Here is a 50,635-nt window from a genome sequence, read left to right on the forward strand (position 1 = left end):
GCTGGTCGTTCCGTAGCAGCACGCCTTGGCGGCGACCGGGCCGGCAGGCCCGTAGATTCGGTGGTACGCCAGTCGCGGGCAAGCCGGCGCGGCCCGGCCCGGCGGCTACTCTCGCATTCAACCCCCGAACCGCTCCACCCACGCCGGGGTGCGTTGCATCAGCACCTTGCCGCCGCGGATCGAGGTGAGCACCTGCCCCTGGCTGCGGACCATTTCGTAGTCGTCCGGGGCAGACAGGATCACCAGGTTCGCCGGGCGGCCCACTTCAAGCCCGTAGCGCTCGCCCAGGTGCAGGGTGCGTGCGCTGTTGTCGGTGATCAGGTCGAGCGACCGCTTGAGGTCTTCGTAGCCAAGCATGTGGCAGATGTGCAGGCCCGCTTCGAGGATGCGCACGATATTGCCGTTGCCCAGCGGGTACCACGGATCAACGATCGAGTCCTGGCCGAAGCAGATGTTCATGCCGGCGCGGTCGATCTCGGCCACCCGGGTAACGCCGCGGCGTTTCGGGTACGTGTCAAAACGCCCTTGCAAGTGAATGCTTTCCGTAGGGCAAGAGACGAAGTTGATCTTCGAGGCCTTGAGCAACCGGAACAGCTTGGAGCAATAGGCGTTGTCGTACGAGCCCATGGCCACGGTGTGGCTGGCCGTCACCTTTTCGCCCATCTCCCGCACCCGGGCCTCTTCGGCCAGCACTTCGAGAAACCGCGATTGTGGGTCGTCGGTTTCATCGCAATGCACGTCCACCAGGCAACCGGTGCGCTCGGCCAGGTCCATCAGGAACTTCACCGATTCCACGCCCTGATCCCGAGTGTTTTCGAAATGCGGGATACCCCCTACCACATCCGCGCCCATGGCGATCGCTTCGGTCATCAAGGCGCGGCCGTTTTTGAAGGACTCGATGCCTTCCTGGGGAAACGCCACGATCTGCAGGTCGATCAGGTGCCGCGCCTCCTCACGCACCTCCAGCATGGCTTTGAGCGCGGCGAAGGAAGGGTCGGTGACGTCCACATGGGTACGTACATGCTGGATGCCATGGTCTACCAGCATGTCGATGGTGCGCCGCGCACGGACCTTGGTGTCCTCGTGGGTCACCACCGCCTTGCGTTCGGCCCAGCGCTCGATGCCCTCGAACAAGGTACCGCTCATGTTCCAGGCCGGCTCACCCGCGGTCAGGGTAGCGTCGAGGTGAATATGCGGCTCGACGAAGGGCGCGGTGACTAGGTTCTGGCCAGCGTCCAGGTCGCTGCCGTCGTTCGGCTGGATTGCCGCGGGTTGGGAAACGATGGCCGCAATCCGCTCGCCGTCGAGTTCAATGCGATACAGGCCACTTTTGCCACGCAGGCGGGCGTTGAAAATATTCATGCTAACTCCTTGGTCGGGGCTTCGGTCGTGTGCCAAACCAGCAGCGCGACAGAGGCATTCATTCGGAAAAGAGGGTCGTCCAGCGACTGGCCACTGCGTTGTTCGATACGGTCCAGGCGCTGGTTGAGGGTGTTGCGATGGATGCCCAGCCGCCCGGCCGCCATCAGGGCGTTACCGTTTTCCTGCAGTAGCGCATCCAGGGTCTCGATCAGCGTAAAGGGTTGCTTGCGTGAGGTTTCTATCAACGCGCCAAGGGTGCGTTGCACAAAGTGGTCGATCACCGAGCGGTCCCCGATGGCTTGCAGCAATCGCAACACCCCAAGCTCGCTGAAATCGCAGAACCCATTGGCAGGCTGCAGGTGCTCGGCCACATCCAGCGCCTGGCGCGCTTCGTTCAGGGCTTGGCGATATTGGCCGCAATCGCCTGCAGGGTTCGCCACGCCCATGAACAGCGTGAGGTCACCGATCCCCGGAGCCAGGGCCCTGTAAAGCCTCAGCAGCTCGGCCCGCAGGGTATCGGCGTCAGGCAATAACACGATAAACAGGTCGCCCTGCTGCACCACCGGCAGTGGCGCGGCAAAGGCACGGTTCCAGGCTTCCAGTTCATCGCGCAACGCCTGCCGGATGTGCTGCAAGCGCTGCTCCGCTACCGCCGGAGTGTAGCGTTCGAACAGCATAGCCACCGACGACAACCGCAGCGCTACCAGGCGACGCGGCCCATCGACGGGCAATTGCGCGTGCTCGGCGCGTTGCCGGGCGATGGCCAGGCTCGGGTAATCGCCGCTGAGCAACTGGCTGAGGATATCGTGCCGGGACCGCTGCGCCTGATCCATGTGCACCAATGCCGTACCGATCGCGTGGGTGACCACCACCATTTTCAACAGGTAGGGCTGCTCGATCAGCGGCAAGCCGAGTTCGTCTGCCCGCTTGATCACCGCCGCCGGAATGCGCTGAATGAACGTCCCTCCCGTGAGTATCACCAGGCCGGCGATGCCCACGGCAACACCGTCCTCGACCAGGCCCAGGAGGTTGGCTTCATCACGGGTGTGGTTGATGCCCGTGACAAACACCAGTTCGTTGCCGATCACCCACTCGGCGATACCCTCGTTCTCGGCCACGTAGGGCCAGCGCACGCTGCGGTGCAACTGGTTGGCGCCGGCACGCACGGCCAGCTCTTCCAGCCCAGGCAGCTTGAGGATTTCTGCAACCGTGAGGCTCATTGATCCCCCTGCAGGGCCGGCATTTCAGCGCGACGGCCGGTGAACTGGAGCAACCCGATGTAGCACACCGCCGCCACTGCAATGCCTACCAACGGGGCGACCCAGGGCGAGCAGTACGCAAGCACCGCCCCTACACCATAGGCAGCCAGCCCCTTGACGTTGTAGCGCGGCAGGCTGGCAGTAGCCAGCAACGGGTATTTACCGCGGTGGCGGTACCAGAAGTCCGCCATGATCACGCCACCCACCGGCGGGATGATCGAGCCCAGCAATACCAGGAACGGGATCAGCATTTCATACATGCCGCCGATCGCGAGCACCACGCCCAGCGCGGCGGCCAGGAGGGTCATGGTGCGACGGCGCTCACTGCGCAGCAGATGGCATGCCGCGGCAGACACGTTATAGATAGTCGGCCCTTGGATCGTCCAGAGGTTGAGGCACAGCATGATCACCGCCGCGAAGGACAAGCCCTGAAGGATCATCACTTCAACGATATCAGCTTGCTGGTACACGATCGCGCACCAGGCGCCGGCGACCACCATCAAACCGTTGCCGATCAAAAAGCTCACGACGCTTGCGATGATCGCCACACGCCCGGTGCGCGACAGGCGTGTCCAATTGGTGGCCTGGGTGGCGCCGCTGGCGAAGGTACCGAACACCATGGTCACGGCGGCGGAGAATGTCATCGTCTCATGCGGGATAACAGCGGCCAGCCCCTGAAAGCCACCGGCATGGCCTGTGGCGATGTACATGGAAACCATCAGCAGGACAAACATCAATGGCACCGACACCCGGGAGAGTACGTCCAGGCCTTTATAGCCCACGATGGCGGTGATGCTGAAGCCAAAGCCGAACAGCACCATCAGGGGCGTGGTGAGGCCCTCGGTAAGGCCGAGTATCTTCACCAGCACGATCGCGACGGTCGCGGTGCCCCAGGCGTACCAGCCCAGCTCGGCGAAACCGAGCAAAAAATCCGAAAGCCGGCTGCCCGCTTCGCCAAAACAGAAGCGCCCCATCAGCACCGTGTTCAAACCGCTGCGCGAGGCGATGAAGGCAAGGCCCGCCGCATAAAGCGCCAGCAGGCTATTGCCGATAAAGGCGATCCACAGCATGTCGGTGAAAGCGAAGGCCATGCCCAACTTGCCACCGGCGAACATGGTGCCGGTGAAAAAGGTGAAACTGAACAGCACCATGGAAATGGACAGCAGCCCTTTCCTGGCCGACGCGGGGGCCTCGCTTAATGGGAAATCTCCGGGTGAGCTCATTCTGTTCTCCTCTCAAGTGCGGGGTAGGTAACGAAGCGCATCGAGAAGAGAGCAAATCACAGGCCGTTTTGAGAAAAGCCTGAAATACAGGTAAAACGAAGCAGGACCGACTGGGAACCCTGTGCAACAAGCACATTTTCCTTAGTTAAAAAACATTTCAGCTGTGCGTGGTGCCCTGCTTTGAGCCCATACCGCACCAATTGTGGACCTCGTCCAAACCCTGCAGCCTGGCTAGCACGCGCAGGGTGAACATTCAGGCCGTTTCCAGCTGGGCTTCATACTCAGCCAGGTACAAGCCAGCCAATGCTTCCTTTTGCTGAGGATCAAGCAGCTTGCCCGCCGCCTGAAAGAACTTGTGCTCTTCTTCCTTCAGGTGATGGTGCACTTTGTCGGAGAGCTTTTTGGCAGTAGCCAGCCAGCTGGGGCTGGACATCTCGGTGGCGTCCAGCTCCTCCATCATCTCGTCCATTTCGTGATGCTCGGAGATCGCATGCCTGCTGAGGTCAACGCCATTGTCATGGGCCATCAATGGAATATAAAAGCAGCGTTCTTCCGCCGTTTCGTGCGCCTGAAGCTCGGCCTTCAGCCGCTGGTAGGCTTCCTTGCGTTCGCTGCTGTCACCATGGGTTTGCAGCAGCGATTCAGCGTAACCCCTCTGGCGGTCGTGGCTTTCCCGTAGTGCTTCGAAAATATTCATATCAACCCTGGTCACCTATCAAATGGCGAGGCGTTAGACCGGGCCGGATACGCGGCGTTCGCACGCTAACGAAGCGATAAGGGCCATCATTGAGCGTGACGCAAATAAAATTCACAGCGCCTTCTGGCGACGCATCTAAACTGCGTTGACATGCAACGCATTTGCTTCGATTGGACGTCGGCAAGGGCCAGCAACCCAGCCATGCGAGCATCCTTGATGGTTCTACCCCCGCCCCCAGCCCAGCCCGGTGATCTCGGCGCAGGCACTTCAATCGATCAGTGCCTATTACGACACAGCCCTCAAGCGTGAACTTGGGAAAGAGATACCGCTGGCCAGCGCACCTGGGCCACATACGCTGATTATCCGACCGGCAATCACCGCTGTGTCCACCAGCACCGAGGGGCTCAAGCCCTATGAAGTCATACCCCTCGCCTTGGTCGCCGCTGCGGTGAACACGGCTTCCGGCGGCCGTGATCAGAATGTCGAAATAGCGACCGAGGCGGTGGTCCTCGATGCCGACAGCAACAAGGTTTTAGCCCAGGTAGTGCGCAAAGGGGCCGGCCAGGCACTCGAGAATGACAAGACCCAACTCACCCTGGAAGCCGTGAAGCCAGTGCTCGATGGCTGGGCCAGCGACCTGCGCCTGAGCTTTGAAAAGCTCAAGGCGGCTGGTCACTAGTCGCTCCCAAGACGGGAGGGATGCAGTACAGTTCTCGCTGACAGTATTAGGGCCGACATCAGGCATGCTCGGCGGCGGCTATTCCTATTGGCAGAATTTCAACGCTGTGGTCAGCAAGGACAGAGGCGTGGTTTGTGTCTGGCACCGATGAGGAGGTACTGAATACAAAGTTGTCGGCAGCAAGCGTATCCCGATAATTACCCTCCAGCCTTAGCTCGAACCGATGGCCGTCACTGTCCACCTGGTTCGACTGCACGTATGTACGATCGGTAGTGGCGCTATATGCCAGCTTCAAGGTGCCGTTATCACCGTTGCCGAGCCCGGTGAACCCCAGGGCAGACACATCGATACGGTCCACTGACACCAGAAAGTCGTCACCGATCAAGTCTGAGGCACCATGGTAGCTGTCGCTGATCTGCTGGTACACGAAGGTGTCGGCCCCACTTTCACCATACAGCCGGTCACCGCCGCCGCCACCTATCAGCACGTCGTTACCGGTACTGCCCCACAAAGTGTCAAAGCCGTCGCCGCCCACACGATGGCTGTCGAAGAAGCCACTGGGATCAGGTGTCGAGGGTGCCAGGATGAAGGCGTCGCCGTAGGTCGACCGGCCATCGCCTCCAAAACCATATCCTAGCAGTGTCACCGCGAAACGGTTACCGGCCTCATCGGCATCAAGGGATTCGATCGTGGTCAGTCCTGTATTACTGTCATAGGACTGGGTTAGTGTGCCGTCGTGGCCATTCCCGATGCCAATAAAACCTAGCGCAGAGACGTCGATCAGGTCGCCCTCGTCCTGGCTGAAGTCCATCAGCAGGTCAACGTGACGAGTGACGTCAGTATCGTTGACATAGCTGTCGCTCAGCGCCTTGTAGACGAACGTGTTGTGGCCGTCCCCACCTGTCAGACGGTCAGCGCCAATATCGCCTTGCAAACGATCGTCACCTGGGCCGCCGTAAAGAGTATCGTCACCTTCATGGCCTACCAGAAGCGCACCGCCCTCCCGTGTGGTAGTGAAGGTATCGGCATCGCTGCCACCGTCCCGGCGGAAATAGAAGTTGTCGCGGAGGAGGCTGCCCTGGTAGTGGCCGTTCAGCGCCAGCTTGAAACGGTAGCCATCGGCATCAGCATCCAGGCTCTGCAGGTAGGTGGTGTCGGTATTGCTGTTGTAGCTGAGCAGCAGTGTACCTTTGTGGCCGTTCCCCAGGCCCCTCAGGCCGAGTGCGGTAAGGTCCAGTTGATCGTGAGCCGCGCCGAAGTCCAGGATGCGGTCATGAGTATCGCCGGCCGTGCTGGCGTAACTGTCCTGCAGACGGGCATACACAAACACATCGTCGCCCGCGCCGCCGGTAAGGCGATCCGCGCCCTGGCCCCCGTCCAGCACGTCATGGCCCGCGCCACCGTCCAGCACGTCGCGGCCGCCACCCGCGTGTATCAATTCGGCGCTGGGCGTACCCACGAGGTGGTCGGCGCCGTCGCTGCCCAGAAACGTAAACGTGGTTTTTTGCGATCTGCTGTTCACATGGTCAAAATCACTGATCACCTGCCCTTGCTGCGTATGGCTGATGACATTGCCGTAGAAAGAGCGGTATTGGTAGCCAGTGGCGGCATAACGATCCTCCAGGCCGTAAGTCGATTGATCGCTACCCACGATAACGTTGTCGACCAGGTCGTAGTGTGTGTCTGCAGCGTAGGTCTGCCCTTGAGCGCTGGTGAAGGTGTCCACAAGGATCTCTGCGGCAGCGCCACTCTGGGCATTATCGTGGATGTAATTTTGGTAAACCGCCGTCAGGTAGGTGCCGAGCAAGGCAACACCTTCTTTCCCATTGCCATAAATCTCGGTATGGCTGACACCCATACCCTTGATTCCCTGGAGCTCAATACCCGCCCCGCCATTGCCGTGCACGGTCCCTCCGACAATACCGCCCTGGATCGACACCCAGTCCGTCTCCAGGCCGGCCAGCAAGATGCCATTGCCCGCATTGTCGTACGCATCGTTATTGTCGAACACAGGGGGGCCAGCGTAATCCTGGCTCGTTTTCAGATCGAAGCCGTCGCCGCCGTTCTCATAGGCCTTGTTGTCGGTGAAACTGATGTCATCCCGACGGGCCTGCTCATCTTTGAATTGGGTGGCAAAGCCGTCGCCGTCGTTGTCATGGGACACGCTGTCATATACATATCCAGCAGTGGTAAGCGCTTGGGCACGTAGCCCGTCGCCACTGAAGTTCTGAAACTCAACGCCGGCGACCTGAAAGAATACGGTATGTGCTGTGTTATCGGTCGCGCTGCCGGTGACAAAGCCGTCAACCGTTCCGCTGGTGTTGGCCTTGTTGCCGTCCAGGGTCAAGTTGCTGATGGTTGTGTCTGTGGTATTGAAGTGGGCTGCGGTGTGGATCAGTCCCGCCACGTCATTGCTGGAACCATCGGCCAGCTTGAGCGTGGTGAGCCCCATGCGTTCGCCGTTGAGTGTCACATGGCTTTTGAGGGTCAGGCACCCACCATCACTGTTGGGGCCACTGACAATATAGGTACCGTGAGGCAGGTAAACCTCGCCGCCTCCCGCCTTCGCGGCGGCATTGATAGCTTTTTGAATGGCCAGGGTGTCATCGCTGACGCCGTCACCTTTGGCGCCGTAGTCGAACACATTGAAGATCGTCGTCATGAACGATTTTTCCTTGAGGGGATAAGAGATACGGCCGCTCGACTACGGGCTGAACGGAAGAAAGCCAGTCTAAAGACTAGGGTATTCTGGCTGATGTTCTTGATGTTCACCTTGATGTCCACCTCGGGCCTGATGGTGACCTCACAGATGGCAAGCTTTGCCAAAGACTTCGGCATGACAACGGTCATGGTGATGGGTATGGCTGCCCTGCCCTTGGCAATGACCATCGACCGGATATGCAACGGCCTTACCCGCCCGTTGTTTGGCTGGATTTCCGACCGCTACGGCCGCGAGAACACCATGGCATGGCCCAAGGCATTGGGGCCATTTACGGCGGGCCGGTTGCCGCCCTGCTGCATCAATACACGGATAGTTGGTACCCGGTATTTGCCGTAGCCATTCCCTTCGACATTGTTACCGCATTGCTGGCGTTCTTTGTTCTCAAACGCATGCCCGACCACGCAGGCCTTGGCAAATATCAGGCAGACGGCGCCGACCATATCCATACCCTTGTCGAAGCCACCAAGCTCGCCTTCGCCGTACGGGACGAACACATCGCCGACCCTGAGCACATGACCATCGACCCGCAAGCCTGCCTGGTGCCGGAGTACCTGCAAGCACTGGCGAGCCGGATCGTCCCGCAGTACGCTGCGCCCTGGGGTGAGGGCAAGGGCCCGGGAGATACCATCTGGATGGGCCTGATTGATAACGACGGCCTGGCCGTGTCGTTCATTCAAAGTATCTACCACGAGTTTGGCAGTGGCATCGTATTGGCCGAATCGGGGCTGAATTGGCAGAACCGGGGTGCATCGTTCAGCCGCGACCCCAGCCACTTGCTGGTGCTCAAGCCCGGCAAGAAGCCCTTCCACACCCTCAACCCCGCGGCGGCTCGCTTGAACGACGGTAGCATGCTGGTGTACGGCACCATGGGCGGCGACGGCCAACCCCAAACCCAGGCCGCGGTATTCAGCCGTTACGCCGTGTTCGGTCAGCCCCTGCAACAGGCCGTAACCGCGCCGCGCTGGCTGTTGGGCCGCACCTGGGGCGAAAGCTCCGACAGCCTGAAGATCGAGTCCCGGGTGGACGGCGCCGTGATCGACGAGCTCAAGGCGCGCGGCCATGACGTCGAAATTCTCGGCCCTTTCACCGAAACCATGGGGCATGCCGGCGCCGCGGTGCGCTTGCCTAACGGCTCGTTCGAAGGCGCTTTCGACCCTCGCGGGAATGGAGCCGCCGCAGGTTACTAGATGCGCGGCTACGAGGAAGATTACGCGCGGCGCATCAGCAACAGCGCGACCACCACCGCCATGGCGGCGATCAACGTAGCGATGATGCCGATGGAGCCCAAACCATAGTGGCCGATGCCGATACCACCAAGGATGGCGCCCAGGCCGATGCCTGCGTTGGCCGCTGAAATGTTCATGGTTGCCGCCAGTGCCTGTGCCTGCGCACCGGCCTGCATGACCCGAACCTGACACACCACAAACAACGCGGTGTAACCGATACCCCACGCGACCAGCGCGACGATCAGCCAGAGGTGATGCGGTGCCAGCGGTACCGCCGCCAGCATGCCGGCACCCGCCAGCACCAGGAACACCACCATGGCGGCCAGCGGCTTACGGTCGACCATGCTGCCACCGAGGTGATTACCCACCATGCCGATTGCACCGAAGCCCATCAGCCACCATCCCACCTGGCTGGCAGGCACCCCGCCCAGCCGCTCGAGCACGTCGGCCAGGTAGGTGTAGGCGGTGAACAGCGCGGTGAAAGTAAGGATCGACAACAGCAGATGCGCCAGGAAGCGCGGCTGGCGCAGGATCGCGGTCTGCTTCTGGTCGGGGTTCGTGCTGGCAGACACGGGCAGTGTCGGCATCACCAGATGCATCAAGGCACCAATGAACAGCGCAATCGCCGCCAGTATCCAGAAGCTTCCCCGCCAGCCCACGGCATCTGCCGCCAGGGTACCCAGCGGTACACCGAACACCAGCGCCGCAGTGATGCCCAGGTATACCCGGCCCACGGCCTTGCCCGACTGGCCCGGCCCTGCCAGCTGCCCCGCCGTTTCGCTGGCGGTACCCCAAAACACCGGCAGCGCCAAGGCTGGGATGAAACGGGCAAGCGCCAATACCCAGATATTCGTGGACACCGCTGCCAGAACGTTGGACGCCGCAAACACCATGAGGATGACGGTGAACAGCTTTTTGCGTTCCACGTGGGCCAGCTTTGCCGTGAGCACCGGCCCGAACAGCATCACCGTAAACGCGAACAAGGTGACTACCTGCCCCGCCAGGGCGATGGAAATGTTCAAGTCCCGAGCGAGCGCGGGCAACAGCCCCACGATCAGGAACTCAGTAGTCACAATGATAAAGGCGGCAACCGCCATGATCAGGATCTGAACCCCTGACCGTGAGGTGTCCGCAGCGGCGGCTGTGGCCTCTGCTGTGGCTGAGGATTGCATACAACTTAACTCCAAACAGGTTTTGGCATAGCCTATTGGAGAAATAGGGAGTGATCTCGGCTGTTTTTTACGAAGTGATTGGAAGTGGATTCATCAATTGGAGGTTCAGTGTTTTCATCCGAACGCCTGAAGGGCATTGACGTGTTCGTGATCGTTGCCGACCTGGGCAGCTTTACCGCAGCGGCCGAGCGGCTGAATCTCACCAGTTCCGCGGTCAGCAAAGGGATCGCGCGGCTGGAGGCTCGGCTTGGCACCCGCCTGTTCCAGCGCACTACCCGGCGGCTGTCGCTCACCGAAGCCGGGGAGACCTTTTACCGAACGTGCGCCACCGTGTTGGCTGACCTGGAAGAAGCCGAGATAGCCTTGACTTCGACCCACACCGAGCCTCAGGGCAAGGTGCGCATCGACTTGCCCGCCTCCTATGGCCGGTTGCATGTACTGCCGCTGATCATCGAGTTCATGAAGCAGCATCCAAGGCTGTCCCCACATATTTCTTTTTCTGATCGCTACGTTGACCTGGTCCACGAAAATATCGACATCGTGGTCAGGATCGGCGGAGCAGGTGCATGGCCCGCCGCCGTAGGGCACAGGTTCTTCGGAACACCCAAGCTCATCTTTTGCGCTTCGCCGGATTACCTCACACGCCACGGCCAGCCTGAGTCAGAGGCGGATCTGGACCGGCACTTGTGTGTGGGTTATGGGCTGAATGACGGAATGGCGATCCCTTGGTACTTCAAAGGGCGCCAGCAAGGCGACATCGAGCGCCGAATCATGCATCCCCATATCGCCGTAGGGGACGGAGAGGGAGAAGTGATGGCCGTGCTGGCAGGGCTGGGCATTGCTCAGCTGCCCACATGGTTGGTTCATACCCATCTGGAAAGCGGGCGAATGGTGGAGGTGCTTCCTCATCTGGCTACTCAGGGCCAGCCGATGAACCTGGTATGGCTCAAAAGCCGAGAGGCCCTGCCGAAAGTGAGCGCCTTGATAGCGTATCTGGGTGCCAACCTCACGCCTACAGGCCGGCGGTGAGCCGGGCGCACAGCGCAGCGGGGAGTAACCACTGCACTAACCATCCATCACCCCGCAACACCGCAAGCGGTACTGGGTTGGAACTTATCGGAGGGCCTTTTCACCGAAAATAACAGGTGGCCTCGACCTTGGCCGCCGTACCGACCACAACCCAGGAGGTTTATCGATGAAAGCATTACGCTGGCATGGAAAAAAAGACATCCGTTGTGATGACCATCTACCCGACCCCACGATAGAACACCCGCGGGACGCCATCATCAAGGTCAGTTCGTGCGCGATCTGCGGCTCGGACTTGCACCTGTACGACGGCTTTATGCCCGGGATGAAGCATGGCGACATCATGGGCCATGAGTTCATGGGCGAAGTGGTGGAAGTGGGCTCGGAAAACAAGAAGCTGAAGATCGGCGATCGCGTGGTCGTTCCCTTCACGATCTGCTGCGGGGAATGCGATCAGTGCCGCCGGGGCAACTTCTCCGTTTGCGAGCGCAGCAACCGTAACAAGGACCTGGCCGATAAAGCCTTCGGCCATACCACGGCGGGGTTGTTTGGCTATACCCACCTGACCGGGGGCTACCCGGGCGGGCAGGCTGAATACGTACGCGTGCCGTACGCGGACTTCACCCCGGTGGTGATTCCCGACGGGCTTACCGATGAGCAAGTGCTATTCCTCGGCGACATCTTCCCGACCGGTTGGCAAGCGGCTGTGCAATGCGATATCGAACCCACCGACACCGTGGCGATATGGGGCGCCGGCCCGGTGGGGCAATTCACTGTGCGCAGCGCGGTGATCCTCGGCGCCAAGCAAGTGGTATGCATCGACAATGTGCCCGAGCGCCTGGCGATGGCCAAGGCTGGAGGCGCTATTACCATTAACTTCGATGAAGAAAGTGTACTGGATCGCCTCGCCGAACTCACCGGCGGCAAGGGCCCGGAAAAATGCATCGACGCGGTAGGCATGGAATCCCACGCTACCCGCTCCTTCGATTCCGTCTACGACCGAGTGAAGCAAGCAGTGATGATGGAATCCGATCGCCCTCACGTGCTGCGGGAAATGATGTATGTGTGCCGCCCGGCTGGCACGCTGTCCATCCCAGGCGTGTATGGCGGCCTGATCGACAAGATTCCGTTCGGCGCCGCGATGAACAAGGGCCTCACGTTCAAGATGGGGCAGACCCACGTCAATCGCTGGACCGATGACCTGCTCAACCGTATCCAGGAAGGGCAGATCGACCCCAGCTTTGTGATCACCCACACCGTAAGCCTTCAAGACGGCCCGGACATGTACAAGACCTTCCGCGACAAGAAAGACGGCTGCGTGAAGGTAGTGCTCAAGCCCTGATCCGCGCGTACTAGCCGAGGTTGCGGGCTGTTCCGTGAATTCGGGGACGGCTCGCCCATAAGGCCCTACCCCATGGGGCCCCCTACCCCTGATCCGTCCGAGCTGCGAACACTTCCCTGGCCGCGAACAATCCGTTCAGCGCGGCCGGGAAGCCGGCATACACTGCCATCTGCATAAGTACTTCGGTGATTTCTGCCCGGGTAAGCCCGACGTTCAACGCCGCCTCGATATGCACCTTCAATTGCGGCGTTGCATTACCCATCGCCGAAAGTGCCGCCACCGTGGCGATCTCTCTGTCACGCAGGCTCAAGCCAGGGCGGGAATAGATATCGCCGAAAGGGAATTCGAACAAGTAAGTGGCAAAATCAGGGGCGATGTCAGCCAGTGCGCTGACGACCTTGTAGCCGGCCTCGCCATCGATCTGTGCCAGGGCTCGTTTACCGCGTTCCAGCCGGCTCTCGCTGGCGTTGGGAAGGTGCTTGGTCATGGTCATTTATCCTCGAGGTGTGACCGGCATAGCCGGCAATCTTTTGGTCAAGGACGAGCAGGCAGTGGCTGAGTTCGGCGACATGGGCGCGAACACGTTCGCGGTGTTGCACAAGCAACTCGCACCGCTCGGCTTCGGTTTGCGCGCCACGCGCTCTAAGGTCGGCGTAGCGCAGCATTTCCCGGATGGGCATTCCCGTCGTTTTCAGGCGGTCGAGAAATTCGATCCACATTAGGATGGCGGGGGCATAATCCCTTTGGCCGGCGTGGTCACGGTCGGCAAAAGGCAACAGCCCGATGCGTTCGTAATACCGAAGTGTGTGGGCCGAAAGCCCCGAGCGTTTTGCCAGTTCACCGATTTTCATAAGCACCCTGTCGTCCAGACACCCCGAAGGCTAGAACTTCGAGCGTACTCTAAGTCAAGCGGTAGGTTGACGTTGGCTATCGGGATCGGTCGCCCGCCACGCCGACGCACTGAGCTAGGCTGGATAGACCCCAGCTTCCCCAAGGCCCAGACCATGCCCCATACCGAACCACTCACCATCGCGGTACTGCTCGGCTCCGTGCGTACCGAGCGCCAAGGCATCAAGGCGGCACGCCTGCTGTTGGCGGCACTGGAAGCCCGGGGGCATGAAGCGGTGCTGGTGGACCCGATGGACACCCGCCTTCCCCTGCTGGACCGGATGTACAAGGAATACCCGAAAGGCTCGGCGCCCGCAGACCTGGAGCGCCTGGCCACGCTGTACCGCCGTGCCGACGGTTTTCTGTTGGTGAGCGCTGAATACAACCACGGCGTGCCGCCCGCGCTGAAGAACCTGCTCGACCATTTTCTGGAAGAGTATTTCTGGCGGCCTTCGGCAATTGCCTGCTACTCCGCGGGCGGCTATGGCGGCGTGCGGGCAGCCATGCAACTGCGCGCCATCGTTGGTGAGCTGGGCATGCCCAGTATCCCTAGCCTGTTCGCCATCCCACGTATCGGTAGCGCCTTGGGCGATGACGGCCAGCCCACCGAGCCGCGCGTCACCAGCCAGATGAACCGCTTTCTGGACGAATTCGAGTGGTACATGCAGGCGCTTCGTCGCCAGCGGGCAGGTGGCACGCCCTATTGAAGAAGCGGGCCAGTCAGGTAGCCGACTGGCTCGCCCCTCCTGCCCCTGGCAACTCGACCTCCGCGCATAACCCCCCGCCTACGCGGTTACACAACCGCAACTGGCCGCCCAGGCTGCCGGCCAATTGCGAGGCGATGGCCAGGCCCAGCCCGGTGCCGCCGGTGTCACGGTTGCGCGAGCTTTCCAGGCGGTAGAACGGCTTGAGCACGTCGCTCAATGCCTCTTCCGGTACCCCCGGGCCGCGGTCGAGTACCTGGATGGCGAGGCGGCCGCCGGGGTAATGTTGGACCTGTACCTGGGCCTCACCGGCAAATTTGAGCGCGTTGTCGATCAGGTTGGTCAGCAGCCGGCGCAGGGCCTGGGGGCGGCTGGTGATCACCCGCTCGTGCGGGGCCGAGAGCTCAACCGCCTTGCCGGTATCGAGGTAATCGAATACCAGGCTTTCCAGGAACGCATTGAGCTGCAGGCGGATGGCGGGCTCCCGGGAGGGCTCGGTACTGCGGGCGAAGGCAACACCTTCCTTCACCAGGTGCTGGATTTCGGTGAGGTCGCTCCAGAGCTTGTCCTTTTCGACGCTATCATCCATGAACTCTACCCGCAGTTTCATCCGGGTGATGGGCGTTTGCAGGTCATGGGAGATCGCAGCGAGCAGCTGTACCCGTTCTTTCACATAGGCCGCGATCCGGCGCTGCATGGCGTTGAAGGCCACGGCGGCATGGGCCACTTCCGTGGGGCCACGCTCCTCCAGGGATGCCGCAGGCTGGTTCGGGTCCAGGCTTTCCGCGGCTTGGGCCAGGCGTGTAAGGGGGCGGATCGCGGTGCGCACGGCCAGCCAGGTACCGGCCACCAGCAGGGCCAACTGTGCGGCCAGCAACAAGGGCAACCAAGGCGACAGCGGCATGATGGAAGGCCGCACGTCGATGGTCAGCGGCTCGCCATCGCTTAGGCGCAGGTGGGCCTGGTAATGCGGCGGCGAGTCCTCGATCGTTTCGAAGGCCACCGGGTAGCGAGCCCCTACCGTTGCCTTGATCGACTTCACCGACATGGGTTCGTCACCAGCACCCATGGGCGTGCCCGCCTGCCCCGCGCCCAACTGGTAGCGGTAATTGGAGCGCTCCAGCCGCGATAACCAGCTGGCGCGTTCGGCCGCTGGCAGTCGGTCCAGGATCGCGACAGAGGTGTCGATGTCATGCTCGAAGTTGCTGAGCATCAAGGACCTGGCGCTGTTGTAGCGTTCATAGGTTTGCAGCGCGAAGGACAGCCCCTGCGCGAGCAGCAGGCTGGCCAGGAAAATCAGCGACAGCCGGGCAGCCAGGGTGCGGGGCCACGGTAGCCAACGCCTCACAATGGGTTCTCCAGCAACTGCACCGGGAAACTGAACACATACCCCTCGTTGCGCACGGTCTTGATGTACGCCGGCTGGCGAGCGTCGTCGAGCAGGCGCTGGCGCAGGCGGCTGACCAACAGGTCTATGGAGCGGTCGAACAGGTCGGCTTCCCGGCCCTGGGTAAGGTTGAGCAATTGCTCGCGGCTGAGCACGCGCTGCGGATGATCGAGGAATACCCGCAGCATGCGGTATTCCGCCCCGCTGAGGGCCACCACGGTGCCCTGCGCATCAAGCAGGTGCCTGGCCGTGGTATCGAGCCGCCAGTCGCCAAAGCCCAGCAGCCGCGCCTGCTCACTTACCACCAGGTTGGGTGGCAGCATCCGTGTGCGGCGCAGCACTGCGTTGATCCGCGCCAGCAGCTCACGGGCCGCGAATGGCTTCACCAGGTAGTCGTCGGCGCCCATTTCCAAGCCGATGATCCGATCGGTTTCGTCGTCCCGGGCAGTGAGCATCAACACCGGCGTGGCGCGGTGCTTGCCGGCGCGCAACTCCCGGCACAGCACCAGGCCATCGTCGCCGGGCATCATGATGTCGAGCACGATCAGGTCGACCTGCGCGGTGTCCAGAAACGCCCGCATCTGGCGCCCATCCGCCGCCAGGGTGGTGCGCAGGCCGTTCTTTTTCAGGTAGTTGCCTACCAGCTCTCTTATCTCTCTGTCGTCATCGACGATCAGAACGTGATCAACCTTGGCGTCCATCACTGGGCCCTTGCAGTCGTGGGGTGCTGGCAGTCTACCGGCAGCGCCTTTGGCTGACAGCTCGCTTTGTAGCCTTATGTATCAGCCTACCGGGCAGATACTCGGCGCAACATTAAAGGGCCGCAGCGGACACAAGCGAGATACCTCCGGGGAGTGAAATGTGCTCAACAAGCCGCAACCAGGCTTGAACGGCCACCCCATCACTCTTGGAGAAACACTCATGAACATTAAAGCCTTCGCTACCTCGCTGTTCACCGTCGCCCTGTCGCTTGGTGCGGTCATGGCCCACGCCGACACGCAAACCCTTCACCAGAGCTACCAGTACGGCACCCACCTGGATATCCAGCACGTGAATTCGGTGACTGCGGACGACGGCCCTGCTTGCGGCGTGACCACCTATCACATGGCCTATGAGGACTCGCAAGGCCAGCAGCACGTGCTGGATTACCTGGGTGGTACCCCGGGCTGCACCAACCAGCAATAAGTGCGAGGCCATCCAGCGCTGCCGGAATGTACCGAGGCGGCCACCGCTTTCATCGAAGTCGGAGAACGCCATGTTCATCATTGCTTTCCTGGGCGGGATGTTGACCATCCTCAGCCCCTGCATTCTGCCGGTTGTGCCGTTCCTCTTCGCCCGGCTGCACCAGAGCCGCGCTTCCATCGTGTTCACCCTGAGCGGCCTGGTGATTACCTTCGCCGCGGTGTCCAGCCTGGCGGTGGTCGGCAGCAACTGGGTGGTGCGGGCCAATGCCGCCGGGCGCCACATCGCCCTGGCGGTGATGGTCGTGTTCGCGCTGTCCCTGCTGGCCCCCCGGCTTGGCACCTGGTTGGCAAAGCCGTTCGTGGCACTGGGCAACCGGCTGGCTCCGGCGGGGCCTTCATCGGCCAGCCCCTTCACATCGGTGCTGATCGGCGTGGCCACGGGGCTGCTTTGGGCACCCTGTGCCGGGCCTATTCTGGGGATCATCCTCAGCGGCGCCATGCTCAGTGGCCCCAGCGCTCAAACCAGTGCATTGCTGCTGGCCTATGGGGTAGGTAGTGCGGTGTCGCTGGGCCTTGTGATGCTGGCCGGCAAGCGCATGGCGAAGCACTTGCGGTTTTCGCTTCCTGTGATGGCGTGGGTGCGCCGAGGTGTGGGGTGCCTGGTGTTGCTGGCGGCGCTCGGGATTGCCGGCGGCGGCACCGGAGCGCTGCTGGCGGGTACCTCTTCAGCCTTTTCTGCCCGGATCGAGCAAGGTGTGCTGCGCGGCGTTTCGGCGGTTGTGGATCGGCTCACCGCTCCCGCCGTGGCTGCGAGCGAGCCGGACCTGACGCCGATGGGCCAGATGCCTTCGTTGGCCGGGGCGGTGCAATGGCTGAATTCGCCTGAGCTCACCCCCGAAGCGCTGCGTGGGAAAGTGGTGCTGGTGGACTTCTGGACCTACGACTGCATCAACTGCCAGCACACCCTGCCCTACGTGAAGCAATGGGCCGAGCGCTACGGCAAGGACGGCCTGGTGGTGATCGGTGTGCATACCCCGGAGTACCCGTTCGAGCGAATCTTGGCCAATGTACGGCAACAGGTGGCGCAGCTGGGCATCACCTACCCGGTCGCTGTGGATAACGACTACGCGGTGTGGAAAAGCTTCGGCAACCAGTACTGGCCTGCTCATTACCTCATCGACGCCAATGGCCAGGTGCGCTACAGCCACTTCGGAGAAGGGGCTTACGACACCCAGGAAAAGGCAATCCAGACGTTGCTGGCTGAGCGCGCTTCCGCTGCTCGATAAAACGCGCCCACTCCCTTATCCGGCACGCCACAGGGCGGCTGGAACCCCGAGGAATTCCATCATGCACACACGCACCCGTGGCCTTCGCCGCCACCTTACCGCCGCCGCTGTGATGGCTACCGCCTTGCTTCAACCGGGGCTGCAAAACAATGCCCTGGCCAGCGAGGCCGATTCAAGCCAGGTTGCGCCCGTCACCGTGGGCGGCCACACCGACCTGGGCCCGCTCAAGCATGTAAAGGCGGGATTGCTGAATGTGGCGTATGCCGAGGTCGGCCCTGCCGACGGCCCGGTGGTGATCCTGCTGCATGGCTGGCCCTACGATATTCACAGTTACGCTGACGTGGCGCCGGCATTGGCCGCCAAGGGTTACCGAGTACTGGTGCCCTATGCCCGCGGTTATGGCGACACCCACTTCCTTTCGGCCAAAACGCTGCGCAATGGCGAGCCGGCAGCGCTGGCCACCGACCTGATCGACTTCATAAATGCCCTGCATATCCAGCGCGCCGTGCTCGGTGGCTACGATTGGGGCGCGCGCACTGCCGATATCGTGGCCGCGGTATGGCCAGAGCGCGTGAAGGCCTTGGTGGCGGTAAGCGGGTACCTGATCGGTAGCCAGGACGCGGGCAAGGCGCCGCTGCCCCCGGCGGCCGAGCTGCAATGGTGGTACCAGTTCTACTTCGCAACCGAGCGTGGCCGCCAGGGCTATGCGCAGAACACCCATGACTTCGCCAAGCTCATCTGGAAGACCGCCTCGCCACGCTGGAACTTCGATGACGCCACCTATGATCGCAGCGCGGCGGCGTTGCAAAACCCCGACCATGTGGCCGTCACGGTCTACAACTATCGCTGGCGCCTGGGCCTTGAAAAAGGTGAAGCCCGTTACGCCCCACTCGAGAAAAAACTCGCTGCTTTCCCCTCCATCAGCGTGCCCACAATAGCCCTCGAGGGCGATGCCAACGGTGCGCCGCACCCACCCGCCGAAGCCTATGCCAAGCGCTACACCGGCGGCTACCAGTACCGGCTGATCGAAGGCGGCGTGGGCCACAACCTGCCACAGGAAGCACCGCAAGCCTTCGCCCAGGCGATCATTGACGCGGACCACCTTCAGGGCAAATAGGCAAGGCACCGGCAGTGGCAATCGAAGCCGTTCCAGGCTCACCTACCTTTGATTTCCCTGCCCTGCCCTTAACCGCTACGCTGAGAGCGTTTCCCTCAGCCAACCGGTAATGTGCGTGGACAGATTCCAGGAAATGAAAGTGCTGCTCGCGGTGGTGGAAGCGGAGAGCTTTGCCGCCGGGGCGCGCTTGGTGGGTATGTCGCCGCCCAGCGTGACCCGGGTGATCGCCGGGTTGGAAAATCGCCTGGGTACTCTGCTGTTGGCACGTAACACGCGCGGCTTGCGGTTGACCGAGGCCGGGCGGCGCTATGTGGAAGACTGCAAGCGCATTCTGCTGGATCTTGAAGAAGCCGAGGAGCTGGCCACCGGCAGCCGCATTCGCGCCCGGGGCAACCTCACCGTGACGGCACCAGTAATGTTCGGCGAATTGTTTCTGGTGCCCCTGATCACCGAGTACCTGGCCCAGCATCCGGAGGTGACAATCAATGCAGTGCTGCTGGACCGGCTGGTGAACGTGGTGGACGAAGGCATCGACGTGGCGGTGCGCATCGGGCGGCTGGCCGACACGGGCTTGCAGGCGATCAAGGTGGGTGAAATTCGCCCGGTGGTATGCGCCGCGCCGGCGTTTCTCGACCGAGTCGGCCGGCCGCAGGCACCCGAGGATGTGCTGGCACTGCCGATTGTGATGTCATCGGCGAGCAACCTGCTGACCGAGTGGCAGTTCATGGACAACGAACGTGCCCTGGCCCTGCGCCCCGAGCCGCGCCTGCTGGTGAGCTCCAACCAGGCGGCCATCAACGCGGCGCGCCTGGGCTGGGGGCTCACCCGGGTACTCTCCTATCAGGTGGCGGACGCTGTGAGAAAAGGCGAGCTGGAAATCGTGCTTGAACCGTTCCAGACAGCGGCGCTGCCAGTGCACATTCTTTTTCACGGTGATCGGCCCTTGCTCGCCAAGGTACGTACCTTCGTGGACCACTGCACCCGCCGGCTACTGGCCGACGCGGCCTTGCACACCGTGCCGGCTGCCTGAGCCGTGGTCCGTTATCGCGAGCTGCAGGTGTTCGATGCCGTGGCCCGGGGCAGTAGCCTCGCGGCCGCAGCCCGGCAACTGGAGCTATCCCTCGCCACAGTGGCGCGCAGCGTCGCAGCGCTCGAAGCGCGCCTGCAAAACACCTTGTTGTTACGGGGCCCACGCGGGGTAAGCCTTACCCCCGCAGGCGAGCAGTTCGCGCACAGTTGCCGGCAGATCCTGGCGCAAACCGAGGTCGCGGAGCGCTCGGCGGCGGGTATACACGCCCGGCCCGAGGGCCAGTTGACCGTCGCTTTGCCGCTGCTGATCGACTTGCAGGTGTTCACACCCATCGCCGTGGCCTATCTGGAGGCTTTCCCCGGGGTGGGCCTGGCGATCCAGGCCAGCGAGGGGCTGCCCCGGCTACTCAAGGACGGGATCGACGTGGCCATCGTGGTAGGCCAATTGCCTGATTCCTCCGAGTTTGCCATCCCATTGGGAGAGGTTCGGCCGATCGTGTGCGCCGCGCCTGCCTACCTCGCACGGTGGGGCCACCCTGCTACGCCGGAGGATTTGAAAGCCCATCGCGCGGCAGTGGCCACGTCAGCGAGCTACGACGCGCAGTGGCGCTTCTCGTCAAGGTGTGCCAGCCGTGCGGCCAAACCCGCTCACGTATTGAGCTGCACTACACAGCGCGGGGCCATCCGGGCAGCCACCCTGGGCGCCGGCCTGGTGCGCTGCCTCAGCTACGAGGCTCACGAAGAGCTGCGCACGGGCCAGTTGGTCCAGGTGCTTACGGGCTATCCGGGCATGGGCGTGCCCGCTCAGCTGATCTACCGCCACGGCCGCCGCGCCGAAGCCCGGGTGCGCACCTTCATCGACTTCGCTACCCCGCTGCTGCGCGGCCACCCAGCGTTTTCAGGCTGAGGCAGAACAGCCCCGGCGGGTGATTATTCCGCAAAGTGGACTTATGGATTGCCAACCGTGGTGATTCTGCCGGGGCCGGGATAGGCGCAGCATGGCTTCACCAGCGTAGCCGCCCAGCCGGGCTTGCCAGTGCGCTGCCAGCCCTTCCCTACCCCACGGAGCCACGAGCATGCCAAACCCAGTGAAACTGTACCGCCACTCGCTTTCCGGCCATGCCCATCGCGTGCAATTGCTGCTCTCATTGCTCAACGTGCCCACAGACCTGGTAGACGTGGACCTGGCCCGCGGCGAGCATAAGCAGCCAGCGTTTCTGGCGATCAACCCCTTCGGGCAAGTGCCGGTGATCGACGACAACGGCACCTTGCTCGCCGACTCCAATGCCATCCTGGTATACCTGGCGAAGACCTACGGCAGCGGCAGCTGGCAACCCGAGGACGCGCTCGCCGAAGCGCGGATTCAGCGCTGGCTGTCGGTGGCGGCCGGCCAGGTGGCGTACGGCCCCGCGGCGGCACGGTTGATTACTGTGTTCGGCGCGGCCTTCAATGCCGACGAAGTGATTGCCCGCGCGCATACCCTGCTCAAGTTGATGGACAGCGAATTGGCCGACCGCCCCTTCCTGGCCGGCACTGAACCCACCATCGCCGATGTCGCCAACTACAGTTACATCGCCCACGCCCCCGAGGGCAATGTGTCACTGGAACCCTACCCGAATGTAAGGGCGTGGCTGTCGCGCATCGAAGCCCTTCCTGGCTTTGTGCCGATGGCGCCTACTGCGGCCGGCTTGCTTGCCGCTTGAGCGCGAACACCTGACTGCCGGGGCCACCGGCAACCTGTTCAAGGAGGTGAGCCATGGACACAGTGCGCCAACCGCCGGCATCGCCCTGGCATACCGGCGAGAAACAGCTTCAGCAGACGTTCAACGCATCCGAACGCATGGAAGAGCTCGGCCGCCGGGTGATCCGGGACTACATGCCCGACCAGCATCGCGCTTTCTACCAGCAATTGCCGTTTATGGTGGTGGGCGCAGTGGATGCCAACCGGCGCCCCTGGGCCACCTTGCTGGAGGGGCCGGAAGGTTTTATCACCAGCGCCGACCCACACCACCTGAACCTGGCCACCGAGCTGGACTCGCAAGACCCCGCCACCCCCGGCCTGCAAGCCGGCCAGGCCATCGGCATGCTGGGCATCGAACTGCATAGCCGCCGACGCAACCGGGTGAACGGTGTTATTCAGCACGCCTCGGCCGCCGGGCTAGAGGTAACGGTGGAGCAGTCCTATGGCAACTGCCCCAAATACATTCAGGAACGTGCCTACAGCCGGGTTCCCGGGGCGATGAGCGACAGGCCGCCGGCGGTGCACGCTGTGGCCCTCAACGACCAGACCCGCGCGTTGATCCGTGCAGCCGACACGTTCTTCGTCGCCAGCTATGTGGAGAACGAGGATCGCGGCCGCGCTGTGGACGTATCTCACCGTGGCGGGCGCGCGGGGTTTATCAAGGTAGACGGCAATCGGCTGACGGTGCCCGACTACGCGGGCAACCTGTTTTTCAACACGCTGGGTAATTTGCAGGCGAACCCGGTGGCAGGCTTGCTGTTCATCGACTTCGCCAGCGGTGACCTGCTGCAACTGAGCGGTCGCACCGAGCTGCTGCTGGACAGCCCGCTGACCCTGGCGTTCGAAGGGGCCGAGCGGCTGTGGACGGTCGAGGTGGAGCAGGTGGTTGTGCGGCCAGCGGCGATCAACCTGCGCTGGCTGTTTCATGACTACGCCCCTACCAGCCTGGCCACCGGCACCTGGGCGGAAACGGAAGAACGCACTCGGCAGCAGGCACAACGTGGGCAGTGGCAGCGCTGGCGGGTAGCGCGGGTGGAACAGGAAAGCAGCGACATCCGTTCCATCTACCTCGAAACACCCGGCGCCATCCCGGTCCCCTTCGCCCCGGGCCAACACCTGCCCATGCGCATCCATACCGACCAGGGCGCCTTGATCCGGACCTACAGCATTTCCAGCGCGCCCGGCGAGGAACACATCCGCATCAGCATCAAACGGCAAGGCCCGGCGTCGAGCCATCTGCATGATCGAGTGCAAGTGGGGGATCGGCTGGAGGTACGCTCCCCGGTGGGCGGCTTTACGCTGGTCGACAGCGACCGGCCGGTGGTGCTGCTGGGCGCGGGGGTGGGAATCACGCCGATGATCGCCATGGCCAAGGCACTGGTTGCGCAGAATCAACAGCGGCAGAGCGCCCGACCTGTGCACCTGTTCCAGAGCGCTCGCAGCCTCGAGGAACTGCCCTTCCGGGAGGAGCTTGCGGCGCTTCAGCTCGGCTCAGCGGGCCAGTTGCACATCCATCGCATATTGAGCAGCCCGGGTGAGTTGGCCGTGCTGGACCGGGACTACCAATTGGCCGGGCGGCTGGAATTCACTCAGGTTAAGGCACGGTTGCCGCTGGATGACTACGACTTCTACCTGTGCGGCCCTGCGAGCTTTTTACAAGCCATGTACGACGGCCTGCGCAGCCTCAACATCCAGGACCTGCGCATTCATGCGGAAGCCTTTGGCCCTTCGGCGCTGCGCCGCTCGGCGACCGAGCCTCCACCCACGCTGGCCCAACCACCGGCGGCTACCAACCCGGTACCGGTGCAGTTCAAAGCCTCTGCCGCCGAAGCTCGCTGGATACCCGGCGGTGGTACCTTGCTGGAGCTGGCTGAAAGCCGCGGGCTCAACCCCGAGTTCAGTTGCCGCGGCGGCTCCTGCGGCACGTGCAGCACGCGGCTGATCAGCGGCGAAGTGAACTACCCTACCCCGCCCGCGCAAATGCCGCCTGCCGATCAGGTGCTGATCTGCTGCGCCGTGCCGGCCCAAAGTAACGGCGAGCCGCTAGTGCTGGATGTATGAAAACAATCACTGACATGGAGCCACCGATGACCGACACCGAAACCCGCCCACCGCTTCCGCCGTTCACCCGCGACACCGCCATTCTCAAGGTGCGCCTGGCCGAGGATGGCTGGAACAGCCGCGACGCCGGCAAAGTCGCGCTGGCGTATACCCCCGACACCCGCTGGCGCAACCGCGCGGAATTCGCTACCAACCGCGCCGAAGCCGAGGCCTTTCTGCGGCGCAAATGGAACAAGGAGCTGGAGTACCGCCTGATCAAGGAGCTATGGGCCTTCACCGACAACCGCATCGCCGTGCGCTATGCCTACGAATGGCATGACGACTCCGGTAACTGGTTCCGCTCCTATGGGAACGAGAACTGGGAATTCGCTGACAACGGGCTGATGGCCCACCGCTTCGCCTGTATCAATGACCTGCCCATCACCGAGGCGGAGCGCAAATTCCGCTGGCCCCTCGGGCGCCGGCCGGATGACCATCCGGGGTTGTCTGAGCTGGGGTTGTGATTCGCTTGGGGCATTCGGTCTCGGGTTAGGCTCGATGAAAGATTTCCGATCGACAGGTAAAAGCGCCTTGAGTGTGAATGCCGCGCGTCCCTAGAATTGCGCGGCATTTTCCAAGGAGGTTTCAATGCGCACCGTTCGTTCGCTCCCCCTCGGCACCGCTGGCGTGCTGGGTGCTTTCATCGCCGCGCTGGCAGGCTGCTCGACCGCGCCCACAGGCCCCCTGAGTGCGGCGCAGATAGCGGATATCCACAAGGGCGTGAGCACAGCCCTGATCCCGCTCATGCTGGCGGCTAACAAGCGTTGGCTCAACGGCACCGTTACCCTGGACCTCGTCATTGACCGTGATAACCAATTGCTGAGCTGCAAGGGAACGCGTATGGAGGGTGCGCCTGAGCTGGTCCCAGTGGTCGAGCAAGCCTGCTGGGCTACCGTACTTCCATCGCTGCCGCCCGAGGCTTTCAGAGCGGATGGGAAGGCAAAGCTGCGTACGCCGGTATCGGTAAGGATGAACCATGACGGTAACCCCACACAACGCGCCTATTTCGAAGCCGTGGTGTTCCCGATGTTCGCCCAGAATCAGTACTTCTGGGACCACGGCATCTCCCGGGTGGCATTCAGGAGTGTCGGTGAAGCGGGCTTTCGCTACGTGGCCGACCACGAGGGGCGAGTGCTCGCGTGTACGGCGAAGATCACGGCCAACGAGGCGCGAAAAGAGGCGTTCAAGCAGAACCCTCAACTGGTGGCAAACCTTCAGAAGGCCTGCCTGGGAATGAACCTTGCCAAAATGCCGGGGTTCCTGGTTGCGGACAATGGCCTTGCCGCCGGCACGGTGTGGACAACCTACGCGCCATGGCGCAAGGCCGCGCCACGGTTCGAAGGCCAGTGACGGCGTGCCAGTGAACTCACCGCACCGCCTTGTAGGAGACGGGGGGCCGGCCATCCGGCGCAGCCGTAGGCGGAGCTCGCGAATAATTGCCCCGCCACCCCCCAAAGGCTACACTGCCCGCCCTTTGTCCAATGGGCCCTGGCCCCCCAGCGCGCCATGCCTTCTATCGAGCTTCTCGCCTTCCGTGTTTGGCACAACGATGCCGGCCTCAGCCGGCGCCGCAGCGTGCTGTTCGCGTTCACCTTCTCCCCGCCCGCCCTCTAGCGTCGATCTTCGGCTGGCGCACCCTGCGCCGGTATTCGTTCGCTTGCCGTGTGGGAACCGCATGAACCGCAATAAAACTGTATTGGGTGTTTTGATCCTCGCCGTGTCGGTGGTGGGGCTGGGGATGGGCGCGACCTTGCCGGTGGTGGCGTTGCGCATGTATCAGGCGCAGGCATCGTCGCTTGCCATCGGCTTGCTGGCGGCAATGCCGGCGGTGGGGATGATGATCTCGGCGTTCATGGTCGACGGCTTGTGCCGGCGGCTGAGCCGGCGTGGTATCTACCTCCTCGCACTGGGCTTGTGCGCGTCCAGCGTGGCGGCCATCGACCCACTGGCGAGCTGGCCGTGGCTGCTGGCATGCGCGCGGCTGGGCATGGGCATCGGAATGGGCGTGGTGATCATTCTCGGCGAAGCCTGGGTCAACGAGATCAGTGCCGATAACGTACGCGGCCGGGTGGTGGCGCTGTACGCCACCAGCTTTACCGCGTTCCAGATGCTGGGCCCGGCGACCGTGGCGTGGCTGGGCGCGGACGGCCCCTGGGTGAATGCGCTGGTGCTAGCAAGCCTGGCCGTGGCCCTGGGCCTGGTTGCCTTGATCATGCCTGCGAGCGCGGCGGTGCACGAGGAGAAGGCAGGAGGCTTCTCGGTGCTGGGGTTCGTGCGCGTAGCGCCCGCGCTGTGCATGGGCGTGCTGTTTTTCAGCTTCTTCGATAGCGTAGTGCTGTCGATGTTTCCGGTTTACGCCGCCGGGCTGGGGCATAGCCTGGCCGTAGCGGCACTGATGAGCAGCGTGATCCTCGCTGGAGACGCGGCCTTTCAGTTGCCCTTGGGCTGGCTGTCCGACCGTTGTGAACGCGGCGGGCTGTACCTTGGGTGCGGCCTGCTGGTGCTTGGCCTCGGCGCGGGCCTGCCGTGGCTGATGGGCAGCGGCAACTGGCTATGGCCGGCGCTGTTGCTACTGGGCGCTGTGGCCGGAGGGATCTACACACTGGCCATTACGCTGATTGGCGAGCGATTCGAAGGGCCCGAGTTGGTGACTGCCAACGCGAGCGCCGGCCTGATCTGGGGCTTCGGCAGCCTGTTGGGGCCACTGGGCAGCGGCGCCTTGATGAGCGCCGGGCCACAGGGGGTGCCTCTGGCCCTAAGCGCACTGGCGCTGGTGTTTGTTGCCGGTGCATGGAGTTATCAACGGCAGGCGCGGCGGCAACTCCAGGCTGCGCAATAAGCTGCTGCAGGGCCAGGCGGTTATTCGCTTTTGGCGCCACCGTTATCCCGGTCGGTCTGGGCATCCTGATCCGAGCCCGGGTTGCCGGGCGGCGGGTTCCAATCCTCCAGGCGTTCGCCCGTGCCTTGCTTGGGCTCGGAGTCGGCTTGTTCAAGGCCAGAGTCGTGGCCCTCACCCGTATCGGGTGTGTTGTGCTCGATCGCCATAACGACGCTCCTTTTGGGTTACACGCAGTGCATCTGCGCTTATCAATCGGAGCGGCGTTCGCCAACCCAAGTGCCGGATGGCCGACAGGCGGGTTGATATACAAGCGGTGGATCAGCCGATTGGCGTATGGGTGTCCGACGCCACCGCGCCTAGCAGCGACAATTCAACCTCCGCCTGAGGTGCAGGCGCCGACGGCGCGAACAGCACATCGCTTGCGGTCAGCGCGCCTGATACATCCCCGTTGAACGTGAGTTCGAAGCGGTGGCCTTCGGCGTCGGCCTCGAAGCTTTTCAGGTAAGTGCGGCTGTCATCCGCGTTGGTGCGGATCGCGACGGTGCCGTCATACCCGTCGCCGAAGCCCGTGAACCCCAGGGCGCTGAGATCAATCCGGTCCTGGCTGGCATCGAAATCGAGGATGCGGTCGCTGCTGTTGCCGGTTGTGGTGCGGAAACTGTCGGCCACGCTGGCGTAGCGGAACACATCGGCCCCTGCCCCACCGGACAGCAGGTCTCGGCCCAGGTTGCCCTGCAGCACATCGTCCCCGGCCAACCCGCGCAGAATCTCGTCGCTGCCCAAGCCTTGCAACACATCGGTTCCGGATGAGCCCACCAGCCTGGTGCTGCCGTCGGCACTGCCAAAGGTAGTATCCAGGCTGCCATCCGCATTCAGCCGCACGGCGGCGAAGTCGCTACCGCCATTGGCGTAGGCATCGCCGGTGAGCAACAGCTTGCCGTTGTCGAGCACTGCGATGCCGCTGGCCTGTGCATAATCGCCAGGAAGGTCCATGCTCGCCAGGCCGTCGTTTCCAAAGCTGGCGTCGGCGCTCCCGTCGGCGTTCAGGCGCAGCACGGCAAAGTCGTCGAACGCGCTGGTGCTGGCGATCACGATCTTGCCGTCGGCCTGCACGGCCACGTCAGCGCGGTAGCTGGCAAAGTCGGTCAGCGCCACAGCCCCGTTATCGCCGAATGTCGTGTCCAGTTCCCCGCTGGCGGTGTAGTGGGTCAGGCTGTTCTGGCCCTGCAAGGCGCCCTGGACCAGCACGCTGCCATCCGCCAGGCTGACGATGTTTTCCAGAAACAGGAAGGTGCCGTTAGCCTGGAGCGTGAGCAGGCCGTTCGTGCCGAAGCTCGTGTCCCGGGTGCCGTCGGCGTTCAACTGGGCCAAGGCCAGGGTGTTGCCCTCCACCGCCCCTACCAACAGGCCCCCGCCCTCCTGAACTTCCACCAAAGGTGTGTCACCGAACCCCACGGGCAGGCTGGCCTGGGCGTTGGCGTCGAACACCGCATCGGCCTTGCCGTCCGCCCCCCAACGTTGAACGATCGGGGTAGCGTCGTGGCCTTCGTGCGCTGTAACCACGCCGCCGTCCGCTTGCATGTCCAGGCTGTAGTCCTTTTCCAGCGGGATCTGCTTGTGGATAACCAGCCGACCGGCATGGCCGTAAGTGGTGTCCACAGCGCCATCGGCCAGCAGCTTCACGAGGGAGAAATCCCGGCCGTCGTCCAGGTCGTCGCTGTACTGGCTGAAACCGGCGATCAGCAGGCTGCCGTCAGCCAGTACAGCCACGCCCTGTGCGTTGTCGGTATGCCCGGCAATGTCGACGATCATGCTGCCGGGGGCGCTGTAAGTGGTTGCCATGGTTCTGCCCTGAGGTGGAGTGAATCCTTGATCTTAGCCATGGCTGGGTGCTGCGCCAGGTATTGCTCAGCCCTTGAGCATCTCCTTCAAGCGGTCGCACAAGGCGTCCAGGCCGAAGGGCTTGACCATCAGCCGCATGTTCTTCTCCAGCCGGCCGATATGACCGGTCGCGTCGTCGGCATAGCCGGTAATGAACAGCACCTTGAGCTCAGGCCGCTTTTCCCGCGAGTGAGCGGCCATCTCCAGGCCATTGCGCCCGCCCGGAAGGCCGATATCGGAGATAAGCAGGTCGATCGGCACGTCCGAGTCGAGAATGCGCATTCCCGCTACGCTGTCCGTGGCCTCGATAGTGGCGTAGCCATGGCCATGCACCACCTCTGCCAGGAGCATGCGAAGCGCTGCATCGTCTTCGACGATCAGCACGGTGAGGGCCTGACTGGCGGGAAGGAACGGCTCGCCGCTTTTGAACGGTTGCGCTGGTTCCAACTCGCCCTCGAAGCGCGGCAGATACAACTCCACGGTAGTCCCGCGGCCCGGCGTGGACGTGATGCGCGCCTGGCCACCGGACTGGCGGGCGAAGCCATACACCATCGAAAGCCCGAGCCCGGTGCCCTTGCCCATCGGCTTGGTGGTGAAAAAGGGTTCGAACGCCTTGTCGATGAGCGAAGGCGGCATACCAATACCGGTGTCGCTTACGCTGATTCGAAGGTACTGGCCTTCAGGCAGATCCAGTTGCCGGGCAGCGGCGGCGTCCACCACATCGTTATCGCACCCAATGGAAATACGCCCGCCATTGGACATGGCGTCACGCGCATTGATGCACAGGTTCAGCAGCGCATTCTCGAGCTGGCCAGGGTCGATCAGGGCCAGCCAAAGGGGCTGGCTACTGGCGACCTGAAGCTGGATGGAAGGCCCTACGGTGCGTTCTACCAAAGGCTGCAGCCCGCTAATCAGGGCATGCACGTCCGTTGGCTTGGGGGCCAGGGCTTGCCGCCGGGAAAAGGCCAGCAGGCGATGCGTAAGGGCGGCCCCTCGTTGCGCCGCCCCGAGGGCAACGCTTACATAACGATCGAGCTCCTTGTACTGGCCCTGGGCAAGCTTGGCCTGCATCATCTCGAGGCAACCGGAAATACCGCCCAACAGGTTGTTGAAATCGTGCGCGATGCCACCGGTCAGCTGGCCAACAGCTTCCATCTTCTGAGACTGCCGCAACGCCTCCTGGGCGTCTTCACGTTCCTTGATCGCCTCCTTCACGCGCTGTTCCAGCGTGGCATTGAGCTCGTGGATAGCCGTTTCAGCGTTTTTACGGTCGGTCACATCCACCGATGAGCCGATAAGCCCTATTACCTCGCCGGCGTCGCTGCGCAGCGGCTCCTTGGTGGACAACCACACGCTGACCGTACCGTCAGGCTGGCTGACCTGTTCTTCGATAACCTCCGCCACACCCGTGGACATGATGCGCTGGTCGGTTTCGGTAATGATCCGGGACTGCTCGGTATCAGCAAGAAATTCGGCGTCTGTCTTGCCCAGGTATTCCTCCGGGGGCCGGCCGATCAATGCCGTTGTACCGCGATTGGCCACCAACATGCGCCCTTCCCGGTCCTTGGCATACACCACGCCCGGAACCGCCTCGGTAAACATGCGCAGTAAAGCCGTGGCGCGGTCACGCTCCGCTTCAGCCGCCCGGCGAGCTTCGATGTCGAGCAGTATCCCAGGGAAAAGCGTGGGCGCGCCCTGGTCATCGGTATCCACCCGCCCCAACGCTTCAATCCAGCGGTAGGTCTGGTCTGTTCCGCGGATTCTATACTCGCACCGGTAAGGTGCCCGCTTGATCAGTGCTTCCTGAACGGCCGCTTGAACCCTTGGGAGATCCTCGGGATGAATCGAAATGAACATTTCACTCAACGGCAGGCCGCGACGGCAATCCTCCACCGCGATGCCAAAGGTTTTCGAGAACCGATCATCCGCAGTGACCCGGTCGTTGGGAACGTCCCAGATCCACGTACCGACAATCGCGGCGGCATCCAGCGCAAGGCGCAACCGCTCGAATGCGTCGGCTGCCGAACCTTCACTGGCTTGGTCTTCCAACAGGCGTGGCGGAGAAATACCCATGTTTATGGTGACCTTAATGAGGCAAGCCGCTTTGTCAGGAAGAGGTCGAGCGATACCAGGTTTTTCGAACCCCGGAGCATGACTGAACGTCGGACGTGTGTCTTGTGTAGTTACCGCCGGTTCGCAGCTGATTTTTCCAGTGTTTTCTCCACGCTACAAGGCACCGCAAGGATTAACCGGCAGCGCTGTAAAAATCCGGGTTGTACCTCCACCACTCCTGATCAAGCGAGGCTCCATGGCTACCTACAAGAACACCGTGTACTGGTATGGCACCCCTGGGAACGACGCTATTGTAGATGTGTTCGGGGTACGCAACGTGATGTATGGCGGTACGGGTGATGATGAGCTCAACGGCGGATTCAGCTCCGATAGCGTATCGGTACTGATCGGAGGAAGCGGCCGCGATGAACTGAACGCGATCAGTGCTGTGAACATCCTGCGGTTCAACAGCGTGACCGACAGTTACCGGGACGCCACAACCGGCCACTGGGATTACGTTTACAACTTCGATACCACCCGCGACAAGCTGGACCTGACCGCGCTGGGCTACACCGGGATCGGCGACGGCCACGGCAGTACGCTGAAGGTGATGTACAACGAAACCACGGACACCACCTACCTCAAAAGTTTCGATGCCGACGCATCCGGCCAGCGCTTCGAGCTGGGGTTTGGCGGCCACGACTACGCCTTCAGCGATGCCAATTTTGTCGCCTTGCTTGCGGGTACTTCCCATGCCGACCAGCTTACCGGGAGCGATCAGGCCGCTACGCTGGCTGGCTACGAGGGAAGAGACACACTGGTTGGCGGCAGCGCCGATGAGCGCCTCGATGGAGGTACCGGTGGGGACACGCTCACAGGTGGCACCGGGGCCGATGCCTTTGTATTCCACAGTATCGGCGACAGTGTGCGAGCCGATGGGCCTGGTGGGACCGGTGGCCGGGACCTGATCGCAGACTTTTCAGCCGCGGAGGGAGATACGGTGGATTTGTCGTCGCTGGGTTTCACCGGCTTCGGTAATGGCCTGAACGGTACGCTGAAAGTGTCGGTAAACGCCGCCGGCGACAAAACCGCGCTCAAGTCACCGGAAACCGACAGCGCGGGCAATCATTTCGAGGTGTTCTTCAACGGCAACCTTGCCGGCGACCTGAACCGGGATACGGTGATTTTCGCCAACACCACAGGCGACAAGGTGATAAACACCCTGACCCGCGACGATCAGGAAACCGTGGGCACCGACAAAGGCGAAACGATCGTGGGTGGTGATGCGCGGGACGAGATCCTCGGGTTTGCCGGCAACGACAGGATCAACGGCGGCACCGGCGACGATTCCATGGCGGGCGGCAAGGGCGCGGATACCCTGACCGGCGGCGAAGGCCGCGACGACTTCGTGTTCTACAGCATCGAGGAAAGCTACCGTACCGCAACGGCCGACCACTCGGACACCATTACCGACTACGAGAAGGGCGACATTCTCTACGCCCTCGACCTGGGCTTCGACGACCTGGGCGATGGCACCGGCCGTACACTGGCGCTGGACTACGACAGGGCCACCGACAAGACCTTGCTGCACTCGTTGGAGGCGGATGATCAGGGCCGGTATTTCCAGATCACCTTGGCAGGGGAACACACCACCGTGTCGATCGCGCTGGACGGCTTGTATGTGGATGAGCAGCCGATTTCCATCCTCGGCGTAGACCCTCATGGGCCTGCGCCGGTTTGATGTTAACCAGGTGGGCTGCATCTCCCGATGAAAGCGCAGCCAGGCTCTATCCTCAGCTTTTTCATTCCTTGAGCGCCTTCCAATGCTCCATGTGCAAGCCGTGTTCAAAAGCTACCCCACCGCCCAGGGCCCGCTGCCCGTTTTGCGCGGCGCGGATTTACAGATGAGCCAAGGCGAGAGCCTGGCACTGATGGGCGAATCCGGCAGCGGCAAGAGCACACTGCTGCACCTGGTGGCTGGCCTGGATCGGGTGGACAGCGGCAGTATCGAAGTCGCTGGCCAGCGGCTGGACCGTATGAGCGAGGCCCAGCTGGCCAACTGGCGGCGCACGCAAATCGGCCTGGTGTTCCAGCAGTTCAACCTGATCGGCAGCCTGCGGGTGGAGGACAACCTGGCGTTTCAGGCACGCTTGGCGGGCCGGTTGGATAACCCCTGGCAAGCGCAACTGGTGGAGCGGCTGGGGCTGGGGCCCTTGCTCAAGCGTTACCCCGAACAGCTTTCCGGCGGGCAACAACAACGCGTTGCCATCGGTCGGGCATTGGCTTCGCGCCCTGCCCTGCTGCTGGCGGATGAGCCCACCGGCAACCTCGACGAAGCCACCAGCGACGACGTGCTGCAACTGCTGCTGGACCTGTTGGCCGACAGCCCGACCAGCCTGTTGATGGTCACGCACAGCCCACGGGTGGCGGGGCGATTGTCGCGGCAGGCGGTGCTGCATCACGGGCGCCTGGCCGCCGGAGCCGAGCACTGACATGCGCGTGTGCTATTGGGCGCTGCGCGCGCTGGTAAGTCATTGGCGCCGCCATCCGGTGCAGTTTTTCAGCGTGCTTACCGGCCTGTGGCTGGCCACCAGCCTGCTGACTGGCGTGCAAGCGCTTAACAGCCAAGCCCGGGACAGCTACGCCAAAGCCAGCCAGTTGATCGGCGGCGCGCCACAAACCCGCCTGGTACCGGCAAAAGGCGAAACGGTGCCCCAAGCCCTGTTCGTAAGCCTGCGGCGCGCAGGCTGGCCGGTGTCGCCGGTGCTCAGCGGGCGCGTGGTACTGAAAGGCAAACCTGACCAGCGCCTGCGCGTGATGGGGATCGAACCGGTGTCCATGCCCAGCGGCACCGCGCTCGCCGGGCAGGCGCTGGACACTGCGCAGATCGTGGAATTCTTCACCCCGCCGGGGGCTACCTGGGTCGCGCCGCAAACACTGCACGCGCTGGGGCTGGGTGAAGGTGACCAGCCCTTGAATGAAGCTGGCCAACCGCTGCCGCCGCTGCGGGCGAAAGCGGATATGGCACCCGGGCTGCTGTTGATGGACATCGGGTTCGCCCAGCAGGTAATGAACCTGCCGGATCGAGTGTCGTACCTGCTGGCGCCCAGGGATTTTGCCCTGCACCTGCCGCCATTGCCGGATAACGCCGCAGGGCAACTGGTGCTCAAGCAGAGTGGCGAAGAAAACGACCTGAGCCGGCTTACCGAGAGCTTTCACCTGAACCTCGACGCGCTGGGTTTCCTCTCCTTCGTGGTGGGGCTGTTCATTGTCCACGCCGCAATCGGCCTGGCCCTGGAGCAGCGTCGCGGTTTGCTGCGCAACTTACGGGCCTGCGGCGTGAGCGCGCGGGCGTTGATTCTCTGCCTGGCGCTCGAGCTGGGGGGTTTGTCGCTGCTCGGTGGCATCGCGGGGGTGGTCAGCGGTTATTGGCTGGCCAGCTTGTTGTTGCCCGATGTGGCCGCCAGCCTCAGAGGCTTGTACGGCGCGGAGGTGGCAGGGCAACTTACCCTCAGCCCGTTGTGGTGGCTCAGCGGCCTGGGGGTCAGTTTGCTGGGGGCCTTTCTGGCTGGGGGTAACAGCTTGCTGCGCGCCGCCCGCCTGCCTCTGCTGGCATTGGGCAATGCACAGGCCTGGCATGAAGAACATGCCCGCTGGCTGCGCCGCCAGGGCTGGCTTGCCGGGGTGGGGATGGTAACGGCGGTGGCGGCTACGTTGTGGGGTAACAGCCTGGCACTGGGGTTTGTGCTGATGGCGGGCCTGCTACTGGGCGCCGCGCTCGGGTTGCCGGTATTGCTCAACGGGCTGCTCAAGGGTTTGCTGGGGCGAAGCCGCTCGGTGTTGGGGCAATGGTTTCTGGCCGACTGCCGACAGCAATTGCCAGCGCTCAGCCTGGCGTTGATGGCGCTGCTGCTGGCCATGGCCGCGAACATTGGTGCCGGCAGCATGACCTCCGGCTTTCGGCAAACCTTCAGCGACTGGCTGGAACAACGCCTCACCGCCGAGCTGTACATCAACCCCGCCGATGCGGCTCAAGCGTTGCCGCTGCAGCGCTGGCTGAACCAACAGGCGTCCATCGACGCCGTGCTCCCCAACTGGCAAGTGTCCCTCCAATTGCAGGGCTGGCCGGCTGAGCTGTACGGCATTGTCGATCACCCCAACTACCGGGCGCATTGGCCGTTGCTAGAGGCGGCCAGCGGCGATGCCTGGGCGCAACTGGCGAGCGACGAGGCTGTGATGCTCAGCGAGCAGTTGGCGAGGCGGCTCAAGGTGGGTATCGGTGACGCCGTGAGATTGCCCGCCCCGGATGGCGACTGGGCGCTGCGCGTGGTCGGCATTTACGCAGACTACGGCAACCCCAAGGGGCACGTTCTGGTAAACGCGGCCCATTTGCTCGCTCACTGGCCCGACCTTATGCCCAACCGCTTCAACCTGCGGATCGCCCCGGAAAAGGTCACCCCACTGCTCAAGCAACTGCATGCGCAATTTGCCCTGGACGACAGCCACATCATCGAACAAGGCCAACTCAAAGCCTGGTCCACGCAGGTGTTCGAACGTACCTTCGCCGCAACCGCCGCGCTCAATAGCTTGACCCTGGGGGTCGCGGGCGTAGCGCTGTTTATCAGCCTGCTCACCCAGAGCCAGAGCCGGCTCGGGCAGCTTGCACCCCTCTGGGCGCTAGGCGTTACCCGGCGGCAACTGATGCTGTTGAACCTGGCGCAAACCTGGCTGCTGGCGGTGCTCACGCTGGTACTTGCCGTACCGTTGGGCTGGCTGCTGGCCTGGTGCCTGGATGCGGTGATCAATGTTCAGGCCTTCGGCTGGCGCCTGCCGTTGCGGATCTTCCCGCTGCAGGTATTGCAGCTGCTGGCGCTGGCATTGCTGGCAACGTTGCTTGCCTCGGCGTGGCCGCTGTACCGGCTGTTCCGCACCCAGCCCGCCGACCTCCTCAGGACCTTTGCCAATGAAGATTGAATGGGCACTGTGCGCCTGGGCCGTGCTGGCACTTGCCGGTTGCGACAACAAGCCCGAGGCGGAAAAAGGCTTCGCCGGGCTGGCCGATGATGCCGCCAGCTATAGCCAGGTTAGCCCGGGCAAACGTTTTGAATTCCCCAAGGACCACGGCCCCCATGATGGCTTTCGTATCGAGTGGTGGTACATCACGGCCAACCTTACCAGCGCCGAAGGTGAGCGCCTGGGTGTGCAATGGACGCTGTTCCGCAATGCCCTGCCCCGCGCGGCGGGAGTGGCTGGCGCCAGCACAGGCTGGAGCAATCGCAACCTGTGGATGGGCCATGCGGCCGTGACTGCCGCCAACCGGCACTACGCCGCCGAGCGTTATGCCCGTGGCGGCGTGGGCCAGGCAGGGGTGGCGTTACAGCCCTTTGCCGCGTGGATAGACGACTGGGCGTTGAACAGCCAACCGGGCATGCCAGACCCGTTGACCAGCATGCAGCTGACGGCGGCAGGCCCTCGTTTCAATTACCGCCTGCACCTCACCTCAAGCCGCCCGCTGGTGCTGCAAGGCAATCAGGGTTTCAGCCAGAAGTCCGAAGAAGGGCAAGCGTCCTATTACTACAGCCAACCGTTCTTTCAAGCCGAGGGCAGCGTCACCATCGACGACAAAACCTACCAGGTGTCGGGCTCGGCCTGGTTGGACCGCGAGTGGAGCAGCCAGCCGCTCACGGCCAACCAGACCGGGTGGGACTGGTTCTCCGTGCATCTGGATAACGGCGAGCAGGTGATGCTCTACCGCATGCGGCAAAAGGAAGGCGCGCCTTACCTGACAGGCACCTGGATAAACGCCGATGGCAGTACCGAACCTCTGGCCAGTAAGGACATTGTGCTGGTGCCCGGCGAAACCACCCGGGTCGAAGGCCATGACATGCCTACCCGTTGGACAGTGAAAATCCCCGGCAAGGGCGTAGACATCACCGCCGCCGCACTGAACCCCAAGGCCTGGATGAACCTGCGTATTCCCTACTGGGAAGGGCCGATCACGCTCAGCGGTAGCCACAAGGGCATGGGGTACCTGGAGATGACCGGGTATTGAGGGTACCCCGCGCCTCCCGCTCTGCTTTACCGAACTATCAACCGATGCTTTCAGCTCACCTGTGCCGGCTCCGATCCCTACCGCAAGGCAAGGGCAGCGGCGGCTAGATCGACCGATCTGGTTTGCGCAACCGCTGACGGCAGAGGGTTCAGATCATGAGTAATTGCTTCAATACCTGGTTGGGCAGGCCATGGCATGCTCCGGAAGACACCCCCCTCGATGAGTTGCGCATCCGTGCACTGCTGACTTCCCGGTGCCGATATCGCGCTGCCAGCCGCATCAACGTGATGTCGAGGTTCTCCTTTTACGCCACAGTTTTACTGTCCCTTGGTTTGATCATTATCCCGCTGCATAAACTGTCCGGGGCCCACGAGGCGTTCAGCGAGCACATACTGAACGCAATGGAAGTGTTTCTGGCAACTGCCGTGCTGGTGTTTTCGGCGGTTACGAGTGTGGCGCAATACGAGCTACGTACGTACCTGCTGAACAAATGCGGCCGAGAACTAAAGCGCCTGGCGGGGGAAATTTCCGGCTACTTGGCCTTTACAACGGCTCCAAACGCCAATGAGCTGTTCTACGCTCATCGCGATTACTTGGATATCTATACCCGCATTGCCGAAGACGCGGAAAACCATACGAACGTGGACTATCGCCTCGCGCTGCTCTCCATGCCGGACTACTACGCATATCCCAAGGTCCGTCGGTTTATCTACCGGTTTGTCACCCTGTGGATACTGTTTATCCCTTATGTGATTCCCGTGGCCTTTATCGTCCTGGAAGGTGTGTTTATCGTGGGCATGTTCGGCGACCACTGCAGCGCTATGTTGTCCTTCCTGCCTGCGGGCAAAGGGTAACGGCCGGGGGCGCACCCGGCCCCCAACCCTTCCAGCTATCGCCCGCGCGCCATGCTGCGCAGCACCCCGTCACGGCGGATCAAGCCGTGGTACAGCGCCGCAGCCAGGTGAACCAGCACCGTGCAAAACAACAGGTACGCCAGGTAGCCATGGGCGGTGCGCAGCAGCGCGAAGGTGGCGGCATCCGGGGCGAGCAGTGGTGGCAGCTGAATGCCCGCGCCAAGGCTGACGGGGTCGCCCGCAGCGGACAGCATGGCCCAGCCGAGCAGCGGCAGGCTGAGCATCAACCCATACAACAACCAGTGCGAAGCCTTTGCCGCCAGGCGTTGAACGGCGGGCAGATCTGCCGGCAGCGGTGGCTGGCGGGTAGACAGGCGTACGGCCAGGCGAACGATTGCCAGCGCCAGCAGGGCAATGCCCAGCGGCTTGTGCAGCTCGATCAGCTGCTCGTGACGTGCCGACACCGAGGCGACCATGCCGGCGCCGATGAACAGCATCGCCAGCAGGCCCGCCGCCATCGCCCAGTGCAGCCAGCGGGCCACGGGCACAAAGTGTTCAACAGGCTTGGTCATGGGCGGGGCTCCTGGGCGGCGTGCAAGCTGTTCACCTCGCCGGTGCGGCGCAGGTACGAATCGGCATATGCCGCCGAGCGGGCCGGCAGCAAGGGGTCGCCCGAGATTTCAATGCCCTGGGGCAGCACGGTCGGGTCATAGTTGATATCGCGGCAGGGGCCATCGTTCTGCGCCACGGCGCGGTCCAGCACCAGGGTGCCCGCCTCAAGCGTACGGCGGTCAACTGGCCACGCCTTGCTGGCGTCGTCCACCGGATCCCCGGGGTTGGCGAAGGTCATCTGCAAGGTCCAGCGCAGTGGCCCGGCAGCCAGCCGTTGCTCAATGTCCTGCGCAAGGTAGTCGGCGCCCTCCCCTGCGCTCGGGGCCGGCGTAACGCCCTGAGGCACCACACGCCAGCGCACCGCCTGACGCGTGCCGTCCGCCGCTACCAGATAGAACGCATTCAGGCCGTCGTAGCGCTCGGTGGCAAAGCTCGCGGACGGTTTGGCGGTTTTTACCCACGCCAGGAAGGCCGCGGTTTCCGGATGGCTGGCAAAGAACGCCTGCTGCGCTGCCGGGTTCGGCTTGCCGGTGGCGGGGTCCGGGCGGCTGGCTTGCAGGCTGTCGAAAAACGCCTGGGTGGTGCCCACCGGGAACACCGGCATGCTGTTCATCCCGGTACGCCATTGCTGCCCATCGGCCTGAGTGAAGCGCAAGGCCAGGCTGCGAATAGGCACGCTGTTGTCCGGCGCGTAAGGGTTACCGCCCGGCAAGGCGAAGCGGCCCACCACCGGGGTGCGCCCGGGTGCGAACACTTCGGCCTTGGATACTTGCGCCAGTTGCCCGTTGCTCTCGAACCACCCGGTTACGCATACCCCTTTGGCGTGGTTGCGGCGGTAGCCCGGATGGTCGCCACCACTGGCTTGCAGGGTATCGACGATCTTGACCGGGGTGAGACGCGTAGGGTCCAGCCAGCCGCGCACATAGGCGAAGGTAATGCCCAGCAGCAGCACCGGCAGCGCGATCAGGGCAAACCGTGCCAGCGTGGCGGCGGTACCAAGGAGTGGGGGTCTGGACGTCATCTAAGGCTCCGGGCTAAGTGGAATCAGCAGCCGGACGCCCCACGAGGCTGATTTATTCCCCGGCTCGCTATCAAACAGTTATTGGCTCACTACCTGAAAAGATTTTCAAAAAGCTGTAGACGACTGGTCTAATCAAGCGTAATGTCGCTGCCATGAAAACATCAAACGCACTCCAAACCAGCGACGTCCGGGACAGCATCCTTGCCCATGGCCAACGCATCATGGCCGGCAAAGGGTTTTCCGCGGTGGGCATCAACGAGGTACTGACCGCCGCCAGCGTTCCGAAGGGTTCGTTCTACCACTATTTCAGCTCCAAGGACGCCTTCGGCGAGGCGCTGCTCGAAGACTACTTCGAAGGCTACCTCGCCGAGATCGACCAAACGCTGAGCCTGCCCGGTTTGAACATGGCCGAGCGCTTGCTGAAGTACTTCGAGAGCTGGCAGGCCAACCAATCGTTCTTCGACTGCCAGGGCAAGTGCCTGGCGGTGAAACTGGGCGCTGAGGTGGCGGACTTGTCCGAAGCCATGCGCATGGCCTTGAAACGCGGCACGGCGGGCATTACCGAGCGCCTGGCAGCGGCCATCGAGGCCGGGCTGGCCGAGGGCTCGCTCAAGGTGGATGGCGCGCCCGAGGACATCGCCAAAAGCCTGTACCAGATGTGGCTGGGCGCCAGCGTGATGGTAAAGATCAATCGCAATACCCTGCCGTTCGACACGGCGATGGTGGCAACCCGTCAGTTACTGCGCGCTGCTGGCTGACACTCCCATAAAAAGCACTTCCTTTGAGTGCTTTTTTTGGCCCCTTGGCATAGACGACCGGTCTAATCATTTTCATAATCAATGGAGGCTTCCCATGACTTCTCACGTGATCAACGCAACGAACACGCTCGAACAGATCAAGGCTGACGGCTGGCTGCGCCAAGCCAACTTCATCGATGGGCAATGGGCCCCGGCGGATAACGGCGCTACTCACACCGTTGAAGACCCCGCCACGGGCGAACCGATCGGCACTATCGCCTGGGCAGGCGCGGTGGACACACAGCGCGCCATCGGTGCCGCCCACGCCGCCTTCGCCCAATGGTCGCTGACCACAGCCGCAGAGCGGGCCGAGCGCTTGCAGGTCATGGCGCGCACGGTACGGGAAAACCTCGATACGCTCGCCGCCATGCTCACGCTGGAGCAAGGCAAGCCGCTGGCCGAAGCCCGGGCTGAAATCAAACTGGGCGCTGACTACATTCAGTGGTTCGCCGAGGAAGCACGCCGGGTCAATGGCGAGATCATTCCTTCACCGTGGCCAGGCCGGCAGATCCAGGTTACCCGGGAACCGGTCGGCGTGGTCGCGGCTATTTCGCCCTGGAACTTCCCGTTCTCCATGCTCGCCCGCAAAGTGGCCCCTGCCCTGGCAGCAGGCTGCACCATCGTGGTCAAGCCCTCCGAATTCACCCCGTTCTGCGGCTTGCTGTGGGGCGTGCTGGCAGAAAAGGCTGGCGTGCCCGCCGGCGTGGTGAACGTGCTGACCGGCGACGCGGCGGCCATCGGTAATGAGCTCACTTCCGATGCCCGGGTACGCAAGCTGACCTTCACCGGCTCCACCCGGATCGGCAAGCTGCTGTACCAGCAGTCCGCCGCCACCATGAAAAAGCTCTCGCTGGAACTGGGTGGGAACGCGCCCTTCATCGTGTTTGACGACGCCGACCTGGACAAGGCCATCGAAGGCGCGTTGGCCTCCAAATACCGCAACAGCGGGCAAACCTGCATCTGCACCAACCGGTTCTATGTGCAGGACGGCATCTACGATGAATTCGCCCGCCGGCTGGCCGAGCGTGTTCAGGCGCTCAAGGTGGGCAACGGTTTTGAGCAAGGCGTGCAGCAAGGTCCGCTGATCAACGAGGCGGCCGTGGCCAAGGTACAAAGCCAGGTCGAGGATGCCCAGGCCAAGGGGGGCCGGATACTGGCAGGCGGCAAGCGGTCCTCGCTCGGCGCCACCTTCTACGAGCCTACGGTGATCGCGGACGCCACCGCCGACATGGTCATCGCCCGCGAAGAAACCTTCGGCCCGGTGGCTGCGTTGTTCCGCTTCAGCACCGAGCAAGAAGCGATCGACGCCGCCAACGGCACGGAGTTCGGCCTGGCCGCCTATTTCTATAGCCGAGACCTGGCCCGGGTGTTCCGCGTATCGCGGGCGCTGGAAAGCGGGATGGTGGGCATCAATGAAGGCCTGGTCACCACCGAAGTCGCACCCTTCGGCGGCGTGAAGGACAGCGGCCTGGGCTCGGAAGGCTCCTCCCACGGCATCAACGAGTACCTGCACCTCAAATACGTGAGCCTCGGCGGCCTCTGATACGGACTAAGGCTCTACCGCGTTCACCTTCTCGAGCTGGCGGCTCATGCGGTGCAACAGGTCGATCAACGTATCGACCTCGCGCTCCGACAGGTCTGCCAGCAACACCTCTTCGCGCCGCACCGCCGTTTCCAGTACCCGGTCATGCAACTGCCGACCACTCGGGGTAAGGGACACGGTGTAGCGGCGCGCATCTTTTGTGTCGACTTCGCTGGTCACGTACCCCTCCCGCTCCAGCGCCTGCAACGAACGGCTGATCGCACTCTTGTCCAGCCCGATCACCTGCCCTACCCGATTGGCGGTGATGTGGTTTTCCACCGCCAGCATGGCAAGCACGCGCCATTCCACGATGCCAATACCGTAGTGCTTGCGGTAGCACGCCGAGGCGCTGCTGGACAGCTTGTTGGTGAGGAACGTCAGCAGGGCTGGAACATAGCGCTCCAGGTCCAGGGGGGCATGAGGCATGACGAAAGGTTCCTGAACGGTGCGACCAATTGGTTGACACCGCAACTAAATGAGATAGGATGAATTCCAGGCAATGACCCGAGCCGCATCATAAACGCACCGGGCCGAACAATAATAATCCGAGGTTGACTGCCATGCCGCGCCCGCTATCCCTGTGGGGGTCCACTCATGCTTGAAGTTCGCGTAAGCCGCAAAATCATCGAAGCCCAAGGCGTGTGCAGCTTCGAACTGGTGCCCCTCGATCAAGCCGAGCTGCCGCCGTTTACCGCTGGCGCGCATATCGACGTGCACCTGGGTTCCGGGTTGACCCGCCAGTATTCATTGTGCAACCCGCCCCACGAGCGCCACCGTTACATGATCGCAGTGCTCGAGGAGCCTGCCTCGCGCGGGGGTTCGAAGCACCTGCATCAACGGATTGAAGAAGGCACACAGTTATCGATCGGCCTGCCCCGTAACCTGTTCGAACTGGACCTTACCGCCGAGCGTTATCTGTTGTTCGCGGGTGGTATCGGCATCACGCCGTTGCTGGCAATGGCCCATGTGCTGGAAGCGGCCGGCAAGCCGTTCGAACTGCATTACTGCGGCCGCGACCTGGGCCGCCTGGCCTTCGCCGACCACCTGAAGGCTTCCACGCTCGCCCATCATCTGCACCTTCATGTGGACAACGGCCCACCCACGCAGCAGCTCGATGCGCAGCGCGTACTGGCAACGCCACAACCTGGCGACCAGCTGTACACCTGCGGGCCGGCTGGCTTCATGGCGTTCGTGGAAGCCAGCGCCAAGGCCTGCGGCTGGGCCGACCATCAGATCCATCGGGAAGATTTTGCCGCCGCCCCGCAGGTTCAGGCAGGGGACGCTCCGTTCGACATCCACCTCGCCCGGTCCGGGAAAGTGCTCGAAGTACCCTGCGACGAAACGGTGCTGGAGGTGCTGCTTCGCAATGGCATCGACGTGGACAGCTCGTGCGAGCAAGGCATCTGTGGCGCCTGCATCACGCCACTGCTGGACGGCGAGCCGGACCACCGCGACCAGTTCATGACCGCCGCCGAGCACGCGACGAACGACCGCTTCGCCGTCTGTTGCTCCCGCGCGCGCAGCCCTCGCCTGGTGCTGGACCTCTGACAATAAAAACCGATACAGGAGACCTTCATGAGCGCTTCAACCGCCCAACCGCTGGCTTATGACGTGGGCACGCCCGCGGCCCTGCCCGCGTTCCCGCTCGACCAATGGTATGTGGCCGCCCTGGCGTGGGAGCTTGAGGACAAGCCCCTCGCCCGCACCTTGTTGAACAGGCCGATCGTGCTGTTCCGTACGGCTGACGGCACGCCGGCGGCGCTTGATGACCGCTGCTGCCATCGGGCGCTGCCGTTGTCCCAGGGCACGCTGGAAGCCCGCGGGCTGCGCTGCGGCTACCATGGCCTGCTGTTCGACGGGGCCGGGCAGTGCCTGGAAGTACCCGGCCAGGCCAAGGTACCCAGCAAGGCGCGGGTGGGCGCCCATCACGTGCGCGAACGAGACAAAATCATCTGGATCTGGTTTGGCAGCGCGTCTTGCCCAGTGCCCGACCACGAGCCGCCGGCGTATGAGTTCCACACCAATCCCGCCTACCTGTTCGACGGCGATGTGTACCACTACGACGCGCCCTACCAGCTTATCCACGACAACCTGCTGGACCTGAGCCACTTGGGTTATGTGCACCTGCGCACCATCGGCGGCAACGCCAGCATTCACATGAACGCCCAGGTACGGGTAACCAGCGATGAGCGCTCTGTGCGGGTGACCCGCCATCTGCCCGACTCGGTGCCACCGCCCACCTATACCGCGGCGTACCCGTTCAAGGGCAACGTGGACCGCTGGCAGGAAGTCGAATTTTGCGTCAGCCACTTGCGTATCTGGACTGGCGCCGTGGACGTAGGTACCGATTCGCTCGATGACCCCGCCCGGCGCGGTTTCCATATGCGCGGCTTCCATGGGGTAACGCCCGAAACCGACGCCACCAGCCACTACTTCTGGACGATGGCCACCAACCCGCAAAGCAACCACGACGAGGTCAAGGCCAAGGTGGTGGACCAGACCAAAATGACCTTCGACGAAGACAAGGTGGTGATCGAGGCGCAGTACAGGAACATGCTCGATTTCGGCCCGTTGCCGATGGTGGACATCCACGTGGACGTGGGCGCCAACCGTGCGCGAAGGATCATCGAACAGCTTCGCCAGGGCGTTCAGGAACGCACGTCAGGGCTGGACACGTGATCATTCGTGAGTCGGCGCCCGCACAACAGATGGCGACTACGACCCGCGATAGGTGCTGAAGCCGTACGGGCTGAGCAGCAGCGGGATGTGGTAGTGCTGGTCGGTCTGGCGCACTTCGAAGATCACCGGGATTTCCGGGAAGAAGGTGTCCTGGTGCAGCTTCTGGTAGTACTCGCCGGTCTTGAACACCACGCGGTACTCACCCTTGTCGATCGCCATGTTGGCCGGGAACAGCTCGGGGATTCGGCCCTGCTCGTTGGTGGTGCCTTGGGCCAGCGCCTGCCAGGTAGCACCGGTGTGGCGCTCCAGGGTGACCTGAATGCCCGCCGAAGGGGTGCCGGTCTGCAGGTTGAGCACATGAACGCTCAGTGGGTTCGGCGCGGCGTTGGCGAGGCCGGCGAGGCTGGTGAGCGCCAGGGTGCAGGCCAGAGTGCGAAGTTTCATGCTGAGGCTTCCTTGTAATGAAGGTGGAAACAAAGGTTCAGGGATGAGTGGCCAGGCCGACCTTGGCGGCCGCGTCCATTGCGCAGCGCTCGTCCGGGGCAGGCCCGCCGGCACCGGCAACGCCGAGCGCGCCTACCAGGTCCGCGCCTTGGTACAGCGGCACGCCGCCGCCGAGCAACAGCAGCTCTGGGAAGGTGTTCAGGTTGGCGGTTTCGGGGTTTTGTGCGGCTTTCTCGGCCAGGGCACGGGTGGGCGTTTTGGTGGACAGGGCGGTGTACGCCTTGCGCCGGGCGGCGTCAGCGTTATGCGGCCCGGTGTTGCGGTCGCGCTGGATCAGCAACAGGTTGCCGCCACGGTCCAGCACGGCGATCGCAGCAGTGCACGGCGCGGCATCGGCAAGCTGCCGGGCGGTGGCCAGGTCCAGTTCCGGCTGTTGGGGCAGGGCCGCCTGGGCCTGGGCGGCAACCAGCGTCAACAGGCCGAGGCAAAGGGTTTTGATAGGGGTCATGGCAGGCTCCTTGGTTGGGCTGCGCCTACCCTAACCCCCTGCCCCGCTCCCAATTCCGTCATACGGATTACAAGTTTGTAATGGGAAACGGCGCCCAGTCCGCATAGCCTATGCGTACTGCAAACGAGGTAGCCATGCGTGTATTACTGGTAGAAGACGAGCCCAAGACGGCGCATTTCCTGGCCAAGGGTTTGACCGAGGCCGGCTACGCCGTGGACGTTGCGCTCGACGGGCTCGATGGCCGCCACTTTATCGAAGAGGCTGATTACGACCTGATCATTCTCGACGTGATGCTGCCGGGCCTCGATGGCTGGCAGTTGCTCAAGCAGGTGCGCCAGCGCGGAGACACGCCAGTGCTGTTTCTCACCGCGCGCGATTCGGTGGAAGACCGCGTCAAAGGCCTTGAACGCGGCGCGGACGACTACCTGGTCAAGCCATTTGCCTTTATCGAACTGCTCGCCCGCGTGCGCACCCTGCTGCGCCGGGGCCCGCCCCGTGAGCTGGAATACTACCGGGTCGCCGACCTGGAGCTGGACGTGATGCGCCGTCGGGTAACCCGCGGCGGGCAACGGCTCGTCCTCACCAACAAGGAATTTGCCTTGCTGCACCTGCTGGTCAGCCGGCGCGGGGAGGTGTTGTCGCGCACCTTCATTGCCTCCCATGTGTGGAACCTCAATTTCGACAGCGATACCAACATGGTGGACGTGGCGGTGCGGCGGCTGCGGGCGAAGCTGGACGACCCCTTCTTCCCCAAGCTCATTCATACCGTGCGCGGCATCGGCTATCAGCTGGAGGCCAGCGATGAGTGACCCTGGCCGCCGTGGATCGTTGATCTGGCGAGCCGCGCTTGGCGTGGCGGTCACCTGCGCCGGCGTGCTCGCCTTTTCGGGGTGGTTCTTGTACCGCAGCCTGGAAGCCGAACTGGCCTACCGCGACGACGTGGCCCTGATGGGCCGGCTGGAACAAGTACGGGCGTTGCTTCAGGACAGCGATGACCTCAGCGCCCTGCAGGCGCGCCCACGGTTGTATCAGAACATGCTGGGCAACCGGGACAGCCTGTTGCTGGTAGGGCGGGATGCTCAGGCCGATATCATTGACATCAACCCGCATACCGACGCCATCCCTGCCCTGCAGGCGCTGGCAGTGAACCAGGCGCCGCGCCGGGAGCACGTCGTCACATGGCAGCCGGATAGTGGCAGCGGCTTGCTGCTGTTGGCGGGTGATGGCACGGGGCGCAACGGTGAACGGCTGCGGGTGACGGTCGGCAAACGCCTGGATGAGCGCACCGCGATGCTGGCCAGCTACCGCCTGAGGATTTACGCCGCGGCGGGCCTTGGCGCGTTGTTGGCGCTGTTGCTGGGTGTGCTGGTGTTGCGCCGCGCCCTGCGCCCGGTACGGGCGATTGCCGCGCAAGTGGCCGGCATCAGCCCGCGTACCCTTGGGCAACGGCTGAGCGTGGCGCAAATACCTCAGGAACTGTACGAGCCCGTGCAAGCCCTCAACGGCATGCTGGACCGCCTCGATGACAGCTTCGCCCGCCTGTCGCAGTTCTCCGCGGACCTGGCGCATGAAATGCGCACGCCGTTGCACACCCTGCTCACCAGTAACGGCCAGATGCTCAACCAGGCCCGCTCGGTTACCGAATATCAAGACCTGCTCGCCTCCAACGTAGAGGAATTCGAGCGGCTCAACCGGATGGTCGCCAACCTGTTGTTCCTTGCCCGGGCCGACCATGGCGACTGCCCCATCGTTCGCCAGCCGGTGGACCTGCAGCAGCTGGGCGACGAGCTGTGCGAGTACTTCGAAGCGCTGGCGGAGGACCGCAATCTTGGCCTGCACAACACCATGAGCGGCACGCTCCAGGCAGACCTTCCACTGCTCCAGCGGGCGTTGGGCAACCTCCTCGCCAACGCGGTAAAGCACGCCACTCCAGGCTCCACGGTGGAGCTACGCAGCGAGCGGCCTGGCAACGAAACCCGCCTGGTGGTGATGAACCGGGGGGAAACACTGCCACCCGCCGTGATCCCCCGGTTGTTCGAGCGCTTCTACCGCGCCGACGAAACCCGTACCGACCCTGGCGACTCGGGCGGCCTGGGGCTGGCGATCGTGCAGTCGATCATGGCGTTGCACGACGGGCGTGCGGCCCTGCACAGCGAAAGCGGGATTACCGAGGCTTCGTTGCATTTCCCCGCAGCCGCAGGCCCCTGAATCCAAACCTTTGAAATACCGTCACGGGTTCTGCGAAAGTGGGCATCGAACCGCCCGCTTTCGCGAAGGAGCCCGCGCAATGGAAAGCCTGCCCACCTTTCACACGGACCGTTTGCTGCTCACGCCGCTGCAACTGAGCGATGCGCCCGATATCCAACGCTGCTTTCCTCACTGGGACGTGGTGCGCTACCTGGACAGCCGGGTGCCCTGGCCCTATCCGGAGGACGGCGCGCTCACGTATGTGCGCGATGTTGCCCTCCCGGCCATTGAAGCGGGGAAGGAATGGCACTGGATGATTCGCCTTGCCGCAGACCCCACTCACAGCATCGGCAGCATCTGCCTGTACGATCAGCCCGGTAATCACAGGGGCTTCTGGCTGAGCCCGCCTTGGCAGGGCAATGGGTACATACGCGAGGCCTGCGAAGTGATCAACGCCTATTGGTTCGAAACCCTGAAGCGCCCGCTGATGCAGGTGCCCAAGGCGGCGGGCAACCAAGCCTCCCGCAGGGTTTCGGAGCGCGAGGGCATGCGCAGGGTCGATGTACGCGAGGGAAGCTTTGTAGGCGGCCCGATGCTCAAGGAAACCTGGGAGCTCACCCGCGAAGAATGGCTGCGCGAACATTCCCGGCCGCTGTAGCAACGGGCCGGCCATCCGGCGAAGCCGCAGGCTAGCTCACGAACGGCTTCCAGAAGGTGCGTGGTTGACCCCCGTTACGCCAGCACTTCTTTGATCCAGTGCACCTGGCGCGTGAGGCTTTGCAGTTTATCCTCGGGCACCGCCTGGCGCGCATGGGCGAAGCTGGCCAGGGTGCGCTGGCGCAGGCGCAGCTTGCGTTGCCACTTGGCCAGGAAGGCCGGGCTGCGTGCCTGCAAATGCACCGGGCCGAAGTAGAGTTCCTGGGGCGTGTAAGCCACAGGGCCCACGCGCTCGGCCACGATGATTTCGTAGTCGAAGCGGTTTTCTCGCAGCACCTCTTCGTGGAGTATCGAATAGCCATTGACCATCAGCCACTGGCGAAGAGGCTGTTCGCCGCCGTTGGGTTGCAGGATCAAGCGCTCGGTGCCGCTCAAACGCGACTTGCCCGCTTCAAGGATGTCGCGGATCGTCTCGCCGCCCATCCCGCACATAGTCACCGCGGTAATGCCATCTTGCAGCTCGATGGCGGCCAGCCCATTGGCCAGGCGCACGGTAATGCCCTCGCCCAGGCCGTTATCGCGCACGGTGCGTTCAGCCGCCAGGAATGGCGTTCCCGCGATTTCTCCCGCCACCGCTGCCGTGATCACACCGCGGTGCATCAAAGCCACCGGCAGGTAGGCATGGTCCGAACCGATGTCGGCCAGGCGCGCGCCCGCAGGTACCAGCGCCGCCACACGCTCCAGCCGCATGGACAAACTGTGTTCGTTCAACCGTTACCCCTTGTCATCGCCCGCAGGGCTTCGATCAACTGCTTCATATCGCTCACGGTGGTGGTGAAACCAGGCGTTACCCTGATGCAGGGGCCGCACGCCGAACCCTCGCGCAGCACGGTAAACACGTTGAACTCATTGAGCAACCGCTCTACCTGCACCTGCTGGTCTGCTGCATCTACGAACCTGAACGCCGTGATGCCGCAATACAACCGGGGATCATCCGGGGTGAGTACTTCAATGCCGGGCAGCTTGCGGGCTTCGGTTACCCAGAGGTTGCGCAGGTAGCGCAGGCGCGCGCCTTTCACCGCCCAGCCGCCAATGGCTTGGTGCTCGGCAAACACAGTGGGAAGCGCCATCAGCGCAGGCACGTTGGGCGTGCCGTAGGGCGCCAGGCAACGGACGTCATCGGCGCTGAAGCTCGGGTTGCCCATGTCCGGTGTGAAGTCACCCAGCCGCTCCTCACGTACGTGAATAACCCCTAGGCTCAGGGGCGCGCCGATCCATTTCTGCAAGTTGAAACCTGCGAAGTCGATGCCGATATCCGCGAGGTTTACCTCAAGCTGGCCCAGCGAGTGAGCGCCATCAAATATGACATCAATGCCCCGAGCCTTGGCCGCTTGGGCGATCGCCTTTACCGGCATTACCAGCCCGGTGCGATGGGTCACGTGGGTAAGCGCCATCAATTTGAGCCGGGGGTGCGCCTCGAATGCGTCGATATAAGCGCGCAGTAGTGCGTCGTGGCTGGGGGGGTGAGGATGAACGATCCTGATCAGCTCCACCCCCCTGGCGGCCTGCAACCAGCTGAACGCGCCCTGTACCGAGCGGTAGTCAAGGTCGCTGATCAATACCTGGTCCCCGGGCTTGAGCCGGCTGTAGTTCCGAATCAGGGAATACAGCGCCTCGGAGGCGCTGCGCGCGAAGGCCAGGCTCTCGGCGGGCAGGCCCATGAGTTCTGCCAGCTGCTGGCGAATGTCGAGCAGTTGGTATTCGTCGAATTCACGCCGAACCTGTATGGCGTTCCTTCGGTTGACCTCCCTGATGGCGCCTTCGTAAGCGTGAAGGGCATTGTGCGTCATCTGCCCGAAATAGCCGTTTTCCAGGTTGATCGGCCCGTCACGCTCCGGATAGCGCGCCGCAATGTCGGCCCACCAGGCTTCATCCGTAGCCAGTTGGTCTGGGGTCTTCACCGTGTTTGCCATACGCCTGCCTTCCTGACAATGAGGGCTCGAAGCATCGGCTCGCGCGGCAGGATGCGCAAGCCCGTTTGCATCCGATCAACGGCACCCCCTCACCCTTAAGCAAACGCCAAAAGCGACGATAACTACTTCGAAGGTTATCCAGGCCACACCCGGCACCGCCAGGGCCGGAAGCCAAGTACATCACCGCTGCCCTGAGGATTTCGTCATGTCGTTGACCGTTAACACCAACATTGCTTCCCTGACCGTTCAGAACAACCTGAACAAGGCTTCGTCCGCCACCGCTACCTCGATGACTCGCTTGTCCTCGGGCCTGAAAATCAACAGCGCCAAAGACGACGCCGCCGGCCTGCAGA

General features: G+C 63.0%; 48 protein-coding genes and 2 pseudogenes. 30 read left to right on the forward strand and 20 right to left on the reverse strand.

The genetic code is table 11. From position 1 onward, the window contains the following. Positions 1 to 117: 117 nt before the first annotated feature. The 4 genes from codA to G7016_RS16185 all read right to left on the reverse strand — a co-directional run bounded on the left by codA (position 118) and on the right by G7016_RS16185 (position 4,541). Complete coding sequence (gene codA, locus G7016_RS16170; RefSeq protein WP_181116239.1) at positions 118 to 1,362, reverse strand: cytosine deaminase; 1,245 nt, start codon at positions 1,360 to 1,362, stop codon at positions 118 to 120. Continuing rightward, on the reverse strand, positions 1,359 to 2,582 hold the full coding sequence (locus G7016_RS16175; RefSeq protein ID WP_181116242.1) for a PucR family transcriptional regulator: 1,224 nt from the start codon (positions 2,580 to 2,582) through the stop codon (positions 1,359 to 1,361). Before G7016_RS16175 ends, codA begins: the two co-directional genes overlap by 4 nt. Beyond that, positions 2,579 to 3,844 (reverse strand): cytosine permease, encoded by a 1,266-nt coding sequence (codB, locus tag G7016_RS16180; RefSeq protein WP_181116247.1) that lies wholly within the window; start codon positions 3,842 to 3,844, stop codon positions 2,579 to 2,581. The genes G7016_RS16175 and codB overlap by 4 nt, the downstream gene beginning before the upstream one ends. Before the next feature lie 253 nt (positions 3,845 to 4,097). Next, entirely contained in the window at positions 4,098 to 4,541 is a 444-nt protein-coding gene (locus G7016_RS16185) for a hemerythrin domain-containing protein (protein WP_181116250.1), read from the reverse strand. A gap of 220 nt (positions 4,542 to 4,761) precedes the next feature. On the opposite strand from G7016_RS16185, the pseudogene G7016_RS16190 reads away from it, so the two are divergent. Beyond that, positions 4,762 to 5,220, forward strand: a pseudogene (locus G7016_RS16190) (DUF3313 domain-containing protein); the annotation flags it as partial. A gap of 58 nt (positions 5,221 to 5,278) precedes the next feature. Here the strand turns inward: G7016_RS16190 and G7016_RS16195 are convergent. Further along, entirely contained in the window at positions 5,279 to 7,882 is a 2,604-nt protein-coding gene (locus tag G7016_RS16195) for a glycosyl hydrolase family 28-related protein (RefSeq protein ID WP_181116258.1), read from the reverse strand. A gap of 93 nt (positions 7,883 to 7,975) precedes the next feature. On the opposite strand from G7016_RS16195, the gene G7016_RS16200 reads away from it, so the two are divergent. After that, positions 7,976 to 8,278, forward strand: a complete 303-nt coding sequence (locus tag G7016_RS16200; protein ID WP_219854719.1) for a hypothetical protein — start codon at positions 7,976 to 7,978, stop codon at positions 8,276 to 8,278. Further along, a complete protein-coding gene (locus G7016_RS16205; protein WP_308812174.1) occupies positions 8,188 to 9,129 on the forward strand; it encodes a gamma-glutamyltransferase in 942 nt (313 codons plus the stop codon). Before G7016_RS16200 ends, G7016_RS16205 begins: the two co-directional genes overlap by 91 nt. A gap of 20 nt (positions 9,130 to 9,149) precedes the next feature. Here G7016_RS16205 and G7016_RS16210 read toward each other — a convergent pair whose 3' ends face one another. Beyond that, positions 9,150 to 10,340 (reverse strand): MFS transporter, encoded by a 1,191-nt coding sequence (locus tag G7016_RS16210; RefSeq protein WP_181116261.1) that lies wholly within the window; start codon positions 10,338 to 10,340, stop codon positions 9,150 to 9,152. Between the two features lie 108 nt (positions 10,341 to 10,448). Here G7016_RS16210 and G7016_RS16215 point away from each other — a divergent pair, with 108 nt between their 5' ends. After that, positions 10,449 to 11,369 (forward strand): LysR family transcriptional regulator, encoded by a 921-nt coding sequence (locus tag G7016_RS16215; protein WP_181116264.1) that lies wholly within the window; start codon positions 10,449 to 10,451, stop codon positions 11,367 to 11,369. Between the two features lie 166 nt (positions 11,370 to 11,535). Next, positions 11,536 to 12,708 carry a zinc-dependent alcohol dehydrogenase gene (locus G7016_RS16220; protein WP_181116267.1) on the forward strand — a complete coding sequence of 391 codons (1,173 nt, stop codon included), beginning with the start codon at positions 11,536 to 11,538 and terminating at the stop codon, positions 12,706 to 12,708. An 82-nt stretch (positions 12,709 to 12,790) separates the two neighbouring features. Here the strand turns inward: G7016_RS16220 and G7016_RS16225 are convergent, their stop codons facing one another. Then, the gene (locus G7016_RS16225) at positions 12,791 to 13,195 is read right to left on the reverse strand and encodes a carboxymuconolactone decarboxylase family protein (RefSeq protein WP_181116270.1); all 405 of its coding nucleotides are present in this window, start codon (positions 13,193 to 13,195) and stop codon (positions 12,791 to 12,793) included. Here G7016_RS16225 and G7016_RS25165 point away from each other — a divergent pair. Continuing rightward, complete coding sequence (locus tag G7016_RS25165; RefSeq protein ID WP_258195212.1) at positions 13,194 to 13,430, forward strand: hypothetical protein; 237 nt, start codon at positions 13,194 to 13,196, stop codon at positions 13,428 to 13,430. The genes G7016_RS16225 and G7016_RS25165 overlap by 2 nt on opposite strands. Before the next feature lie 3 nt (positions 13,431 to 13,433). Here the strand turns inward: G7016_RS25165 and G7016_RS25615 are convergent. Continuing rightward, positions 13,434 to 13,559: pseudogene (locus G7016_RS25615) on the reverse strand (MerR family DNA-binding transcriptional regulator); the annotation flags it as partial. Between the two features lie 153 nt (positions 13,560 to 13,712). On the opposite strand from G7016_RS25615, the gene G7016_RS16235 reads away from it, so the two are divergent. Beyond that, positions 13,713 to 14,303, forward strand: coding sequence for an NADPH-dependent FMN reductase (locus tag G7016_RS16235; RefSeq protein WP_181116276.1), 591 nt, complete (start codon positions 13,713 to 13,715; stop codon positions 14,301 to 14,303). 13 nt (positions 14,304 to 14,316) lie between these two features. Here G7016_RS16235 and G7016_RS16240 read toward each other — a convergent pair whose 3' ends face one another. Together G7016_RS16240 and G7016_RS16245 are read right to left on the reverse strand one after the other, a co-directional pair. Continuing rightward, positions 14,317 to 15,648, reverse strand: coding sequence for an ATP-binding protein (locus G7016_RS16240; protein ID WP_181116279.1), 1,332 nt, complete (start codon positions 15,646 to 15,648; stop codon positions 14,317 to 14,319). Beyond that, positions 15,645 to 16,388, reverse strand: coding sequence for a response regulator (locus G7016_RS16245; protein ID WP_181116282.1), 744 nt, complete (start codon positions 16,386 to 16,388; stop codon positions 15,645 to 15,647). Before G7016_RS16245 ends, G7016_RS16240 begins: the two co-directional genes overlap by 4 nt. Positions 16,389 to 16,608: 220 nt before the next feature. Between G7016_RS16245 and G7016_RS16250 the strand changes: the two genes are divergently transcribed. From G7016_RS16250 to G7016_RS16295, 10 genes are all read left to right on the forward strand, one after another. Further along, a complete protein-coding gene (locus tag G7016_RS16250; protein ID WP_181116285.1) occupies positions 16,609 to 16,872 on the forward strand; it encodes a DUF2790 domain-containing protein in 264 nt (87 codons plus the stop codon). Between the two features lie 70 nt (positions 16,873 to 16,942). Next, the gene (locus G7016_RS16255; RefSeq protein ID WP_181116287.1) at positions 16,943 to 18,157 is read left to right on the forward strand and encodes a cytochrome c biogenesis protein DipZ; all 1,215 of its coding nucleotides are present in this window, start codon (positions 16,943 to 16,945) and stop codon (positions 18,155 to 18,157) included. 61 nt (positions 18,158 to 18,218) lie between these two features. Next, positions 18,219 to 19,274 (forward strand): alpha/beta fold hydrolase, encoded by a 1,056-nt coding sequence (locus G7016_RS16260; protein ID WP_181116290.1) that lies wholly within the window; start codon positions 18,219 to 18,221, stop codon positions 19,272 to 19,274. Between the two features lie 115 nt (positions 19,275 to 19,389). Beyond that, positions 19,390 to 20,304, forward strand: a complete 915-nt coding sequence (locus G7016_RS16265; protein ID WP_308812175.1) for a LysR family transcriptional regulator — start codon at positions 19,390 to 19,392, stop codon at positions 20,302 to 20,304. Between the two features lie 3 nt (positions 20,305 to 20,307). Next, positions 20,308 to 21,210: a LysR family transcriptional regulator gene (locus G7016_RS16270; RefSeq protein WP_181116293.1), complete on the forward strand. Its 903-nt coding sequence runs from the start codon at positions 20,308 to 20,310 to the stop codon at positions 21,208 to 21,210. A gap of 169 nt (positions 21,211 to 21,379) precedes the next feature. Continuing rightward, positions 21,380 to 22,006 carry a glutathione S-transferase family protein gene (locus tag G7016_RS16275; protein WP_181116296.1) on the forward strand — a complete coding sequence of 209 codons (627 nt, stop codon included), beginning with the start codon at positions 21,380 to 21,382 and terminating at the stop codon, positions 22,004 to 22,006. A gap of 53 nt (positions 22,007 to 22,059) precedes the next feature. Then, positions 22,060 to 24,105 (forward strand): pyridoxamine 5'-phosphate oxidase family protein, encoded by a 2,046-nt coding sequence (locus G7016_RS16280; RefSeq protein WP_181116299.1) that lies wholly within the window; start codon positions 22,060 to 22,062, stop codon positions 24,103 to 24,105. A gap of 26 nt (positions 24,106 to 24,131) precedes the next feature. After that, positions 24,132 to 24,608, forward strand: coding sequence for a nuclear transport factor 2 family protein (locus G7016_RS16285; RefSeq protein WP_181116302.1), 477 nt, complete (start codon positions 24,132 to 24,134; stop codon positions 24,606 to 24,608). Positions 24,609 to 24,732: 124 nt separating this feature from the next. Then, entirely contained in the window at positions 24,733 to 25,494 is a 762-nt protein-coding gene (locus G7016_RS16290) for a hypothetical protein (protein ID WP_181116305.1), read from the forward strand. A gap of 325 nt (positions 25,495 to 25,819) precedes the next feature. After that, positions 25,820 to 26,983: an MFS transporter gene (locus G7016_RS16295; protein ID WP_181116308.1), complete on the forward strand. Its 1,164-nt coding sequence runs from the start codon at positions 25,820 to 25,822 to the stop codon at positions 26,981 to 26,983. Between the two features lie 20 nt (positions 26,984 to 27,003). On the opposite strand, the gene G7016_RS16300 is transcribed toward G7016_RS16295, so the two are convergent. The 3 genes from G7016_RS16300 to G7016_RS16310 all read right to left on the reverse strand — a co-directional run bounded on the left by G7016_RS16300 (position 27,004) and on the right by G7016_RS16310 (position 30,943). Next, positions 27,004 to 27,189: a hypothetical protein gene (locus tag G7016_RS16300; RefSeq protein ID WP_181116312.1), complete on the reverse strand. Its 186-nt coding sequence runs from the start codon at positions 27,187 to 27,189 to the stop codon at positions 27,004 to 27,006. A gap of 112 nt (positions 27,190 to 27,301) precedes the next feature. Continuing rightward, complete coding sequence (locus tag G7016_RS16305; protein ID WP_181116314.1) at positions 27,302 to 28,825, reverse strand: M10 family metallopeptidase C-terminal domain-containing protein; 1,524 nt, start codon at positions 28,823 to 28,825, stop codon at positions 27,302 to 27,304. Positions 28,826 to 28,891: 66 nt separating this feature from the next. After that, the gene (locus G7016_RS16310) at positions 28,892 to 30,943 is read right to left on the reverse strand and encodes a hybrid sensor histidine kinase/response regulator (protein WP_375139701.1); all 2,052 of its coding nucleotides are present in this window, start codon (positions 30,941 to 30,943) and stop codon (positions 28,892 to 28,894) included. A gap of 229 nt (positions 30,944 to 31,172) precedes the next feature. On the opposite strand from G7016_RS16310, the gene G7016_RS16315 reads away from it, so the two are divergent. From G7016_RS16315 to G7016_RS16335, 5 genes are all read left to right on the forward strand, one after another. Then, positions 31,173 to 32,657 carry a calcium-binding protein gene (locus tag G7016_RS16315; protein WP_181116320.1) on the forward strand — a complete coding sequence of 495 codons (1,485 nt, stop codon included), beginning with the start codon at positions 31,173 to 31,175 and terminating at the stop codon, positions 32,655 to 32,657. A gap of 82 nt (positions 32,658 to 32,739) precedes the next feature. Further along, positions 32,740 to 33,408, forward strand: a complete 669-nt coding sequence (locus G7016_RS16320; RefSeq protein ID WP_181116323.1) for an ABC transporter ATP-binding protein — start codon at positions 32,740 to 32,742, stop codon at positions 33,406 to 33,408. 1 nt (position 33,409) lies between these two features. Beyond that, positions 33,410 to 35,890 (forward strand): FtsX-like permease family protein, encoded by a 2,481-nt coding sequence (locus G7016_RS16325; RefSeq protein ID WP_181116326.1) that lies wholly within the window; start codon positions 33,410 to 33,412, stop codon positions 35,888 to 35,890. Continuing rightward, on the forward strand, positions 35,880 to 36,968 hold the full coding sequence (locus G7016_RS16330; RefSeq protein ID WP_181116329.1) for a lipocalin-like domain-containing protein: 1,089 nt from the start codon (positions 35,880 to 35,882) through the stop codon (positions 36,966 to 36,968). Before G7016_RS16325 ends, G7016_RS16330 begins: the two co-directional genes overlap by 11 nt. Before the next feature lie 155 nt (positions 36,969 to 37,123). Continuing rightward, a complete protein-coding gene (locus tag G7016_RS16335; RefSeq protein WP_181116332.1) occupies positions 37,124 to 37,822 on the forward strand; it encodes an SLATT domain-containing protein in 699 nt (232 codons plus the stop codon). Positions 37,823 to 37,857: 35 nt separating this feature from the next. On the opposite strand, the gene G7016_RS16340 is transcribed toward G7016_RS16335, so the two are convergent. Beyond that, positions 37,858 to 38,394, reverse strand: coding sequence for a cytochrome b (locus G7016_RS16340; RefSeq protein ID WP_181116334.1), 537 nt, complete (start codon positions 38,392 to 38,394; stop codon positions 37,858 to 37,860). After that, positions 38,391 to 39,455, reverse strand: a complete 1,065-nt coding sequence (locus tag G7016_RS16345; RefSeq protein WP_181116336.1) for a catalase family peroxidase — start codon at positions 39,453 to 39,455, stop codon at positions 38,391 to 38,393. The genes G7016_RS16340 and G7016_RS16345 overlap by 4 nt, the downstream gene beginning before the upstream one ends. 152 nt (positions 39,456 to 39,607) lie before the next feature. On the opposite strand from G7016_RS16345, the gene G7016_RS16350 reads away from it, so the two are divergent. Together G7016_RS16350 and G7016_RS16355 are read left to right on the forward strand one after the other, a co-directional pair. Further along, positions 39,608 to 40,213, forward strand: coding sequence for a TetR/AcrR family transcriptional regulator (locus G7016_RS16350; protein ID WP_181116339.1), 606 nt, complete (start codon positions 39,608 to 39,610; stop codon positions 40,211 to 40,213). Between the two features lie 94 nt (positions 40,214 to 40,307). Next, a complete protein-coding gene (locus G7016_RS16355; RefSeq protein WP_181116342.1) occupies positions 40,308 to 41,795 on the forward strand; it encodes an NAD-dependent succinate-semialdehyde dehydrogenase in 1,488 nt (495 codons plus the stop codon). Positions 41,796 to 41,801: 6 nt separating this feature from the next. Here the strand turns inward: G7016_RS16355 and G7016_RS16360 are convergent, their stop codons facing one another. Continuing rightward, on the reverse strand, positions 41,802 to 42,260 hold the full coding sequence (locus G7016_RS16360; protein ID WP_181116345.1) for a MarR family winged helix-turn-helix transcriptional regulator: 459 nt from the start codon (positions 42,258 to 42,260) through the stop codon (positions 41,802 to 41,804). A gap of 168 nt (positions 42,261 to 42,428) precedes the next feature. On the opposite strand from G7016_RS16360, the gene G7016_RS16365 reads away from it, so the two are divergent. After that, the gene (locus G7016_RS16365; protein WP_181116347.1) at positions 42,429 to 43,382 is read left to right on the forward strand and encodes a PDR/VanB family oxidoreductase; all 954 of its coding nucleotides are present in this window, start codon (positions 42,429 to 42,431) and stop codon (positions 43,380 to 43,382) included. Between the two features lie 27 nt (positions 43,383 to 43,409). Beyond that, the gene (locus G7016_RS16370) at positions 43,410 to 44,513 is read left to right on the forward strand and encodes an aromatic ring-hydroxylating dioxygenase subunit alpha (RefSeq protein ID WP_181116350.1); all 1,104 of its coding nucleotides are present in this window, start codon (positions 43,410 to 43,412) and stop codon (positions 44,511 to 44,513) included. A gap of 36 nt (positions 44,514 to 44,549) precedes the next feature. On the opposite strand, the gene uraH is transcribed toward G7016_RS16370, so the two are convergent. Both uraH and G7016_RS16380 read right to left on the reverse strand, forming a co-directional pair. Further along, on the reverse strand, positions 44,550 to 44,957 hold the full coding sequence (uraH, locus tag G7016_RS16375) for a hydroxyisourate hydrolase (RefSeq protein WP_181116353.1): 408 nt from the start codon (positions 44,955 to 44,957) through the stop codon (positions 44,550 to 44,552). Positions 44,958 to 44,994: 37 nt separating this feature from the next. Beyond that, a complete protein-coding gene (locus G7016_RS16380) occupies positions 44,995 to 45,465 on the reverse strand; it encodes a GlcG/HbpS family heme-binding protein (RefSeq protein WP_181116357.1) in 471 nt (156 codons plus the stop codon). 134 nt (positions 45,466 to 45,599) lie between these two features. Here G7016_RS16380 and G7016_RS16385 point away from each other — a divergent pair, with 134 nt between their 5' ends. The 3 genes from G7016_RS16385 (at position 45,600) to G7016_RS16395 (ending at position 48,310) form a co-directional block, all read left to right on the forward strand. Continuing rightward, positions 45,600 to 46,274 (forward strand): heavy metal response regulator transcription factor, encoded by a 675-nt coding sequence (locus tag G7016_RS16385; protein ID WP_181116360.1) that lies wholly within the window; start codon positions 45,600 to 45,602, stop codon positions 46,272 to 46,274. Continuing rightward, the gene (locus tag G7016_RS16390; protein WP_181116365.1) at positions 46,267 to 47,673 is read left to right on the forward strand and encodes a heavy metal sensor histidine kinase; all 1,407 of its coding nucleotides are present in this window, start codon (positions 46,267 to 46,269) and stop codon (positions 47,671 to 47,673) included. Before G7016_RS16385 ends, G7016_RS16390 begins: the two co-directional genes overlap by 8 nt. Positions 47,674 to 47,752: 79 nt before the next feature. Continuing rightward, a complete protein-coding gene (locus G7016_RS16395) occupies positions 47,753 to 48,310 on the forward strand; it encodes a GNAT family N-acetyltransferase (RefSeq protein WP_181116369.1) in 558 nt (185 codons plus the stop codon). A gap of 74 nt (positions 48,311 to 48,384) precedes the next feature. On the opposite strand, the gene G7016_RS16400 is transcribed toward G7016_RS16395, so the two are convergent. Both G7016_RS16400 and G7016_RS16405 read right to left on the reverse strand, forming a co-directional pair. Continuing rightward, positions 48,385 to 49,080: a tRNA (adenine(22)-N(1))-methyltransferase gene (locus G7016_RS16400; protein ID WP_258195213.1), complete on the reverse strand. Its 696-nt coding sequence runs from the start codon at positions 49,078 to 49,080 to the stop codon at positions 48,385 to 48,387. Next, positions 49,077 to 50,282, reverse strand: coding sequence for an aminotransferase class V-fold PLP-dependent enzyme (locus G7016_RS16405; protein ID WP_181116374.1), 1,206 nt, complete (start codon positions 50,280 to 50,282; stop codon positions 49,077 to 49,079). The genes G7016_RS16400 and G7016_RS16405 overlap by 4 nt, the downstream gene beginning before the upstream one ends. A 205-nt stretch (positions 50,283 to 50,487) precedes the next feature. On the opposite strand from G7016_RS16405, the gene G7016_RS16410 reads away from it, so the two are divergent. Then, positions 50,488 to 50,635: flagellin N-terminal helical domain-containing protein (locus G7016_RS16410; RefSeq protein ID WP_445674570.1), on the forward strand; the 148-nt coding region annotated here is incomplete at its 3' end.

This window comes from Pseudomonas japonica (genome assembly GCF_013522925.1).
GTDB classification, from domain to species: domain Bacteria; phylum Pseudomonadota; class Gammaproteobacteria; order Pseudomonadales; family Pseudomonadaceae; genus Aquipseudomonas; species Aquipseudomonas japonica_A.

What these genes read in the sequence shown, in the direction of transcription:
- codA (WP_181116239.1), bottom strand. Translation starts at nt 1,362, where the DNA reads ATGAATATTTTCAACGCCCGCCTGCGTGGCAAAAGTGGCCTGTATCGC.
- G7016_RS16175 (WP_181116242.1), bottom strand. Translation starts at nt 2,582, where the DNA reads ATGAGCCTCACGGTTGCAGAAATCCTCAAGCTGCCTGGGCTGGAAGAG.
- codB (WP_181116247.1), bottom strand. Translation starts at nt 3,844, where the DNA reads ATGAGCTCACCCGGAGATTTCCCATTAAGCGAGGCCCCCGCGTCGGCC.
- G7016_RS16185 (WP_181116250.1), bottom strand. Translation starts at nt 4,541, where the DNA reads ATGAATATTTTCGAAGCACTACGGGAAAGCCACGACCGCCAGAGGGGT.
- G7016_RS16195 (WP_181116258.1), bottom strand. Translation starts at nt 7,882, where the DNA reads ATGACGACGATCTTCAATGTGTTCGACTACGGCGCCAAAGGTGACGGC.
- G7016_RS16200 (WP_219854719.1), top strand. Translation starts at nt 7,976, where the DNA reads ATGTTCTTGATGTTCACCTTGATGTCCACCTCGGGCCTGATGGTGACC.
- G7016_RS16205 (WP_308812174.1), top strand. Translation starts at nt 8,188, where the DNA reads ATGGCCCAAGGCATTGGGGCCATTTACGGCGGGCCGGTTGCCGCCCTG.
- G7016_RS16210 (WP_181116261.1), bottom strand. Translation starts at nt 10,340, where the DNA reads ATGCAATCCTCAGCCACAGCAGAGGCCACAGCCGCCGCTGCGGACACC.
- G7016_RS16220 (WP_181116267.1), top strand. Translation starts at nt 11,536, where the DNA reads ATGAAAGCATTACGCTGGCATGGAAAAAAAGACATCCGTTGTGATGAC.
- G7016_RS25165 (WP_258195212.1), top strand. Translation starts at nt 13,194, where the DNA reads ATGGTCATTTATCCTCGAGGTGTGACCGGCATAGCCGGCAATCTTTTG.
- G7016_RS16225 (WP_181116270.1), bottom strand. Translation starts at nt 13,195, where the DNA reads ATGACCAAGCACCTTCCCAACGCCAGCGAGAGCCGGCTGGAACGCGGT.
- G7016_RS16235 (WP_181116276.1), top strand. Translation starts at nt 13,713, where the DNA reads ATGCCCCATACCGAACCACTCACCATCGCGGTACTGCTCGGCTCCGTG.
- G7016_RS16245 (WP_181116282.1), bottom strand. Translation starts at nt 16,388, where the DNA reads ATGGACGCCAAGGTTGATCACGTTCTGATCGTCGATGACGACAGAGAG.
- G7016_RS16250 (WP_181116285.1), top strand. Translation starts at nt 16,609, where the DNA reads ATGAACATTAAAGCCTTCGCTACCTCGCTGTTCACCGTCGCCCTGTCG.
- G7016_RS16255 (WP_181116287.1), top strand. Translation starts at nt 16,943, where the DNA reads ATGTTCATCATTGCTTTCCTGGGCGGGATGTTGACCATCCTCAGCCCC.
- G7016_RS16260 (WP_181116290.1), top strand. Translation starts at nt 18,219, where the DNA reads ATGCACACACGCACCCGTGGCCTTCGCCGCCACCTTACCGCCGCCGCT.
- G7016_RS16275 (WP_181116296.1), top strand. Translation starts at nt 21,380, where the DNA reads ATGCCAAACCCAGTGAAACTGTACCGCCACTCGCTTTCCGGCCATGCC.
- G7016_RS16280 (WP_181116299.1), top strand. Translation starts at nt 22,060, where the DNA reads ATGGACACAGTGCGCCAACCGCCGGCATCGCCCTGGCATACCGGCGAG.
- G7016_RS16285 (WP_181116302.1), top strand. Translation starts at nt 24,132, where the DNA reads ATGACCGACACCGAAACCCGCCCACCGCTTCCGCCGTTCACCCGCGAC.
- G7016_RS16290 (WP_181116305.1), top strand. Translation starts at nt 24,733, where the DNA reads ATGCGCACCGTTCGTTCGCTCCCCCTCGGCACCGCTGGCGTGCTGGGT.
- G7016_RS16295 (WP_181116308.1), top strand. Translation starts at nt 25,820, where the DNA reads ATGAACCGCAATAAAACTGTATTGGGTGTTTTGATCCTCGCCGTGTCG.
- G7016_RS16300 (WP_181116312.1), bottom strand. Translation starts at nt 27,189, where the DNA reads ATGGCGATCGAGCACAACACACCCGATACGGGTGAGGGCCACGACTCT.
- G7016_RS16305 (WP_181116314.1), bottom strand. Translation starts at nt 28,825, where the DNA reads ATGGCAACCACTTACAGCGCCCCCGGCAGCATGATCGTCGACATTGCC.
- G7016_RS16315 (WP_181116320.1), top strand. Translation starts at nt 31,173, where the DNA reads ATGGCTACCTACAAGAACACCGTGTACTGGTATGGCACCCCTGGGAAC.
- G7016_RS16320 (WP_181116323.1), top strand. Translation starts at nt 32,740, where the DNA reads ATGCTCCATGTGCAAGCCGTGTTCAAAAGCTACCCCACCGCCCAGGGC.
- G7016_RS16325 (WP_181116326.1), top strand. Translation starts at nt 33,410, where the DNA reads ATGCGCGTGTGCTATTGGGCGCTGCGCGCGCTGGTAAGTCATTGGCGC.
- G7016_RS16330 (WP_181116329.1), top strand. Translation starts at nt 35,880, where the DNA reads ATGAAGATTGAATGGGCACTGTGCGCCTGGGCCGTGCTGGCACTTGCC.
- G7016_RS16335 (WP_181116332.1), top strand. Translation starts at nt 37,124, where the DNA reads ATGAGTAATTGCTTCAATACCTGGTTGGGCAGGCCATGGCATGCTCCG.
- G7016_RS16340 (WP_181116334.1), bottom strand. Translation starts at nt 38,394, where the DNA reads ATGACCAAGCCTGTTGAACACTTTGTGCCCGTGGCCCGCTGGCTGCAC.
- G7016_RS16345 (WP_181116336.1), bottom strand. Translation starts at nt 39,455, where the DNA reads ATGACGTCCAGACCCCCACTCCTTGGTACCGCCGCCACGCTGGCACGG.
- G7016_RS16350 (WP_181116339.1), top strand. Translation starts at nt 39,608, where the DNA reads ATGAAAACATCAAACGCACTCCAAACCAGCGACGTCCGGGACAGCATC.
- G7016_RS16355 (WP_181116342.1), top strand. Translation starts at nt 40,308, where the DNA reads ATGACTTCTCACGTGATCAACGCAACGAACACGCTCGAACAGATCAAG.
- G7016_RS16360 (WP_181116345.1), bottom strand. Translation starts at nt 42,260, where the DNA reads ATGCCTCATGCCCCCCTGGACCTGGAGCGCTATGTTCCAGCCCTGCTG.
- G7016_RS16365 (WP_181116347.1), top strand. Translation starts at nt 42,429, where the DNA reads ATGCTTGAAGTTCGCGTAAGCCGCAAAATCATCGAAGCCCAAGGCGTG.
- G7016_RS16370 (WP_181116350.1), top strand. Translation starts at nt 43,410, where the DNA reads ATGAGCGCTTCAACCGCCCAACCGCTGGCTTATGACGTGGGCACGCCC.
- uraH (WP_181116353.1), bottom strand. Translation starts at nt 44,957, where the DNA reads ATGAAACTTCGCACTCTGGCCTGCACCCTGGCGCTCACCAGCCTCGCC.
- G7016_RS16380 (WP_181116357.1), bottom strand. Translation starts at nt 45,465, where the DNA reads ATGACCCCTATCAAAACCCTTTGCCTCGGCCTGTTGACGCTGGTTGCC.
- G7016_RS16385 (WP_181116360.1), top strand. Translation starts at nt 45,600, where the DNA reads ATGCGTGTATTACTGGTAGAAGACGAGCCCAAGACGGCGCATTTCCTG.
- G7016_RS16390 (WP_181116365.1), top strand. Translation starts at nt 46,267, where the DNA reads ATGAGTGACCCTGGCCGCCGTGGATCGTTGATCTGGCGAGCCGCGCTT.
- G7016_RS16395 (WP_181116369.1), top strand. Translation starts at nt 47,753, where the DNA reads ATGGAAAGCCTGCCCACCTTTCACACGGACCGTTTGCTGCTCACGCCG.
- G7016_RS16405 (WP_181116374.1), bottom strand. Translation starts at nt 50,282, where the DNA reads ATGGCAAACACGGTGAAGACCCCAGACCAACTGGCTACGGATGAAGCC.